This is a genomic window from Vibrio sp. 661 (assembly GCF_033339315.1).
Classification (GTDB): Bacteria; Pseudomonadota; Gammaproteobacteria; order Enterobacterales; family Vibrionaceae; genus Vibrio; species Vibrio alginolyticus.
In genome coordinates, this window is sequence record NZ_JAWOUJ010000025.1 from 1 (window position 1) to 48,895 (window position 48,895).

The following is a 48,895-nucleotide window of genomic DNA, read 5'->3' on the forward strand; positions in this document are numbered from 1 at the left end:
GCGGGGTGGAGCAGCTTGGTAGCTCGTCGGGCTCATAACCCGAAGGTCGTCGGTTCAAATCCGGCCCCCGCAACCAAATACAAGACGATAGATTGAGTACTTATTTAGTATACAATTGTTAAGTCGTCTACGGATGCGCCGCTTGATTCAACTCCTGCTTCTCGCAACCAATCACATCGCTCTTTTCATAATGCTGCGAAGCATGAATCCCCAAAAGCTAAACTTTTATCCGCATCATATGATGTCGGACGATTTCGTTTGTGTTTAAAACACGATATGAATCGGCTGACGTACAAGTATGATGAGGCTTCGCGTGTTTTATCTACTTTAATTAACAGAGTTATCCACATACGTCGTTCTGTGGATAAGTTGGTTGATAAAGTGTTTTTAGCTTGACTTTTTATGATGGGGAAGAAAGATCTTTTCTCTAAAGTGAAGTGGAAACAACAAAGAAATATCAACTAAATACTTGTTATATAAAGAAAAAATAAGTTTTTTGTCGGATCGAGTACGTTAAAATACGATCATTAACTGGTATTTTTTTGATCCTAGTCATTTCTCCGAGCTGTGTTTAACTTTTTTCTGCTAGCTTGTTTTTCTTGAATCTCAAATTTTTTTCCACATTACAAAATTGAGAACAAGGTCATGAATTGAACATGCAAAAGTAATTTCAATCTCTTGCATATAGACTACGCTCTATGCGTCTCTCGGCAGTCCCTTCTCGACTATCCTTATTAAGCGTTGCTTTTTCGTCTCTATAGATGAATTACTCTCAGTGGGGAGTTGATTCAGTTGCTCTGTCAAAGCCCATTTAATGTGCTCATCAAGTAATTTATTTTCACCTTGCCGACTTTCCAGCGCATCTATGATTCGCTGACTATATTCTGCATTACCAAGTGCGACAGCGATGTTACGTAGCCACTGTATATGACCAATACGACGGATAGCGGAGCCTTCCATATTTTTTAGAAAAGTCGCTTCATCCCAGTTAAACATGTCGACGAGGTCAGGGTTTTTGAAACTGTCACGACGGTGGAAATCATCTTGCTCCGTTATGTCGGCGTAGCGGTTCCATGGGCAAACCAATTGACAGTCGTCACAACCATAAATGCGGTTACCCATTGGCTTTCGAAACTCTTCAGGAATCACGCCATCGAACTCGATGGTGAGATAAGAGATACAACGCCTGGCATCGACAACTTTGTCTTCAACGATGGCTTGTGTTGGGCATGATGTAATGCATGCTTTGCATTTACCGCACTGATCAACGCTTGGCTCATCTACGGGTAGTGGTAAGTCGATAAGTAGTTCACCTAAAAAGAACCACGATCCACAGTCTTGATCTAAAATCAGGGAATGTTTCCCGGTCCAACCTAAGCCCGCTTTTTGGGCGAGAGGTCGCTCTAATATTGGTGCGGAATCAACGAAAGGTCGGTAACCATATTGACCAACCTCTTGTTCAATAAGTTTGCCGAGCTTATTTAGCTGCTTTCTGACGAGCTTGTGATAATCGCGCCCTAGTGCGTAGCGGCTAATATAGGCATGACTTTTATTCGCGAGGTTCGAAGCGAATTGAGCCTCTGGTGGCAGATAGTCCATCCGGACGCTGATAACACGAACGGTTCCCGGGAGTAGCTCATGGGGTCTAGCACGCATCATACCGTGACGAGCCATCCAATCCATTGAGCCGTGATAGCCTGCATCAAGCCATTTTTGTAGTGCTGCTTCATGTTCACTCAGATCAACGTCGCAGATCCCAACTTTTTGGAAGCCGAGTTCTTTTCCCCAAACTTTGATTTGTTGTGCGAGTTGTTCGTAGTTCATGTTAACCACCGGAATAAAGGGGGGCGGATCTTAACGGATCTCTGGCTTTGGTGCTACCCAGTTAGGTACGTTTTTGATGTTGTGAATACTGCTTATTGAAGTCATTTGCATATATTCTAAATCTAGGTCGATACTAAGATGATTAAGATACCGTTTATTGGATACTTTTTTCGCACATATGACATTTGAAAGCTTGTCTCTCAAAACCAACACGGTTTACTATTCCTGTTCTTTTGATTTTTATATAGTCAACGATCATTAGTTAGAGAAGCATCAATGAGCACGAAACAATTCAATTTAAAAGATGAGCATGAAACGGTTGCACTAGGCACCGCTTTGGCTCAGCTTTGTTCCCAGCAAACCACAATTTATCTGCATGGTGATTTGGGTGCAGGTAAAACAACCTTTAGTCGTGGTTTTGTCCGTGCTCTTGGTCATCAAGGTAACGTGAAAAGTCCAACTTATACTCTAGTCGAACCGTACCAGTTGGATCAGTGGCAAGTATATCACTTCGACCTTTATCGTCTTGCGGATCCTGAAGAGCTTGAGTTTATGGGGATTCGAGACTATTTCACAGACGATGCGATTTGCTTGGTTGAATGGCCTGAAAAAGGGCATGGCTTACTGCCACAACCGGATCTTGATGTAAACATTCGCTACCAAGGTGAGCAACGTGTAGCCGAACTAACAGCTAATAATGATTATGGTGTGCAGTTACTCAGTCGATTGGAGCTATGTTGAGTTTTTCAAATTTTAGAGTGGTGGCGACGTTTGTCGCCACTTTTCTCCTTCTCATCCCCAATTTAGCATTTGCTAACGTCGTTAAGAGTTTTCGAGTTTGGCCTTCACCTGATGAAACGCGTGTTGTCATCGATTTAGGCTCGGAAGCTGACTATTCCTATTTCTCTTTATCAGGGCCGGATCGCCTTGTCGTGGATTTAAAAAGCACGACGATGCAGGCCAAACTACCTGTTACTGTTACGGATAGCCCTGTTTTAAAACTGGTACGAAAAAGCTCGCCTCCAGAGAAGGGCACTTATCGTTTGGTGTTTGAACTAAAAAAGAGCGTTCAAGCGGAGTTATTTAAATTAAACCCAACACCAGGTGGGCAGTATGGTCACCGCTTGGTGATTGATTTACCGCACGGTAAGAAGGCATCGACCTCAAAACCGAGTAAGCCAGCGGCGGCCAGCAAAGACATGAGTTCAGTTCAACGAGCTCAAGAAGTGTTAATTGTTATCGACCCTGGTCACGGTGGGGAAGACCCTGGCTCTATTGGCCCTTCACGTCGTAAGTACGAGAAAGATGCGGTATTGAGTATCTCAAGAAAAATTGCTGCTCAGCTCGATGCGACTCCTGGTATTAAAACGCGCATGACTCGTACGGGAGATTACTTTGTAAACTTAAACCGTCGTGTCGCGATTGCTCGTGAAAATGATGCGCACTTGCTGATTTCCATTCACGCAGATGCGTTTACTTCACCGAAGCCTCGCGGTGGATCGGTCTTCGTACTAAATACTCGTCGTGCAAATACCGAAATTGCTCGTTGGGTCGAGAACCATGAGAAACAGTCTGAGTTATTGGGCGGCTCGGGTAATGCGTTCTTCACGAAGACAAAAGATCGTAACGTGAACCAAACTTTGTTGGACTTGCAGTTTAGTCATTCACAAAAAGAAGGCTATAAGCTGGCAACAGAAATCCTAGGTGAGATGGGACGTGTTGCGCACCTGCATAACACCAAACCGATCAACACCAGCCTTGCGGTTTTGCGCTCTCCACAGATTCCGTCTGTGCTAGTGGAAACGGGCTTTATTTCTAACCCAACAGAAGAGCGTTTACTGTTTCAACGAGCGCACCAAGATAAGTTAGCTCAGGCTATCACTAAGGCGGTCGTCAAGTACTTAAAAGATAACCCACCAGAGGGTACGGTGTTCTCGCCTTCAGCGAAGCCAATGGTACATATTGTAAAGCGTGGCGAGTCATTATCGGTGATCGCGAACAAATATGGGCTTAGCTCTAAAGCGCTGATGTCGGCAAACAACTTGAAGTCGACAGGCTTGGCAATTGGTCAGAAGCTCAACATTCCTTCTGCTGGTACGATTAAAGTGCCAAGTAAACCGATTACTGTTGAGACAGAAACCATTACGCACAAGGTTAAGTCTGGTGAGTTCTTAGGTAAGATTGCGAATCACTATAAAGTGAAGGTTTCAGATATCCGCCGAGAGAATAACTTGAAGTCAGATACCTTGTGGGTAGGGCAAAAGTTGAAGATAACGGTCGCGGTAAAAGATAAACCGATTCGTAAGCACAAGGTTTCTCGGGGTGAGTTCCTTGGCAAAATAGCGTCCAAATACGGCGTTAGCGTATCGAGCATTCGTAAAGCGAATAACTTACGCTCTGATCAGCTAGCGGTTGGGCAAGTCCTGATCATTCCAAACAAGTAGGTGAGCTTCTAACTCATTATGACGATTAAAATTTTGCCAGCCAGACTTGCAAACCAAATCGCCGCAGGGGAAGTGGTCGAAAGACCTGCTTCTGTGATTAAAGAGCTGGTTGAAAATAGTCTTGATTCTGGCGCAACTCGAATCGATATCGATATCGAGAAAGGAGGCGCAAAGCTGATTCGTGTTCGTGATAACGGAAAAGGTATCGCGAAAGATGAACTTGGCTTAGCGCTCAGTCGTCATGCGACATCTAAGATACATACCTTAGATGATCTCGAAGCTATTATGAGTCTAGGTTTTCGCGGTGAAGCGTTAGCCAGTATTAGCTCAGTCTCGCGTTTGACGCTCACGTCGCGTCCTGCGGCACAAGAAGAAGCCTGGAGTGCCTACTCCGAAGGGCGTGATATGCAGGTGAAGCTTAAGCCAGCAGCGCACCCGATTGGCACTACCGTTGAGGTGTTGGACTTATTTTTTAATACTCCAGCGCGTCGCAAGTTTCTTCGTACGGAGAAAACCGAATTTGCTCATATTGATGAGTTATTGAAACGCATTGCGTTAAGCCGCTTTGATGTCACCATCAATGTGCGTCATAACGGCAAGATCATCCGTCAATATCGCGCGGCGAAAAATCAGCTTCAAACCGAAAAGCGTATTGCTGCTGTCTGCGGTAATGCGTTTGTGCGGCATATGCTCAGAATCGAGCTTGAGCATCAAGGGTTAAAGTTACATGGGTGGATTACCACACCAGAGGGAGCAAGGCAGCAAAGCGATTTACAATATTGCTATGTGAATGGCCGAATGATGCGTGACAAATTAATCAATCACGCGATTCGTCAAAGTTATGAAATGAGCTTAAAGCCAGATCAGTTTGCTGCGTATGTGCTCTTTATTGAGCTAGATCCGCACCAAGTAGATGTGAATGTTCACCCTGCTAAGCATGAAGTGCGTTTCCACCAAGCTCGTTTGGTGCATGATTTCATCTATCAAGCTTTGACGGATGCACTTTCACAAAGCGCCGTGATTGATAAACCACAGGTGAATGAATCGGCATTTCATCGCGTGGAACCGACTGAGTCCGAAGAGATTGAGCATTCGCCAGAGCCTGAAAAAGTACAAGAGCCAGCATCTTCACCAGTACCAGAGCGGGTTTATCAAGCGATAGATAGTACACCGGCTTATCCTGGACGCAGTGATTATGAAGTGAAGCCTCGTAATAGCTGTCCTAGTGAGACCTCCGTGCGAGAGGCGCGCGTAGTGGAGTCATTCAAACGTAATGATTGGGTGGAATCCAAACCCGCACCAAAGCCAAGTCACAGTAAAGAGCGCCACGTAGAACCAGCGCCAACTAAACAAGAAGTACGCGCTTATCACGAGCTGTTGAAAACGCCAGAGTTTGAGGCTCAGGCAGTCACTCCAATAGCGCCCCAAACGATAACTTCGCACACATCAATGCCATCGATTACTGCATTAGGCAAAGCGCTGATGGTGGTCGATGAACAATTTGTTTTGATGGGCAGTGACAGTGGGGCGGCGTTAGTCTCGTTACCTAGAGCAGAATTTTATCGTGTCAAAGGCCAGCTCACTCCAAGCGATGGTGCACTCAAGGCACAACCTCTGCTTGTTCCTCTATCTATTAAGTTAGAGGCCGAATTAGTGAGACTGGCCCAAGATTATCAACAAGATTTGGCATTGCTTGGTATTCAATTGAAAGCGAGAAACGAGCACGCCTTAATGGTGATGGGCGTCCCAGCTCCGCTGCGTCAACAAAACTTACAAAATTTAGTACCAGATCTGTTATCTTACGCGCAATCTTGTGTGAACGAAGGTATAGCAGCGGCTCAGATGCTGTCTGAGTTGATAGATTGGCTCGCATTACAGGTCACGACAGTGAAGAGTCACTATACTTTTTCTGAAGCCATTCAAATTATTGCGGAACTTGAACAGCTAAGACATGGTCAATTGCCATTAGAAGATACAAAATTCGTATCCGCTGTTGATTTCTCTGCCACGATAGCCAAATTAAAACCATGACAGATAAACTACCTTTGGCGCTATTTTTAATGGGGCCAACTGCATCAGGCAAAACTGAGCTGGCGATTCGTCTTCGTCAAAAATTTCCGATTGAGATCATCAGTGTTGATTCTGCTTTGATCTACAAAGGGATGGATATCGGTACGGCGAAACCGGATGAAAAAGAGTTAAGTTTGGCGCCTCATCGCTTGATAGATATTTTGGATCCAAGTGAATCTTACTCTGTCGCCGACTTTCGTCGAGATGCATTGAAAGCGATGGATGATATTGTTGCAGAAGGAAAAATTCCACTTCTTGTGGGTGGAACAATGCTGTATTACAAGGCGTTACTTGAAGGTTTATCACCACTTCCTGCTGCAAATCCTGAAATTCGTCAGCAAATTGAACAAGAGGCATTGACTAAAGGTTGGTCAGTGTTGCACGATGAACTCAAAGAGGTTGATCCTGTGTCAGCTGCGAGAATCCATCCCAATGATCCCCAACGTTTATCTCGGGCATTGGAAGTTTTTCGCATTTCAGGTAAAACTTTAACTGAATTGACTCAAACGAAAGGTGAAAGCCTACCATACCGAGTCAAGCAGTTTGCAATAGCTCCCAAGGATAGGGCAGAACTTCACCGTCGGATTGAACTCCGTTTCGAGAAGATGATGGAAGCGGGCTTTGAAGAAGAAATGAAAGCGTTACATTCGCGAAAAGATCTTCACCCCGATCTTCCTTCCATACGATGCGTCGGTTACCGACAGATGTGGGAGTATTTAGATGGGGAGTGTACACGTGACGAAGCGGTATTTCGTGGCGTATGCGCGACTCGTCAATTGGCCAAGCGTCAAATCACCTGGTTACGCAGCTGGGATGATTTAACTTGGTTGGATAGCGAGAACATTGAACAGGCATTAGAAACGATGTCGGAAGCAATAGCATCTGATTGACATAGCTGTGTATAATGTGATCGTTTTTGCGTGAACGCACTCTCAAAGGATCTGTTGTTGGCGGTTTTTATACTATGCTGCTAATTACTTAGAGTGCATTTTTGATTCGTTTAGCTCAGATGCAAAAGCCGTATCTTTTGCATTGCACCACTAGCTAAATAATTACAACTACAAATTAAATAAGGAAAATAAAAATGGCTAAGGGGCAATCTCTACAAGACCCATTTCTAAACGCGCTACGTCGTGAGCGTATCCCGGTATCTATCTACCTTGTGAATGGTATTAAACTACAAGGTCAGATCGAATCATTCGATCAATTTGTGATCCTGCTGAAGAATACTGTTAACCAAATGGTGTACAAGCACGCGATCTCAACAGTTGTGCCGGCTCGTCCAGTGAGCCATCACAGCGGTGAACGTCCACAAGGTGAGCGTCCACAAGAGAAATCAGAAGATTAATTCTTCATCGAGTATTTTTAAAATAAGGAGTTGATTGCTTGTTTGACCGTTATGAATCCGGTGAGCGAGCCGTACTTGTTCATATCAACTTCACGCAAGAAGGTGAATGGGAAGATCTGGCTGAGTTCGAAATGCTGGTTTCTTCTGCTGGGGTAGAGGCGCTACAAGTAGTAACTGGTAGTCGTCAATCCCCACACCCGAAATACTATGTCGGAGAGGGTAAGGCCCAAGAGATTGCTACAGCGGTACAATCAACGGGTGCCGAAATTGTGATTTTTAATCACGCCCTCTCTCCTGCCCAAGAACGTAACCTCGAAGCACTGTGCCAATGTCGAGTTCTCGACCGCACTGGTCTTATTCTCGATATCTTTGCTCAACGAGCTCGAACACACGAAGGTAAGCTACAGGTAGAGCTGGCTCAACTTCGTCATATCTCTACTCGTTTGATTCGTGGTTGGACGCACCTTGAAAGGCAGAAAGGTGGTATCGGTTTACGTGGCCCGGGTGAAACCCAGCTGGAAACCGACCGTCGCTTATTGCGTGACAGAATCAAAGCCATCCTGCGACGCTTAGACAAAGTAGCGAAGCAGCGTGAACAAGGGCGCCGCGCCCGAAATCGAGCTGAAATCCCAACGGTTTCACTTGTGGGTTACACCAACGCGGGTAAGTCGACACTCTTCAACCGTATTACAGAAGCTGGCGTGTACGCGGCTGATCAATTATTTGCTACTTTGGACCCGACTTTACGTAAGATAGAGTTAGCAGATGTTGGTCCTGCCATCTTGGCAGACACGGTTGGTTTTATTCGACATTTGCCACACGACTTGGTTGCGGCCTTCAAGGCAACCTTGCAGGAAACGCAAGAAGCTGACATTTTGTTACATGTTGTTGATGCCAGTGATGAGCGTTTTCGTGAGAATATTCAAGCTGTTCATGAAGTACTAGAAGAGATCGACGCGCATGAAGTGCCGACTCTGGTTGTCATGAACAAAATCGACAATCTAGATTCGCAGAAACCACGTATAGAACGAGACGAGGAAGGCGTACCTCGCGCAGTTTGGGTTTCAGCAATGGATGGGTTGGGCATTGATGTCCTGTTTGAGGCGCTGACGGAACGTCTGGCGTCACAAATGGTCGAGCATCAGTTGCGAATTCCTCCACAGTATCAAGGACGATTCCGTAGTACCTTCTTCCAAATGAAGTGTATTCAACGTGAGGAATATGACCAGGATGGTAACTTGTTGATCGATATTCGAATGCAGCAAGTAGATTGGTCTAGACTTGAAAAAAGAGAAGGGGCAGTTTTGACTGGCTTTATAGTCACTTAAAGGACTGCTACAGTATAACGTCATATCAAATGATGGAGCTTTCTAATGGCGTGGAATGAGCCTGGAAATAACAACGGCAACAATGGCCGCGATAATGACCCTTGGGGTAATAATAATCGTGGTGGCCAGCGTCCTGGTGGCCGAGATCAAGGTCCGCCAGATTTAGATGAAGTGTTCAACAAACTGAGTCAAAAGCTGGGCGGCAAGTTTGGTAAAAAAGGCGGCGGTGGTTCTCCAATCGGCGGCGGTGGTGGTAGTGCAATTGGCTTTGGCGTGATTGCTCTGATTGCTGTTGCAGTTTGGTTCTTCGCTGGTTTTTACACCATCGGTGAAGCAGAGCGTGGTGTTGTACTGCGTTTAGGTAAATACGATCGTATCGTAGACCCAGGTCTTAACTGGCGTCCTCGCTTTATTGATGAGTACGAAGCGGTAAACGTACAAGCGATTCGTTCACTACGTGCATCTGGTCTAATGCTGACCAAAGATGAAAACGTTGTAACAGTTGCGATGGATGTTCAGTACCGAGTGACTGACCCATACAAATACTTGTACCGTGTAACCAATGCAGACGACAGCTTGCGTCAAGCAACGGATTCTGCACTACGTGCAGTAATTGGTGACTCATTGATGGATAGCATTCTAACCAGTGGTCGTCAGCAAATTCGTCAAACTACGCAAGAAACACTGAACCAAATCATTGATAGCTATGATATGGGTCTGGTACTTGTTGATGTGAACTTCCAGTCTGCTCGTCCACCAGAGCAAGTGAAAGATGCGTTTGATGATGCAATCGCAGCACGTGAGGATGAAGAGCGTTTCATTCGTGAAGCTGAAGCATACAAGAACGAAATCTTGCCTAAGGCAACGGGTCGTGCAGAGCGTTTGAAGAAAGAAGCACAAGGTTACAATGAGCGTGTCACTAACGAGGCTCTTGGTCAGGTAGCACAGTTCGAAAAACTACTACCAGAATACCAAGCAGCGCCTGGTGTAACGCGTGATCGTCTGTACATCGACGCAATGGAAGAGGTGTACTCAAGCACTTCGAAAGTGTTGATTGACTCGGAATCAAGCGGCAATCTTCTTTACCTTCCAATCGATAAGTTGGCGGGACAAGAGGGCAAAGCAGATACCAAACGTAAATCGAAGTCATCTTCAACCTATGATCAAATTCAACTTGAGTCTGATCGTACACAAGAAGACACTTCGAACACGCAGTCTCGTTCAACAGGTTCACGTCAAGGGAGATACTAAGAATGCGTAAGTTAATGATCCCTGTACTGGTAATCGCACTGGCATTAATGTTGATGTCTTTGTTTGTGATTCCTGAAGGTGAGCGCGGTATCGTGGTTCGATTTGGTCGTGTCTTGAAAGACAACAACGACATCACTCGAATTTACGAGCCTGGTCTGCATTTCAAGATGCCTTTGTTTGACCGTGTGAAACAACTTGATGCACGTATCCAAACAATGGATGGCCGTGCAGACCGTTTCGTAACGTCTGAGAAAAAAGACGTTATCATTGATACCTACGTGAAGTGGCGTATTGAAGATTTTGGTCGCTACTACCTCGCGACTGGCGGTGGTAACTCGCTAACGGCAGAGGCACTACTTGAGCGTAAAGTGACGGACGTGCTTCGTTCTGAAATCGGTGCTCGTGAAATCAAACAGATCGTATCTGGTCCACGTAACGATGATGTGCTACCAGAAGACGCAAGTGCCGATGTTGTCGCAACTGAAGCGGCTCGTGAGGCGCTTGAGATTGATGGTGAACGCGACCTAATCATGTCTGAAGTATTGAAAGACACGCGTGAAAGCGCAATGAAAGACTTGGGTGTTCGTGTCGTTGATTTCCGAATGAAGAAAATCAACCTGCCTGATGAAATCAGTGAGTCTATCTACCGTCGTATGCGTGCGGAGCGTGAGTCCGTTGCTCGTAAGCACCGTTCTCAAGGTCGTGAAAAAGCGGAAGTTATCCGTGCTCAAGCAGAACTAGAAGTAGCAACTATTCTAGCTGAAGCTGATAAAACTGCGCGTGTGACACGAGGTGAGGCGGATGCTGAAGCTGCGAAGATTTATGCCGAAGCGTACAACAAAGACCCTGAGTTCTTTAGCTTCCTACGCTCGCTACGTGCGTATGAGAAGTCCTTCAGCTCTAAGAGCGATATTCTGGTGCTTGATCCGAAGAGTGAGTTCTTCCAATACATGAACCAGTCGAAGGGCAGCATGGAGAAATAATCTCCGCGTCTCATTGAAATAAAAGGCTCCTTAGGGAGCCTTTTTTGTATCTGATGCTAAGTGCTAGCTCATCATGATGGCGATTACGGCTCCAGCAACTACTAGGCAGCCACCGATGCGTCGTAGCTGATTGTTGGGTTGTTCACTTAATTGAGCCACCATATTCCGCCAACCGTTAGGAGCAATCAGTGGCCCAATGCCTTCCACGATCAAGACGAGCCCAATCGCCAACCATATGGATTCAGACATAGCGCTTTCCAGTCGAATAGAGAAAGCTAAATACTATCAGTGATATGCTGATTTCAAAATGAACAAAGCGGCAAGATGACATTCTGGTAGCAACTCTGTGAACAAAAAATGACTGCAAGAAGCGTGATTCGGTGCTAGAATCCATTTTTAACTAGCAATCAGACTTGGAAAGATGGGAAATAACGTAGTCGTTCTAGGCACCCAATGGGGTGACGAAGGTAAAGGTAAAATCGTAGACCTTTTAACTGAAGATGCAAAATACGTGGTACGCTACCAAGGCGGTCACAACGCAGGTCACACTCTCGTAATTGACGGTGAAAAAACCGTTCTTCACTTAATTCCATCAGGTATCCTTCGCGATAACGTAAAATGTGTTATCGGTAACGGTGTTGTACTATCACCTGAAGCTCTACTTAAAGAAATGAAGCCTCTTGAAGAGCGCGGTATTCCAGTACGCGAGCGTCTTTTCATTTCTGAAGCATGTCCGCTAATTCTTCCTTACCACGTTGCAATGGACCAAGCTCGCGAAATCGCTCGCGGTAAAAAAGCTATCGGTACTACTGGTCGTGGTATCGGTCCAGCATACGAAGATAAAGTTGCTCGTCGCGGTCTACGCGTTGGCGACCTATTCGATATGGCGACTTTCGCAGAGAAGCTAAAAGAAGTCATGGAGTTCCATAACTTCCAACTAGTTAACTTCTACAAAGCGGAGCCAGTAAGCTACGAAGAAGTACTTGAGCAAGCTAAAGGCTACGCTGAACTACTAACGTCAATGGTTATCGACGTAACTGACGAACTAGACGCAGCACGTAAGCGCGGCGACAAGATCATGTTCGAAGGTGCACAAGGTACACTACTTGATATCGACCACGGTACTTACCCGTACGTAACGTCTTCTAACACGACTGCTGGTGGTGTTGCTGCAGGTTCTGGTTTTGGTCCTCGTCACATCGGTTACATCTTGGGTATCGCAAAAGCGTACTGTACTCGCGTTGGTGCTGGTCCATTCCCGACTGAACTATACGACGGTTTAGATAAGCAAGATCCAATTGGTAAGCACTTAGGTGAAGTTGGCCACGAGTTCGGTGCGACAACTGGTCGTCTACGTCGTACAGGTTGGTTCGATGCTGTTGCTATGCGTCGTGCAATCCAAATCAACTCTGTATCTGGTTTCTGTCTAACTAAACTAGACGTACTAGATGGTCTAGAAGAGCTAAAAATCTGTACTGGTTACAAGATGGAAGATGGCTCTGTGCTAGAAGTTTCTCCGATGGCTGCTGAAGCATTCGAAAAAGCAACGCCAATCTACGAAACAATGCCTGGTTGGTCTGAGAACACATTTGGTGCTAAGTCACTAGATGCTCTACCACAAGCCGCTCTTGACTACATCAAGCGTATTGAAGAGCTAACTGGCGTTCCAGTAGACATCATCTCTACAGGTCCTGACCGTAACGAAACTATCATCAAAGTTCACCCATTCGAAGCTTAATTGATAGCCGTTAAAGATTGCAAAAGCCGACCTTCTGGTCGGCTTTTTTGTATCTGAACAAAAACAGCGTGACTCTCATATGGCAAGCTTTTGCCGCTGAGCCTAAATCAGAGGCAAAAATTGTCTAAAGCTTAGCTGTTTTTTGCCGATAAGGTTATCAAGCAGAGGAGATCCTTCACCGATCTTTGGTTTCTTAGATACCTTAAGGGTACGTTTATGAAGTTACGAACAGTGGCTGCTTCACTGTTGTTGACCTTGGTTGCTACCACAGTGAAAGCTAATGTTGCTGATGTGGGGGCACCAGTTCCGATCTATACCGAAGCAGAGCTGATAAAGCTTATTGAGCAAAATAAGCACTTACAACGTGTGCGCGCTGATAACTGCCAGCTGGTGGAGGATATCGTAGCTCGTGCGACTCGAATTAACTTACCCGCTTATGAGTTTCTATACGGAGATATGTTGGCTTGGGGGGTGTGTGTCGAGCAAGATGTCGAACTGGGTCTTTACTACATCGAAAATGCAGCGCATCAGGGGTTACCAGCTGCACTAGAGCAGATTGGCCGATACTATTCGCGTGGCACTTTAGTACAGCAAGATAAAGAACGTGCAATTCCATATTTGCGAGAAGCTGCGTCAATGGGAAACCTAAACGCGCGTATTCATCTGGCCGAGTTGCTTTTACGTGATTATGGCAGTCCACTCGATTACGAAGATGCGTATCGTTGGTTATATAACTCTGTCACAGCAGATAAGCGGCAGCATAAGCGCATAACTGTATTGAGAAACGGCCTTGAACAGCGCATGCCACAAAACGTTATTGCTCGAGCTAAACGGCGAGACACCTTTTGGTAACGCTTCAATATTGCAAACAACTTCATACAACAAAGCCCACGTCACGTGGGCTTTGTTGTTTTCCCGATAGTTGGTAGCGCTTAAACCACTTTGTGTGGACCGAAGCATTCGTAATGGAATTGCTTTTCTGGTACGCCAAGTTCTAATAGCTGTTTCGCTACGTGCTGCATAAATCCTACAGGACCACAGAAGTATACCTGCACGTTATCTTGCTTTAATGCAGCTTCAATTTCATACAGATTGACAAAGCCCGTGAAGTGGAAGTCTTCACCTAGCTTGTCTTCTGCCGTTGGTTGGTTATACCAAACGAGCGCGTTCATATTTTCTTTTTCTGCAACGAGTTGGTTTACGTGTTGCTTGAAAGCATGCTGTTGGCCATTTTCGGTTGCATGAACCCAAGTTACAGGTGCTTGATGTGCTGAGAGACTTTCTAGCATTGACAGCGTTGGAGTAAGTCCCACACCAGCAGAAATTAGAACAACGGGTGTTTGTGGTTCGGCATCCATAAAGAAATCACCGGCAGGGGCTGCAAGCTGCACTTTTTCGCCAATGTTCAGGCTATCGTGCAGGTAGTTCGACACTTTTCCGCCTTCTTCACGTTTTACTGAGATACGGTAGGTGTTCTCTTGGACCGCAGAAGACAGGCTATATTGGCGAATTTCTTGGTTTTCTAACTGGTCACTGTTGATGTAGATGCCAAGGTATTGTCCCGGTTTATACGGCGCCACTTTTTGGCCATCGGTTGGCTTGAACACAAAGCTGCAAATGTGTTTGCTCTCAATCTTTTTATCGACTAATTCAAATTCGCGTAGACCGCGCCAGCCGCCTTCCAAAGCTTCATTTTGTTGGTAAATTTGTTCTTCGCGCTGAATAAATACATTCGCAAGTACGCCGTAAGCCTCAGCCCAAGCATCCAACACCTCTTGACCTGGATTAAAAAGCTCATCGATTGTTGCAAGTAAATGCTTACCAACGATTTGGTACTGATCTTCTGTGATCAAAAAGCTCGTGTGCTTATGCGCAATTTTCTCTACTGCGCCAAGCAGAGCTGGCAAATTTTCAATATTGGCAGCATAGGCACAGATAGCGTTGAATAATGCTTCACGCTGATCGCCGTTACGCTGGTTACTCATGTTAAAAATATCTTTCAACTCAGGGTTATGAGTAAACATACGCTCGTAAAAGTGCGCGGTCAGTTTTGGTCCTGTTTCGGCGATGAGTGGTGCGGTCGCTTTGACGATCTCGATAGTTTGATTGCTGAGCATAAGGGCTTCCTACTTTAAGTTGTATTTATAATGCATGTTTAAAGTTGTATCTCAAATGTATCTTTCGATCAAGAAAAGATTTACACTTTTATCGATAGCTCAAGTTTGGGGTTTTAGTATCACCAGCGGGTTATTGAGTCGCACTTTGGGAGAGAATATGCAGTTAACTAGTTTCACTGATTATGCGTTGAGAACCTTAATTTTCTTGGCTTCGTTGCCGGAAGATGAGTTAACCAGAATTACCGAAGTGACGGATTTATTTGGTGTGTCGCGCAACCATATGGTTAAAGTTATCAATCGGTTAGGACAGTTGGGTTATGTCCATACCGTGCGCGGAAAAAACGGTGGTATCCGGCTGATGAAGCCAGCATCTGAAATCACAGTCGGTGGTGTTGTGCGCGATTTAGAGCCGTTAGATTTAGTCAACTGTGGTGTGGATTTTTGCCATATTACCCCTGCTTGCCGCCTCAAAGATAAATTGGCGAAAGCAAAAAGTGCCTTTCTGGCGGAGTTGGATGATTGCACGATTGAATCCTTGCTCAGTGACAATTCTGAACTTTTGATCTTGCTGGCTCGTCCTTAACTCATTTGCATGCCTAGAGTCGATCTCGATCATTCTTTTTTCAAAGCAATTCTGTAGCTTATCGAGAGACTCAGATATACTAGCCATATACCTTCCTTGCTAGATAGGCGTGCCTATGTCAGACAATATTCCAAACGATCCTTTTGCAGATCGTGAATCCAAAAATTACGAAAATCCAATTCCAAGCCGAGAGTTTATCATCGAGTTTCTAGAGCAAGCGGGCGTTCCAATGAATCGTAACGACTTGTTTGAGGCACTAAAGCTTGAGGGCGAAGAGCAATACGAAGGGTTGCGTCGTCGGCTACGTGCGATGGAGCGAGATGGCCAACTGGTGTTTACCCGCCGTCAGTGCTATGCATTGCCTGAAAAACTTGAAATGGTGAAAGGTTACGTGATTGGTCATCGTGATGGCCATGGTTGGGTACGTCCAGAAGGCAGCGTCGGCAAGGATGATGATATTCTGTTACCGCACCATCAGATGAAGAACATCATCCACGGTGATTTTGTCTTAGTGCAACCGACAGACAACAGCAAGCGCGGCCGCCGTGAAGGACGTTTGGTGCGTGTGCTAGAGGAGCGCAATGATCAAATCGTTGGTCGTTTCTTCCTTGAATATGGATACTCCTATGTTGTCCCAGATGACTCGCGTATCAGCCAAGATATCCTGATCCCAAATGAGCACAAAGCGGGTGCACGCATGGGTAACGTAGTCGTAATTGAAATTACTGATCGTGGCTCACGCTCACGCGGCATGATGGGTAAAGTGGTTGAAGTCCTTGGTGAAAATATGGCACCAGGTATGGAAACACAAATTGCGATTCGTACACACCAAATCCCTCACGAATGGCCAGAAGCCGTCGATAAACAAATCGAAAACTTAGGCGAAGAAGTACCAGAAGAAGCGAAAGTTGGTCGTGTGGATCTACGTGATTTGCCACTAGTGACCATTGACGGCGAAGACGCACGAGACTTTGATGATGCCGTTTACTGTGAAAAGAACAAAGAAGGTGGTTGGCGTTTATGGGTAGCGATTGCTGACGTCAGTTACTACGTTCGTCCTGACTCTGCGTTGGACAAAGAAGCGATCAATCGTGGTAACTCAGTATATTTCCCGTCGCAAGTTGTGCCGATGTTGCCAGAAGTACTGTCGAACGGTCTATGTTCGCTTAACCCGCAAGTAGATCGCTTGTGTATGGTGTGCGAAATGACCATTTCCGATACAGGTAAGCTGTCTGGTTACAAGCATTACGAGGCGGTGATGAACTCGCACGCTCGTCTCACATATAGCAAAGTGAGCGCGATTCTAGAAGGGGATGAAGAACTACGTGAGCGCTACCAGCCGCTTGTTTCTCATCTAGAAGAGTTGCACAAGATGTACAAAGTGCTGAAAGAAGCACGAGATCAACGCGGTGCAATCGAATTTGAAACCGTTGAAACCAAATTTATTTTCAATGCGGAACGCAAAATCGAAAGTATTGAGCCAGTAATTCGTAATGACGCGCATAAGATCATCGAAGAATGTATGATTTTAGCCAACATTGCTTCGGCATCGCTGGTAGAAAAAGCGAAAGAGCCCGCGCTTTATCGTATCCACGAATCTCCAGGTGAATTACGCCTGCAAGGTTTCCGTGACTTCTTAAGTGAACTTGGTCTTGAGCTAAAAGGTGGTTTAGAGCCTTCACCAACGGACTATGCTGATCTCGCACGTCAAATCTCCGGGCGTCAAGATCAAGAGTTGATTCAGACCATGCTGCTACGCTCAATGAAGCAAGCGGTATACAACGCAGATAACGCGGGGCACTTTGGGTTGGCATTGAAACGCTATGCGCACTTTACGTCGCCAATTCGTCGTTACCCTGACTTGTTACTTCACCGTGCAATCAAGTATCTGATTGCTAAAGAAGAAGGTCGTAATCAAGATCGCTGGACACCAACAGGTGGCTATCATTACTCGTTTGACGACATGGATTTTTACGGCGAACAATGTTCGATGACAGAGCGCCGTGCTGATGATGCAACACGTGATGTTGCGGATTGGCTGAAGTGTGAATATATGCAAGACCACGTCGGTGACGAACTAGACGGTGTTATTGCTAATGTCACTAGCTTTGGCTTCTTTGTACGTTTAACGGATTTGCACATCGATGGTTTGGTGCATATTTCTACCCTTGCGAACGACTACTATCAATTTGACCCGATTGGTCAACGACTTATTGGTGAAAGTTTCGGTAACATCTACCGCTTAGGTGATGCAGTAAAAGTAAAAGTACTGGCTGTTAACCTCGATGATAAGCAAATTGACTTTGAATTGGTCGAAACAAGTCGTAAGCTACGCGGCGAAGGTAAGACTGCGAAGAAACGCGCAGCGGAAGCAAAACGCAAAGCGAAAGATAAAAAACGTGCTGCGACTCGCTCTTCATCGAAAGAAGGTGGCGCGGCTCGTGCAGTTCCTGCGATAGAGCCAACTAAACGCCCAGAAGAAACGGGCGCAACGAGTAAGCGTAATGGCCCAAAACGTGGTGACGCCGAAGGCAACGAGAAGCCTAAAGTGAAAAAAGCACGTAAAAAGAAGCCGCACAGTAAGCCGAAGAAAACCAAGCGCACTAAAAAAGAAGCGCAGTAGGTTGAAGCGCCAACTTAGTTCAAACTCGGTTGGCGCAGGCAATACGACCAGAACAACAGGTTAAACAATGAGTAACGAATTTATCTACGGCATTCACGCAGTGAAGGCGGTATTGGAGCGCGAACCAGAGCGTTTTATCGAGGCGTACGTTTTAAAAGGTCGTCAAGATGATCGCCTAATGCCAATCCTAAATGATCTTCAGGTTTGTGGTGTTTCTATTCAGCAGATGACACGTAAAACTTTGGATGACAAAGCGCGCGGTGCAAATCACCAAGGCATCATCGCTCGTGTGAAACCAGCGAAGCAGCTGAATGAGAACGATATAGATGACATCCTGGCGCAGCACGAATCACCACTGCTATTAGTGTTAGACGGAGTGACCGATCCACACAATCTTGGTGCGTGTTTACGTAACGCAGATGCGGCAGGTGCTGCGGCGATCATCGTACCGAAAGATCGTTCTGCGCCAATGAATGCGACGGTAAGTAAAGTCGCTTGTGGTGCAGCTGAAGTCGTACCATTGATCCGAGTAACGAACTTGGCTCGTACTATGCGTACATTGCAAGAGAAAGGCATCTGGTTTGTTGGTACTGCGGGTGAAGCAACGCACGACATCTACCAAGCCAAACTGACTGGACCCCTTGCTATCGTAATGGGGGCAGAAGGTGACGGTATGCGTCGTCTGACTCGTGAAACCTGCGACGATTTGATTAAGATCCCAATGGCTGGTAGCGTTTCAAGCTTGAACGTATCTGTGGCATCCGGCATCTGTTTGTTTGAGGCAGTTCGTCAGCGTATTGCTGCAAAGTAACGACGAAACAAACAGTTACTGTCGAATCAGACATAATGATAAAAACAAAGGATGGGGTGCCATCCTTTGTCGTTTTCACCGATTTATAAATAAAAATCCTCAAGGAAGTTATGACTCAACAAGACATTAAATTCATCGCCTTCGATCTAGATGGCACTTTGCTTGATAGCGTGCCAGATCTAGCTGTCGCGGCAGACCAAGCAGTACAGGCGCTTGGCTTTCCATCGGTTTCAGAAGAACAAGTTCGTGATTACGTGGGTAACGGCGCAGACGTGCTTATTGGTCGCTCATTAAGCCAAAGCCTGACCATCAACCCAGAGCTGAGTGAAGAGCTTCGTGCTAAAGCGCGTGTATTGTTTGATGATTACTACGAGCAAAGCGGTCACAAGCTAAGTCATCTTTACCCAACGGTAAAAGAGACACTAGCAGAGCTGCACAAAGCGGGCTTTGTTATGGCGTTGGTGACTAACAAACCTTCAAAGTTTGTGCCTGACGTTTTGGAAAAGCACGACATCGCAAAATACTTCGTTGATGTCCTTGGCGGTGATGCATTCCCAGAGAAAAAACCAAACCCAGTAGCATTGAACTGGCTAATGGAAAAGCACCAAATCCAACCAAGTGAAATGCTGATGGTTGGCGACTCGAAAAACGACATTCTCGCAGCAAAGAATGCAGGCTGTGCCTCATTTGGTCTGACATATGGTTACAACCACGGTGAACCTATTTCAGCATCAAATCCAGATTTCGTCGCTGACAGTTTGGCAGAATTATTGGACGTTGTAGCGGTTTCTGCATAACGGCTACAAAAGAGCTTCCAAAATACTCGTTAATGAGTACACTGAGTAAACCGTGCACCTATTACTGCACGGTTTTTTTCATTTAATTAGATTAAGAAGTCAAAGGAATCATTCTAATGAGCAAACCCATTGTATTGAGTGGTGTTCAACCTTCAGGTGAACTAAGTATCGGTAACTACTTGGGTGCTCTACGTCAATGGCAGCAGATGCAAGACGATTATGATTGCCAATATTGTGTGGTAGACCTTCACGCGATTACGGTTCGTCAGGACCCTAAAGCGCTGCATGAAGCAACTCTAGACGCACTGGCAATTTGTCTGGCAGTTGGTGTTGACCCGAAGAAGAGCACGCTATTTGTTCAGTCACATGTACCAGAGCATGCTCAATTAGGTTGGCTTCTTAACTGCTACACTCAAATGGGTGAGCTGAGCCGTATGACTCAGTTTAAAGACAAATCGGCACGTTACGCGAATGACGTAAACGTCGGTCTATTTGACTACCCGGTGTTGATGGCTGCTGACATTTTGCTTTACGGTGCGCACCAAGTACCTGTAGGCAGTGACCAGAAGCAACATCTAGAATTAGCGCGCGATATCGCAACGCGTTTCAACAATATTTACTCGCCAGAGCAGCCAATCTTCCAAGTTCCAGAGCCTTACATTCCGACAGTAAATGCGCGTGTAATGAGCCTTCAAGACGCAACGAAGAAGATGTCTAAATCTGATGACAACCGTAAGAACGTTATCACGCTGCTGGAAGAGCCTAAGTCGATCCTTAAGAAGATCAACAAAGCGCAAACCGATACCGAAACGCCACCAAGTATCCGTCATGATATCGAGAACAAGGCGGGCATTGCTAACCTAATGGGTCTGTACTCTGCGGCAACAGGTATGAGCTTTGAAGAGATTGAAGCGAAATACCAAGGCGTTGAAATGTACGGTCCATTCAAGAAAGACGTTGGTGAAGCTCTAGTTACTATGCTTGAGCCTATTCAAGCAGAATATCACCGTATTCGCGCTGATCGTGCTTACATGGACGAGGTAATGCAGCAAGGCGCGGAGAAAGCCTCGGCACGAGCGGCTGAAACGCTTAAGAAAGCATACGAAGCAGTAGGTTTTGTAGCTCGCCCATAGTTGCTAAGAACGAATACGAAAAAGCTCCACTTTGGTGGAGCTTTTTTTATGCCTGTATTACTGAAATGGTGTGTCTTTCATACAGCGTTCCATGTCGTAATATTCAACACGTCCTCGAGCCCCTAGAAAGGCAGACTTCACAACCATGCCTCTATCAATGAAGTAACTAAGCTGTACGCATGATATATCGTAGCTGAGTTCTTTAATTCTCGCTGGAATCCAGTAGGTTCCTGGCGTTCTTAGACGCTGAGTAAAGGTAATAACACCCTCGTCACTGACTTCTAGCTCTTCAATACCATCCAGTTCATTTTTGGCTGATTCGATGATGTCTTGATTCGCCGTAGGTTGAAGTGGCTCACTGGCGGTCAACTGACACCCCGCTATCAAGCCAAGTAGGGAGAGAGCTAGCACACTGCGTTGAATTTTTTTCATTTGTCGTTCCTGGGTTTACAGCTAATGAGATCTTATTGTCTCGCGCAGGTGTTATATCTTTTGTGTATGTTTTTGGCTAGTGAGTAATGAAAAGTTATTGAATAAATCATGAAAACTTTGAAGTATGAGGGGCCTGTATAAGAGAGAACGAAGCGAGTAATAGATTCTTGGGCTTGAACAGTGATACAAGTGAAAATTAAAGCATTCTAAATTAGTGACTAATTATATTTTTTATTTGTAACGGAACGGTTGGGTTAATAAGCAACTCAACAAGTGATGTATTTTCTACTCCTTAACATGAAGTGAAAAAGTAAACTGAGTAATCAATCTAAATTCTGACTTGTTTATCAATAGCGCTCTGTATTTATTACAAAAAATGTTTGAATGGGATGCTTTGGCATATTTTCTTATATTCACATGTGATTCATTTCACGGCTTTAATTACTCATTCTTATTTATTTCATAAATAAACCTGATAGTAGACGCAAATGGCAGGCTCTAACCAGAGCTAAGTTTGCATTTACATAAATATCAGGTATGACAATGGACACGTTAATCAAACCCTCAATACTCGCATTAACCATCGCCAGTGCACTTAGTGCAAATGCGAACGCAGAGATTATTATTTCCCAATACGTAGAAGGCGGCGCTTATAATAAAGCGGTAGAGATCGCTAATACGGGTGATACTGCGGTGACACTCACTGGCTACGAGTTGGCGAAATCATCAAACGGTGGTGGTACTTGGGGCAGCACATTCGACCTTAGCCAAGTGACGATACAAGCTAACCAAGTGTATGTACTGGCGCATGGTGACGCGAGCGATGCCATCAAAGCTGTCGCGGATATCACAGATAAAAGCGTTGCGAACTTTAACGGTGACGACCCGATCGCACTGCTTAAAGATGGTGAAGTGCACGACATCATCGGTGTGATGGGTGACGTAGATTTTGGTAAAGACACCACATTAGTTCGTAACAGTGATGCACTAACCCCTTCTGCTACTTATGATGCATCTCAGTGGACGGCATTTGAGAAAGACAACATTGACGGCCTTGGTGAGCTAAATGCGACTGAGCCACCAGCACCATTCGCTTGTGAAGTAGACGGTCAGCAACCTAACTTCACTACCATCCAAGATATTCAAGGTGAAGGCGATACGTCTCCATTCATTGATGGTTACCCATACATTACTGACGAAGATCATTTCGTAACTGGTGTCGTGACTGCTGTTACCACTGGCCTAACCAAAGGTTTCTACCTACAAGCACTAGAAAGTGATAACAACGACAAGACCTCAGAAGGTTTGTTCATTCATACCGATGCGGCAGACACGGAGCTAAAAGCTGGTGACGTTGTTTGTGTGAAAGGTAAAGTTCAAGAGTACTACAGCAATACTCAGCTAGCTTCTGATGCTAACAGCTATGTGAAAACAGGCACCTCTGAAACCCCTCGAGTTACCGATCTTGTTATCAAAGAAGGTGAGACACTACGTGATGCGCTAGAGCGTCATGAAGGCATGCAAGTTGAGTTGACCTCGGCAAGTGACTTGTTTGTAACTCGAAACTTCTCTTACGACTACGATTCACGTCGTAACAATATGATGCTCTCTCATGAAGCGCCATTGTTAAAGCCGACTCAATTACACGCGGCAGAGAGCGATGCAGCCGTTGAGCTAGCAAAAGACAACGCAGCGAACCGCGTATACCTAGAATCAGATGGCAAAGCACCAAACGGCCAAATCCCATACTACCCAGATTTTGCTAAAGATGCAGATCAAGATGGCTCTTCAGAGCAGCACATTCGCCTTGGTTCTCGAGTAGAAGGTCTACAGGGTGTCGTGGCTTACAGCTACAACGAATACCGCCTGATTGCGACAAATGAAGTCAATAACACCAACTTCGTGACTTCAGGTGAAGGCTTCGACGTGGCTCGTAAAGATGCCCCAGCGATTGCGGACTCAGATTTGCGTATTGCAAGCTTCAACGTACTGAACTACTTCAACTCCGTGGCTGACAGTGGTCATGAAAACCCAACCGGACAAAACCGTGGTGCGACTAATCTAGACGAATTCCTGATCCAGCAAGCGAAAATCGTTGCGGCGATGAACAAGATGGACGCAGACGTTATTGGTTTGATGGAAGTGGAAAACAACGGCTTTGGTGATGGCAGTGCTATCCAAAACTTAGTTGATGCCCTAAATGCTGAGATTGATGACGCTGAAGATTATTACACGTATGTCGAAATCGAAGAGCAAGACAAATACCAAGAAGAATACTTTGGCAGTGATGCGATCATGGTGGCGATTTTATATCGTGCTAACGCAGTAACGCCAAAAGACGCTGCAAAAGTGATCATCACGCCAGAGCAGCACATTGCAGAAAACACAATTACTCGTAAAGAGGGCACAGAAAGTAACCCTGCTTACGATAAGTACCAACGCCACAGTCTACTTCAGACCTTTACGGTGAAAGAGACGGGTGAAGATTTGTCTATTGTCGTAAACCACTTTAAGTCGAAAGGCTCTGAGTGTATTGAAGAGTGGATTGCTGGTGTAGAAGATTCTGAGCCAGCGGATCTGCAAGGCAACTGTAACAACTTCCGCGTTTCTGCTGCGCACGCAGTGGGTGAAGCGTTGAAAGAGGTGAAAGGCGATGTATTGCTCATGGGCGACCTCAATGCTTATGGCATGGAAGACCCACTTCTGACACTGACTGATTACTCGAAAGAGAAATACGGCCGTGACATTTATACTGCTGCTTACACAACCATTGGTGATGGTGAACTTCAAGTAGAGAAGACCAAAATTGAAAAAGGTTACGGTCTGCACAACTTAAACACGTTGCTGCACGGCACTGATACGTTTTCTTACACCTATTCGGGCGAGCTGGGTAATTTGGACCACGCATTGGCAAGCAGCAGCCTAGCGCAAAAAGTGGTAGCAATTGAAGATTGGCACATCAACTCACTAGAGAGTAACTTGTTCGAATACAGCAGCAAGTACACAGGTGATATGCCGAAGTACAAAGATGCGTTCTCTGCCTCTGACCACGATCCAGTGATCATCGCGATTGATTTACCAGATACAGATATCGATCTACCAAGCTCAGGTGAAAACCTAGCAGTGGAAGTTCGTCTACCACCAAACGCAGTTGTCGGTGATATCGTGACGGTAAGCCTAACGGAAGCAACTCAAGCGGCGTCGTCAACGTCTGATACTGATGGTTACGAAGCGAGTGCAACTCTGACACAAACAGACATTGATGCTCGTAGCGTGAGTGTGGAATTCGACAAAGCACCAACGGAAGGTCAGTACGTTCTAGAAGAGAAAGTGACAGATTCTACCGGTAACACGGTTAAGTTCAGTGATTCTCGCGATGTTACGCTAGAGCCGTCGAGTACTAACCCATCAGACGATGATGATGATGGTGGTTCATTTGGCTTTGGCGCGCTATTTGCGCTGCTAGGTCTCGGCTTATTCCGTCGTCGCCGCTAAGCGAATTTACTTCCTGACAAACAGTTCCTAAATAGCTGTAAAGACCAAAGGCCAGCCTATGCTGGCCTTTTTATTCAGCAAAAACTTGCCTTTCTTGCTTGGTATAGCAAAATACCGCCCTTGATTGTCACGAACGTGGCGATTCACTACGTAAGCATTGCCAAAACGGATTGGAGCAACCGACCCTTTATGTTGTTGATCATCGATAACTACGACTCTTTTACCTACAACCTTTACCAATACTTCTGCGAGCTTGGTGCAGACGTAAAGGTGGTGCGTAACGATGAAATCGATATCCAAGGCATTGAGGCGCTCAACCCAACTCATTTGGTGATCTCGCCAGGGCCATGTACGCCGAACGAAGCAGGTATTTCACTGAAAGCGATAGAACACTTCGCTGGTAAGTTGCCGATCCTAGGAGTTTGTCTTGGTCATCAGGCGATTGCACAAGTGTTTGGAGGGGAAGTGGTACGTGCTCGACAAGTGATGCACGGCAAGACCTCACCAATTCGTCACAACGGTCGCAGTGTGTTTAAAAATCTGAATAACCCACTCACGGTAACCCGTTATCACTCTCTTGTGGTGAAAAACGGTACTTTACCCGACGTGTTTGAACTGACTGCATGGACAGAACTGCCTGACGGAAGCATGGATGAAATAATGGGTTACCAACATAAAACCTTGCCAATTGATGCGGTGCAATTCCACCCAGAATCAATCAAAACTGAGCAAGGTCACGAGTTGCTTGCGAACTTTTTAGCACGCAAAACGATCTGATCGCGATCACTTTTCTTAACAAATCATTCATCTTTTTGCTGAGGTGAGCGGATTGCAAAACTATGCGATTCTCTCGAGTCTCTTTGTCTATTCATGTCTTTTAAAACCTTCTATCCCCTGTATTACATAACATTTATAAAAAATCACTTCTCTATTTTACTTTCTTGATGCATAAATAGTCATAAGCAGTGATTAATGGAAGTTACTTTCGAGAACGAAAAGAATAAATCACTATTGAAATGGTTAATTAAATGTAAATACAATGCCGCAATAGCTTAAATGCAAAACATTATTTGCTGGCAAAGAGAGCTGGTTAAATTCGCTTATCTGCTACGCATGCGGTATCAAGAAGGAATGTGCAATGACAACGGAAATTAAAGTAGAGCGCGGTTTATTCGATGAGGTAATGGTACCTTGCTATAACCCGATGGAAATGATCCCTGTTAAAGGTGAAGGTTCACGTGTTTGGGATCAGGAAGGTAATGAATACATCGACTTTGCTGGTGGTATTGCAGTGAGCTGTCTTGGCCATTGTCATCCAGTAATGGTAAACGCACTAACAGAGCAAGCTAACAAGCTTTGGCACTTAAGTAACGTTATGACGAACGAACCAGCCCTTCGTCTGGCGAAAAAGCTAACAGAAGTGAGTTTTGCTGAGCGTGTGTTCTTTGCTAACTCTGGCGCAGAAGCAAACGAAGCCGCTTTGAAGCTGGCACGTCGTTATGCAGCAGACGTTCATGGCACTGAGAAGTCTGAAATCATTGCATTCAAACAAGGTTTCCACGGTCGTACATTCTTTACCGTAACGGTTGGTGGCCAAGCTGCATACTCTGACGGCTTCGGTCCTAAGCCAGGCGACGTGACACACCTTCCTTACAACGATATCGAAGCTTTACAAGCACACATGTCTGATCGTACTTGTGCGGTCATGATGGAGCCACTACAAGGTGAAGGCGGCATCGTGCCACCAACGCCTGAGTTCGCTCAAGCGGTTCGCGAGCTGTGTGACAAACACAACGCCTTACTGATCTTCGATGAAGTGCAAACTGGTAATGGCCGAACAGGTAACTTCTACGCTTACCAAGGTTTAGGTATCACGCCAGATATTCTAAGTACTGCGAAATCACTTGGTGGCGGTTTCCCGATCGGTGCAATGCTAACGACAGCAAAATTGGCAGAGCACATGAAAGTGGGCACTCACGGTTCTACATATGGCGGTAACCCACTAGCGTGTGCGGTTGCAGAAGCGGTTGTAAATGAAGTTACTAAGCCAGAGGTGTTGGCTGGCGTGCTAGAACGCGAAGCAATGTTCCGTGAAGGTCTAGAGAAGATCAATGCGAAGTACAACATCTTCTCAGAAGTGCGCGGTCAAGGCCTATTACTTGGTGCTGCACTAAATGAAGAATGGCAAGGCCGTGCGCGTGACGTGCTAGTTGCTGCAGGTAAACAAGGTCTCATGGTATTGGTTGCGGGTGCCAATGTCGTACGTTTCACACCATCACTCGTTATCACACAACAAGAAATTGAAGAAGGCTTGGCGAAACTGGATAAAGCGATTGCGACTTTAGTTTAAGCGCGATATCAGTTTAAACGTCAACGCAGACACCCCCGTCAAGGATCTCTGATGGGGGAATTGTTCCTACAATATAGTTAGGATCTTCTTGCATCTGGAGGGAGTATTGATGCTAGTAGTTCGCCCTATCGCGATGTCGGATTACGACGCACTGCACACTTGTGCGGTGGAGTCTGGTCACGGATTTACATCTCTACCGGTTAACGAAGAACTGTTAACCAATCGAATCAAACATTCAGAGTACAGCTTTGGTAAGCCAGATGTGGCAGAACCAGGCGATGAAGGCTACCTGATGGTTGGCTTTGACTCTGAAACGGGTGAGGTTGCGGGTACCACCGGAATCGAAGCATCTATCGGCTGGGATGTCCCATTTTACTCATATCACATTAGTAAAGTTGTGCACTCGTCGCCAAAGCTTGGCGTTAACAACGTCGTTAAACTGCTTACTTTTGGTAATAACTACACGGGTAACAGCGAAATTTGTACTTTGTTTTTGCGTGAGAAATTCCGCCAAGGTCTGAATGGTCGTCTAATGTCGAAGTGTCGTTTCCTAATGATGGCAGAGCACCCAGAGCGTTTCTCTGAAACGATCTTTGCGGAGATGCGTGGCGTTTCAGACGACGAGGGTAATTCACCATTCTGGCAATGGCTCCAAGAGCATTTCTTCTCTATCGATTTCACGCTTGCAGATTACCTAACAGGTATCGGCAAGAAAGGCTTTATCGCCGACTTGATGCCGAAACTGCCTATTTACATCAATCTGCTCAGCCCAGAAGCGCAAGCCGTGATTGGTCAAGTACATGACAACACGCGTCCAGCGCTGAAGCTGCTTGAGCGTGAAGGTTTTACCAACCGAGGCTACGTCGACATCTTCGACGGTGGTCCAACGGTTGAGTGTGATCTGCGTAATATTGAGTCGGTACGTCATTCATTCCGTGCGCAAGTCAAAATCTCTGAACATTCCAGCACACAAGACTTCTTGATGTGTAATTCATCTTTCGAGAACTTCCGTGCGACAGTCACTAAAGCGGCGTATGACGCAGAAACACAAAGCGTGATGATTGCACCAGACGTTGCGGATGCACTTTCGGTTGAAGAAGGGGATTTCGTTCGCCTTCTTCCGCAGTAACAGACGACAGAATTTAAGGATAGAAACAATGACACATTGGATTGCAGGTGAATGGGTACAAGGTCAGGGTGAAGCATTTACGTCTCTGTCGCCGTACAACCAAGAAGTGATCTGGCAAGGCAAAGGTGCAACGGCAGAGCAGGTGAACCAGGCGGTATCTGCAGCGCGTGAAGCGTTTATTGACTGGAAAAAGCGCCCATTTTCAGAGCGTGAGGCAATCGTGTTGGCTTTTGCGGAGAAAGTAAAAGAGAACAGCGAAAGAATCGCCGAAGTCATTGCCAAAGAAACTGGTAAGCCAATTTGGGAAACGCGCACTGAAGCTGCAGCCATGGCAGGTAAAATTGCCATTTCGATTCGCGCTTATCATGACCGCACTGGTGAGGCGAGCCGTGAAGCAGCAGGCAACCAAATCGTATTGCGCCACCGCCCATTGGGCGTGATGGCGGTGTTTGGTCCTTACAACTTCCCAGGCCACCTACCAAATGGTCACATTGTGCCTGCGCTACTGGCTGGTAACACGGTAGTCTTCAAACCGTCTGAGCAAACGCCATGGACGGGTGAATTGGCAATGAAGCTATGGGAAGAAGCCGGTCTACCGAAAGGCGTGATTAACCTTGTTCAAGGCGCGAAAGAAACTGGTATCGCGCTCGCTGACGCAAAAGGCATCGATGGCGTACTGTTTACGGGTAGCGCAAATACGGGACATGTATTACACCGTCAATTTGCGGGTCAACCGGGCAAGATGCTCGCACTAGAAATGGGTGGTAATAACCCGATGGTGATCTCTGATAAATATGGTGATTTGGATGCCACGGTTTATACCATCATCCAGTCAGCGTTTATCAGTGCTGGGCAGCGTTGTACGTGTGCTCGTCGTTTGTATGTGCCATTGGGTGAAAAAGGCGATGCGCTTATCACCAAGCTCGTTGAAGCGACACGCAATATTCGCGTAGACCAACCATTTGCAGAACCTGCGCCATTTATGGGACCGCAAATTTCGGTCGCGGCAGCCAAGTTTATTCTTGATGCACAAGCTAATCTACAGTCTCTTGGCGGTGAAAGCTTGATTGAAGCGAAAGCAGGAGAGGCGGCGTTTGTTTCTCCTGGCATCATTGATGTAACGAACATTGCTGAGTTACCAGATGAAGAATACTTCGGCCCACTTCTGCAAGTGGTGCGTTACGAAGGGTTAGACAAAGCCGTGGCGCTAGCAAACGATACGCGCTTTGGCTTATCTGCTGGTTTGGTCTCAACCGACGACCAAGAATGGGAATACTTCGTTGACCACATTCGTGCAGGTATCGTGAACCGTAACCGCCAGCTCACTGGTGCAAGCGGTGATGCGCCATTTGGTGGTCCGGGGGCGTCGGGTAACTTGCGCCCAAGCGCTTACTACGCAGCAGATTACTGTGCGTACCCAATGGCATCAATGGAAGGTCAAGAGACTGTCTTGCCTGCAACATTGAGTCCAGGTGTAGCGCTATAAGTTTTAATAATAGAGTCGCAACTATGCATTGCGGCTCACCTTGCCGGCGCATCATTTAGGTATGGGTTGTAGTGATCGTTGGCAGAACACGAAAAGTGAGCAAAGACTCGGAAAAGCGTGTTGACTGACTGGCATTTACCGTCACAGGTTGATGGTTGCTCGTTCATTATTCTGGACAACTTTTGTTGTGAACGAGCAGCCAACTTCCGCTTACCTTTAAACTCTACATCTCGTAACAAGGAGTCGTTATGACGCCCGATGTGTTATTTGAATCGCTATGGCAAGATTACATTCAACGTCTTTGCCCTTCGGCTGCTAAAGTGCATCAGCTGCTTCAAGAAGATGAGCCTCTGATTAATGATCATATAGCTTTACGTACCTTCAATATCGCGCCTCTTGGTATTGAAACTCTAGCTAAGCCATTTGTAGCTATTGGTTACAAGGCGTGTGGTGATTACGTTTTCGAAAGCAAAAAGCTGGTTGCTAAGCACTATGAGCACCCAGATCCGAAGCAACCTAAAGTATTTATTAGTGAGCTAAAAGTTGAAGAGTGCTCGTCTGAGCTACAAGAGATTGTGAAAAATTTGGTGGCACAAGTCGATGCTGACAAGCTGAACGATAGCGCATTCTTACATGGTGGACGCTTGTGGGATTTAAGCTTTGCTGATTACCAAACGTTGGCTAAAGAAAGTGAGTACGCATCTTGGCTTGCGGCGCATGGTTACGGAGCAAACCACTTCACGGTGAGCGTTAACCAGCTCAATGAATATGAAGAAGTGAAGCAGGTAAACGATCATCTGCGTACCGCTGGGTTTACCATTAATGAAAATGGTGGTGAAGTGAAGGGCACTCCTGAGGTGTTGCTAGAGCAGTCATCGACCATGGCAGATAAAGTAGCGGTTCGTTTTAGCGAAGGCACTGAAATTATCCCTGGCGGGTTTTATGAATTTGCTAAGCGCTATCCGATGGAAAATGGTGATTTGTACCCAGGTTTCGTGGCCGCTTCAGCTGACAAAATCTTTGAAAGTACGAATGGCTAAGTTTTAGGGTTAACCTGTTAAGCTTACTCATTAGTGTTCGCTGCACCCTATCTCATTTGGTCATGAGTAAATAAAAAGCCACCAATGTTGCCATTGGTGGCTTTTATAATTTTGTTCGTGTCACTCTAGTTCGAGATTAACGAGTACCGTAAACCACGATGGTTTTACCGTGAGCAGAGATTAGGTTCTGCTCTTCTAGCATCTTCAAGATACGACCTACTGTCTCACGAGAACAGCCAACAATTTGACCGATTTCTTGACGAGTGATCTTGATTTGCATGCCGTCTGGGTGAGTCATTGCGTCTGGTTGTTTTGCAAGGTTCAGAAGCGTCTGAGCGATACGACCAGTTACGTCTAGGAACGCCAGGTCACCCACTTTTTGGCTAGTTACTTGAAGACGACGAGCCATCTGCGCAGAAAGACGCATTAGGATGTCTGGGTTTACTTGGATAAGCTGACGGAACTTCTTGAAAGAAATTTCAGCAACTTCACAAGGAGATTTAGCACGAACCCAAGCTGTGCGCTCTTGGTCTTCCTCGAATAGACCAAGTTCACCAATAAAGTCTCCTTGGTTTAGGTAAGAAAGGATCATCTCCTTACCTTCTTCGTCTTTGATAAGAACCGCAACAGAACCTTTAACGATGTAGTACAAAGTTTCTGCCTTTTCGCCCGCGTGAATTAGCGTGCTCTTTGAAGGGTACTTATGAATATGACAGTGTGAAAGAAACCACTCTAATGTTGGGTCGGTTTGAGGTTTACCTAGAACCATAATATCTCACTTCCTCTGCAGGGTACGCTTGCGCTATCCATATTTTAGCTAAGCCTGAATTAGGCCTACTAGAATAAGAGCACTTTTTATATGCTGCAAGCTCTCTTGTGTTTCGGTAAGAAATAGTATCCTTTTTCGAAAACGATTTCTTGATTTTAATCGTGCCATGATTGAGATTTTGTAAGCAAAACTGTGCACATGATCACGGTATGAAAAGTAAACATCTTCGCAGGCAGGTTTTTAGCCAATTTTCCCTGTTTCGATGAGCTGTTGTAGGATAGGCCGAACTATGAGCTCCATTGCAAAGCTCATCTTACCGCCGGGTACGACAATCGTGTTGTGGCGTGACATGAATGAGCCATCAATCATGGCCAGCAGATATGGGAAGTCGACATTCTTGATACCGCGTAGGCGAATCACCACAAAACTCTCATCCAAACTAGGGATGCCTTTTGCATTAAGTGGGTTGGAAGTATCAACGGTCGGTACGCGCTGGAAGTTGATGTGAGTACGAGAAAACTGCGGAGTGATATAGTTGAGGTAATCGTCCATGGATCGCACGATTGAGTCCATTACCGCTTCACGCGAATGGCCGCGATCGCGAGTGTCACGTACGAATTTTTGGATCCACTCTAAGTTCACAATCGGCACCATGCCAATTAAGAAATCCACATGTTGAGCAACATTAACATCGCCATCGACCACGCCACCATGTAACCCTTCATAAAACAGCACGTCGCTGTTTTCGGGTAAGTCTTGCCACGGTGTAAACGTGCCTGGCATTTGATTGTAGGGAACCGCTTCGTCAAACGTGTGCAGATAACGGCGCACGCTGCCAGTGCCGTCATGCCCGAACTTACGGAAAAACTCTTCTAATCCCGGGAAGTCATTAGCTTGTGGGCCAAAGTAGCTAATGTGTCGACCTTGCTCGCGGGCTTTGCGAATTTCGATGTCCATTTCTGGGCGAGTAAAGCGATGGAAGCTATCGCCTTCAACCCATGCGGGTTTAACGTTCATCATATTGAACATTTTACGGAAGGCTTCAGATGTAGTGGTCGTGCCGGCACCGGACGAACCAGTAACCGCAATAATTGGGTGTTTAGCTGACATGACAAACCTTGTCGAAAATTACTTACCTGTAATGTGCAGTAGAGTTACTACTGCACGGTCGATATCCCACTATAGCACGTAACAATACCTTGTCATCGAGTGGGATACGGTAAAATGTGAAGGGTCTAAAATTTTGTTTTATGCTGAATATCGACGGTTTCGTGTAGCTCAGAGAACACGATAACCGCTTCACCTTTTTCCAATTGAGCTTTAACTTGATCAATTTTGTCTTGCAAAGAAACCTCGACGGTTCCGTAATCCGTTCCTTCGCGTAAGACGAATTCACGAATTAAGTTTTCCAATGTTTCCGGCGCAATGTCTTGCCATGGAATGATCATAAATACCTCTAACTTTTATGATGAGCGGCTAGTTTACTGCGTTCGTTGCTTGGATACAGCAGAAAGGTAATCTGCGGCGATACTTTCGTAATACGCAGGCAGCGCTTCCTCCAACCAAAACTTAGGTTTTAACGCCGTTCCTGTCAGGAAGCCAACATGGCCACCGTGTTCAAAGAGACGGTAATCAATGTTATCTGGCAGAACAAACTTCGGGATCACATCGTCGGTCATGAACGGATCGTCTTTGGCGTGAATGATCAGTGTCGGTAGCGTGATCTGTTGTAATTTACTTAAGCCAGAACATTGATCGTAATAATCTTGTGCGTCTTTAAAACCGTGCAGTGGTGCCGTGATCAAATCATCGAATTCATACAGCCGTGTGACACGTTTTATTGAGTTGTAGGACAGCGCAAGCTCACCATGCAGTAGATGATGCTTTTGTAACGCGTTACGTTTCAGTGAAGAAAGCAGGTAACGGCGATACACTTTTGAAAAGCCTTGTTCTATACGGTTCGCACACGCCGCTAGGTCTAAAGGCGCTGAGATAATAGTCGCTGCATTCAAAATAGGGTGGTCTTTATATTGGGCTAAATAATTCGCCAACATGTTACCGCCAAGAGAAATACCAACTGCAACTTTGGGATTATCAGGAAAACGTTGTTCAAGGTGCTCTAGGAAGTAACGAGCATCCGTCACTTCTCCCGAGTGATAAGCTCGTGCTTTTTTGTTTGGTTTACCGCTGCAGCCACGAAAATGCATCATCACCGACAGCCATCCAGATTGAGCAAATGCATTCATTAGCCCATTGGCATAAGGGCTATAGAAGCACCCCTCTAACCCATGAAATAAAACAAAAATCGGCTTTTTTTGTGCAGGCTCTTGGGTTGGGTCCTCGCTCCACGCGAGATCGAGAAAGTCGCCATCGGATGTATCGAGGGTTTGCCAAATCGGCGTAAATAACGCTTTTTTGCGAATAAAACGCGGCAAAAGCGTTTGGAGATGCGGGTTTTTGATCCCGGCGGCTGCGAAAAATTGTGTCATACCTAACTGCTCTTATGCGGTCCTTCGGTGTCCGTTGAAGAACTTATTAATATAATCCTTTATAAAGATTATAGGTATTCTACAGATTTATGGGCGTTTTGGTGGTTGAATGTTTGGCACCGGAATAGCAAAGGCTTGCTGCAAATGCTCCCCACCGAGTTGACGACAGTATCTCAACGTCAGTGGGTCACCATCATTTTTGAGTAGTGCAAGTGAGTTAATGCAGTCCACCAAATCCGCTTGTTGCTGCTTTTCTAGTTGCAGCTCAAACTGCAAGGTCTCACGATACAAAGCGTCATTGACTTGAGACTTAAGGTGGCGACGAAGGTCGCGAAAGGAGTGAAGTAAAGTTTCGCTCCTACCTAGACAGTCTTGCACCAAGGGCCAGTCTTTTTCTTGGAAAATGAGTTGCTGCTCATCGAGCCATCTGAGCAGCAGGAGTAGGTTCACGTTACCGTGGTAGTTGTTCTGTAATGATAAACACGCCTCTTTCACTTCTCGCACACCATAAAATTGCAGACTAAACTGCCAAAGGTGTTCTAGGGTGAGTGTGTATTCAGCGTGTTGATTACTCATTGATTAAACTCTAGCTCCATCTGCTCCAACGTTTCTTGAGCAGACATCCATTCCATTTCAATTTCTTCGAGCTCAGCTTTACTGGAAGCTTGAAGTGCCAGCACTTGGTTAAGTTTAGCTTTATTTTCGGCCGCATACAGTGAGTTGTCCGCCAATTGTTCTTCAGCTTCGGCCAGTGCAGCACCTAACTTATCCATTTTATTTTCTAGTTGTGTCAGCGTTTTGCGAATTGGCGCTGTCTGTTTTCGAAACTCTGCATCGCGACGTTTTTGCTCTTTCTTCGCAGCTGCGCTGTTGGCCGTATCTTTGCTTGGCTGCGCAGCCTGCGCTTCTTTGCGTTCCGCTCTTTGTTGTTCGGTTAACCATTTATAATAGTCATTTAAATCACCGTCGAACGGAGCAACTTGTCGATCATGCACTAAATACAAGTCATCGGTCGTAGCGCGCAGTAAATAGCGGTCGTGCGAAACAATCACCATCGCACCTTCGAATGTTTGCAGTGCCATCGTAAGTGCTTGGCGCATGTCCAAGTCTAAGTGGTTGGTCGGTTCATCAAGTAGCAACAGGTTTGGCTTTTGCCACACAATTAAAGCCAATACCAAACGGGCTTTTTCGCCACCAGAAAACGGCGCAACTTTTTCTAGTGCTTTGTCACCTTGGAAGCCAAAGCTACCTAGGTAATCACGTAGCTGCTGTTCGGTTTGATCGGGTGCGATTTGCATCATGTGTTGCAGCGGCGTTTCTTCAGGATGAAGTGTTTCTAACTGGTGCTGAGCGAAGTAACCAATTTTCACGCCTTGTGAGTAAGTTAGGTCACCACCTTGCGCGTTAAGTTCACCAGAGAGCAGCTTGATTAAGGTCGATTTACCCGCACCATTACGGCCGAGTAGACCAATACGACTGCCAGGAACCAAGTTCAAGCGGATCTTCTCTAAGATCAGGTTGTCACCGTAACCTGCAGATACTTCATCCATCATCATGATTGGGTTTGGCAGCGCAGCTGGCTCACGGAATTGGAAGCTAAATGGGTTATCGAATTGAGCTGGCAGTACTTTTTCCATGCGCTCCAAAGCTTTGATACGGCTTTGGGCTTGGCGTGCTTTTGATGCTTTGTAACGGAAGCGGTCGATGTAGCTTTGCATGTGCGACATCTGCTTCTGTTGCTTTTCAAACATCGCTTGTTGCAACACCATCTTTTGTGCGCGTTGGTTTTCGAATGACGAGTAGTTACCCGTGTATTCGTTCAGCTGCTGATTCTCGATGTGAATGATGCGACCAACGATCGGATCCAAGAAGTCACGGTCGTGCGAGATCAGAATCAGCGTGCCAGGGTAGTTTTGTAGCCAGCGTTCAAGCCACATCACTGCATCTAAGTCCAAGTGGTTGGTTGGCTCATCGAGCAGTAATAAGTCAGAACGACACAACAGTGCCTGAGCTAAGTTTAAGCGCATACGCCAGCCACCAGAGAACTGGGTCAAACTCCAACTCATTTGCTCTTGGCTGAAACCTAAACCATCGAGCAGTTCTGCCGCGCGAGCGCGAATGCTGTAACCACCAATGGTTTCAATTTTACCGTGTATCTCGGCAACTAGGGTTCCGTTGTCTTGTGTTTCTGCTTCAGCTAACTGCTTTTCGAGAGCGCGGTACTCGCGATCACCATCAATGACGTATTCCAGTGCAGTGCGCTCTAGCGCAGGCGTTTCCTGTGCGACCCAGGCCAACTCCCAGTGTTGAGGTTGGCTAAATGAGCCAGCATCAATTGACAGTTCATCTTTCAGTAGGGCAAACAGCGTTGATTTACCGCAGCCGTTTTTGCCCACAAGACCGACTTTATCGCCAGGGTGAATAGTCGCAGAAGCTTGGTCTAAAAGAGGTTTACCGCCACGCAGTAACTGAATATCAGAGAAGGTAATCATAAAGTTTTCATTCACTTTGCGCAGTGCGCGTTGCTTGGTTACATAGCGAAGTGGTTTCAATCGTTTTTAAAGCCACTTGGGTATATATCTAGCGGTGAATAGTAGGGGTATTGGCCGGAAAAGTCGATTGATTCGCTTTAATTGCATTATGCTGTACAAAAAAGTATAACAATTTGATAACGGATAAAAATAACCACAAGGACGACCATTTGGCTGTTGCACCGTCTATTCTCCCAAAAGTTCTGGTCATTTATGCTCATCCAGAGCCACATAACTCGATTGCCAATCAAGTGATGATAAAAAAAGCTCAGTCGCTTGATCACGTCACTGTGCACGATCTTTACGGTGTTTACCCCGATTTCTTTATTGATGTGAATTACGAACATGAGTTGTTGCTCGCTCACGATGTGATTGTATTTCACCACCCACTTTATATGTATTCATGTCCAGCCCTATTAAAAGAGTGGCTAGACCGAGTGTTAGGTAAAGGTTTTGCGTTTGGCGGAGGTGCGGCGCTAGAAGGAAAATACTGGCGCAGTGTCATTACAACAGGTGGTAAAGAAGAAGCCTTCAGCGCGAAGGGGTACAACAAATACCCACTTGAGCAAATCTTGCAACCGTTTGAACTGACGGCAGCCCTATGCCAAATGCACTGGATTGAACCTCTGGTGTTGTATTGGTCAAGAAATGTTTCGGATATTGAACGCTACGAACATGCCGAGTTATACCGTGGATGGCTGAGTAACCCACTTGAAAACTGGCAAGCGGCAGAGCGAGGAGGTCTGTATGGCGATCACCAGTGAGTTTCTTCAAAGCAGTGTGGTCTTTCTTTCGGCTGCGGTTATTGCGGTGCCGATTGCTCAGCGCCTTGGGCTTGGCTCGGTTTTAGGTTATTTACTCGCTGGTGTGTTGATTGGCCCATGGGGGCTTGGCTTAATTAGCGACGTTGATGCCATTTTGCATTTTGCCGAGCTTGGGGTTGTGTTGTTACTGTTTTTGATAGGGCTGGAATTAAACCCTAAAAAATTGTGGCAGATGCGAGGGCCGATTTTAGGTTTAGGCGGTGCGCAGGTTGTGGTCACGACCGCCGTGATTGGTAGTGTCGTCAGTATGTTTGGCGTAAGCATGCAAGTGAGTTTGGTGATCGGGATGGGGTTGGCGCTGTCCTCGACGGCGATTGCGCTTAAAGTCATTGAAGAGCAAGGGCTTAATGGTACCGAAACGGGGCAATCTGGTTTTGCGGTGCTGCTCTTTCAAGATATTGCAGTGATCCCGATGCTGGCGATGTTGCCCTTGCTAGCAGGCGGGCATAGTGGTGGAAGTTGGTTGGATGTCTTCACTATTTTAGGCAGTGTGGTAGCACTGTTGATTGGAGGTCACTTTTTACTACGTCCGCTATTTCGTTTTGTCGTGATGAGCGGCGTTCGTGAGCTCTTTACCGTAGCTGCACTTTTAGTCGTGCTTGGCATTTCGGTCGTGATGCAAAAGCTCGGCCTTTCGATGGCATTGGGGACTTTTTTAGCAGGCGTTTTGCTGGCAGAGAGTGAGTATCGCCATGAGCTGGAAATCGCGATCGAGCCATTTAAAGGTCTGTTGTTGGGGTTATTCTTTATTGCGGTGGGCATGGCGGTAAACTTGGGGTTATTGGCATTACACCCTTTAGAGATTCTCGGTGCGGTGGTGGCTTTGGTCGTGGTTAAGGGTTTGGTTTTGTATGCATTGGCGAGAGCTGCTCGTGTCGGAGCCAAAGCGAGAAGCCGTATGGCTGCAATTTTGAGCCAAGGCGGTGAGTTTGCCTTTGTCATATTTACCGCGGCGAGCCAAGAGGGCATTTTGTCCAAAGAGCAAGTGGCGTTTCTGTTGGTGGTGGTCAGTCTATCCATGGTGACGACTCCTCTTTTGCTGATGGGACAAAAGAAGTGGTTTGCTCATACCCTGAATCAAGAAGAAGAGGGCATGACCACGAAAGTCGTGGATCGCCGACCACGCGTTATCATTGCAGGCTTTGGACGTTTCGGTCAGATCGTCGGACGTTTAATGTATGCCAATAAAATCAAAGTGACAGTATTAGAAAGTGATGCCAGCCAAATCCACCTATTACGTAAGTATGGTTACAAAGTGTTTTATGGCGATGCTACACAAATTGACCTATTGAGGGCTGCTGGCGCTGATAAAGCGGAAGCATTGGTTATTTGTACTGATTCACCTGATGAGGTGATGGCCATCGTGGACATTTGTCGCGTGCACTTCCCGAAACTTAAGTTGTTAGCCCGAGCAAGAAGCCGTGTCGAGGCTTACCAGTTAATGAGTCATGGTGTAGAGAATTACTCTCGTGAAACATTTCTAGGGGCACTAGATCTCGGTCGCCAAGCGCTCGTAGAACTGGGTATGCATCCTTATCAAGCAAAGCGGGCAGAAGCACATTTTCGCAAGTTGGATAATGCTATGCTTAAGGACTTATTGCCTCAACACAATGAAGATAAGAAATTAGCTCAAAGGGCGAAAGAGGCACGCAAAGAGCTAGAAGAAATATTTGGTCGTGAGATGGAGAGCGACCATCAGTCACCTAATCATTGGAAGTAGTACTTGAGCCAAGACTCAAGCTAAGGAAATAGCGTGAAAATCAAGAAACGTTTTATTGCCGGCGCTAGCTGCCCAAATTGCAGCCAGCAAGATACCCTGCGCTGGTGGATTGAAAATAACATCGAATTAGTTGAGTGTGTCGAGTGTGAGTTTACAGAGCAGCGTAAACCACAATCTGTAGAGAAAAATAAACACTCAGATCAGGAAATGATCGGAATTTTTAAGCCGGAGTAATTGAACTTCGATAATTGATCCCCATAATACACCCAGATATCTCAGTACTTAACCCCATTCAGGTTAAGTCAATTAATCTCCCTGGAGTTAGTATGAAAATTGAAAAGAACGTTGTTGCAAGCCTTGCATACAAAGTAATGATGGAAGACGGTGTCGTTGTTGATCAATCAACAGCAGAAGCACCTCTAGATTACCTTCACGGTCACAACAACCTAATCACAGGTCTTGAAAAAGAACTTGAAGGTAAAGTGGCTGGCGACAAGTTCTCAGTAACGGTAGCTCCTGAAGAAGCTTACGGTGAGCACAACGATGCGCTAGTACAGCGCGTTCCTGCGGACGTGTTCCAAGGCGTTGAGCAAATCGAAGTGGGCATGCGCTTCCTAGCTGACACTGACCAAGGTCCAATCCCTGTTGAAGTAACAGAAGTTGACGGCAACGAAGTGGTTGTTGACGGTAACCATATGTTAGCTGGTCAAACACTAACTTTCGAAGTAGAAGTTATGTCTACACGTGAAGCAACAGCAGAAGAGATCGAACACGGTCACATCCACCAAGGTGGTGGCTGTTGTGGTGGTCACGATCATGACCACGATCACGAAGAAGAAGGCGGCTGCTGTGGCGGCGGTAGCTGTGGTTCTCACTAATCATAAGCTCCTTCACTAGATAATCTTATCTAGCAAAGCTTTGAAAAGCGCAAGTTGAGTTTTCAACTTGCGCTTTTTGTTTATCTAAGGTGTAGTGCCAACCATACAAGGAATAACAGTTGGACAAAGTGATGACGAAACCTTTCTCGATTGCCATTCATGGTGGTGCGGGCACCATCTTGCGTGAACAGATGAGCGATGAGCTGCAACAATCCATCTTGGCGGATTTAGAAGCTGCGGTAAAAGCGGGACATCAAATTCTAGACACGGGCGGTGAAGCCTTAGATGCCGTCGTAGCGGCAGTGAAAGTATTGGAAGACTCTCCTAACTTTAATGCGGGTAAAGGCTCAGTGCTGACCAACAACGAAATGGTTGAAATGGACGCTTCTGTGATGGATGGGCGAAACCTTGCAGCAGGCGCGGTCGCTGGGGTTCGTCATATCAGAAACCCAATTGAGCTCGCTCGTGACGTGATGCGAAACAGCAATCATGTGCTGTTGGTGGGTGAGGGCGCAGAGAAGTTTGCTTTTGAGCAAGGCCATGAGTATACCGAGCAAGATTACTTCTTTACTGATCGCCGTTATGAGCAGTTGCTGTCTATGCGTGAGAAAGGACTGTTTGCTTTGTCGGAATCTCGTTACCCAGATGACCGTAAGCACGGTACGGTTGGTGCGGTAGCGTTAGATCAACAAGGCAACTTAGCCGCTGCCACCAGTACGGGTGGCGTGACGAATAAGAAATACAACCGAGTCGGAGATTCGGCTCTTATTGGTTGTGGTACGGTGGCCGAAAATGGCGTCGTGGCAGTTTCCACTACGGGTGTCGGCGAGTTCTTTATTCGTAAACGTGTTGCGGAAGACGTTGCAGCACGTATGCGTTACTTACAAGAAGATATTCATACGGCTTGTGAACACATTATCCAAGGTGATCTCAAACAGATGGGCGGAGAGGGCGGTTTGATTGCCATTGATGCTAAAGGTGAGATGCACTTTGCGATGAACAGTTCTGGCATGTACCGAGCAGGCATTAATACGCAAGGCGAGCTGAGCGTTAAAATCTACGCCGACGAATAGCTTCCTCTTGAGTACCTTCTTAAGTAATTAATACAACAAAGCCCAGAACATGTTCTGGGCTTTATGCTATTTGAGCCTGCATTTTAATAATGCGGTGGTGGGGTTTCTTCTGACGGATCGGCTAAATTCGACGAGTCCATATTTTTTACTTTACCTACCACATATTTCATCTGATCGAGCATCTTGGTAATTTGCAGTTGTTGCTGCGATAAAGCTCCGTTCAGATCTTCAATAGTCTGTTCTTGGAACGCAAGCTGACATTCTAAGTCATTAATGCGTGCTTCCAATTGCTGAATGATTTTTTCTGTCATGATCCGTTCTCTAACTGCCAAGCTTGGGCAATACCTGCTGAAGTAGCAGTAATTACGCGTTGTTTTGAATCAAAGGCTGCATCATACACGACCGCACGGGGAGGGCGAGTGTCTTTTTTGGGCTCCACTTCAAATCCACTCATTCGTTTTCCGGTTTGAGTATCCCATATCGACACACGGCCAGAAGGGCTTCCTGTGACTAGTTGAGTCCCGTCGTCAGAAAATCGTGCGGTAGAGAAAATTAATTGGCGTGACCAACTGCTCAACTGTGTGACTTCTTGTCCAGTTTTTAAATTCCAAACAATCGCTTGGTTTCCGCCATCAGATGTCATTGCTAATTTTCCATCTCTTTGCAGGGCCACGCGAACAATTCGTTGTTCATGTTCGAAGGTTCGTAGTACTTGTCCGGTTTCGGTATCCCACAGATACGCTTTATAGTCATTACCTCCGGTTAGGGCGAAGCGCCCATTAGGAGAAATGGCCACGGAATTGACTTTTTCACGATGCGCAAGGAACTCCATGCGACGCCCGGTGACTAAGTTGACATAAATTGCTTTACCGTTGGATAACCCAAGCAGAACTTGTTCACCATTACTGGTGATATCAACGTCGCGAATGAGCGCATCAGAAATAGACCAAAGGCCTTCGGATTGCGTCCAGCCTAGGTCCCAAACTGCGAAGTTCATTTGGCTTGCTGTAATTGCGTAGCGACCATTGTCAGATATGCGGATATGGGAAACCACATTGGCATCGGCATCGAGTTCACCCAGGTTGGCTAGTTGTTCATTTTGCTCTAGGTCCCACAACATCAAATGACGTTGTTGAGAATAGAGCAGAGCAAACCGTCCATCTCTGCTAAGTGCGAAGCTCGTCGCACCTTGAGGTTCTATCGGCCAACGCTGCACTTCACGCTCGGCGAAAAAGCAACCATTTAACGTGGTGATGACAATTAAATATAGGAATAAATGAAAAATTCTTTGCATCACATCTAATAATCCGGTTTGTGTCTTAAGACATATAGCTAGTATATTGGTATAACGATTGTCTTCACTAGTCTCATAGAAGATTTGTGCACAACAACCAATGGCAGAGCCATTATTGGGAGAATTTAATGAAATCAGTTTTAAAAGTGTCGCTACTTGCTGCAACAGTTATGCTAGCGGTAGGTTGTCAGAAAGAAGAAACTAAAACAGAAACCGCACCTCAAGCAGAACAAGTTCAAGCAGAAACCGGTAAAGCGGTTCACTTTAAAACCGACGACGACAAAGCGGCATACGCAATCGGTGTTTCATTTGCTAACTACCTAAGCACAAGCATCGACAAGCCAAGCGAAATCGGCATTAATCTTAACAAAGATTTGGTACTAAAAGGTATCGAAGACGTCTTCAAAGGCAATGCTGAATTGAATGAAGAAGAAACACGTGCAGCACTAGAATCTCTAGACAAGCGTGTTGCAGAAAAGATGCAAGCACAAGCGGCTGAGAAAGCAGCTGAAGCGAAAAAAGCTGGCGATGATTTCCGTGCTGAGTTTGAGAAGCAAGAAGGCGTAGTGAAGACAGATACAGGTCTTCTATACCAAGTAATGACACCAGCTGAAGGTGAGAAGCCAAAAGACACTGATACGGTTCAAGTACACTACAAAGGTACTCTGATCGACGGTACTCAGTTCGACAGCTCATACGATCGTGGTGAACCTGCAACGTTCCCACTTAACCGTGTAATCCCAGGTTGGACAGAGGGTGTTCAGCTAATGCCTGTGGGTTCTAAATTCAAATTCGTTATCCCGCCAGAGCTAGCATACGGTGACCAAGACACACCAAGCATTCCTGCTAACTCAACGCTAGTATTTGAAGTTGAGCTGCTAAAAGTTGAGAACGACAACGCAGAGCAATAACAATAAGCTGCGATAAGTTATTGAAAAAGGTCCGTTTAACGGGCCTTTTTTGTTCTAGGTCACTAGTTGGTGAGTTTGCTAGGTTGCTTTTCAAATTTTCTGATAAACTTACACCAATTTGTTGATTTTTCGCTCGAAGGCTTATGACAACTACAGAAACAATAAACGCGGAGATGTTGCTCGAAATGGAATCCGTTAACGTGATGCCGTTTACCGAGCACGACAAAATCATTTTAAGATCTTATGAGGCGGTCGTGGATGGTATCGCCAGCCTGATAGGTCCATTTTGTGAAATCGTTCTTCACTCTCTAGAAGACTTAAATACCTCTGCAATTAAAATCGCTAACGGTGAAAATACGGGGCGCCAAGTCGGCTCACCAATCACTGATTTAGCGCTTAAGATGCTAAAAGACATCGAAGGCTCGGAGCGCAACTTCTCACGTTCGTACTTTACCCGTGCAAAAGGTGGCGTGTTGATGAAGTCGATTACTGTCGCCATTCGTAATGGCGAAAATCGCGTGATTGGTTTGTTGTGTATCAACGTCAACTTGGATGCGCCTTTCTCGCAAGTTCTTCAGTCTTTCATGCCGACGCAAGAAGCGAAAGAAGCGGCTTCCTCGGTCAACTTTGCTAGTGACGTAGAAGAGCTGGTGGACCAAACTGTTGAACGCACCATCGAAGAGATCAATGCGGATAAATCCGTGTCTAACAACACCAAAAATCGCCAGATCGTGATGGAGTTGTACGACAAAGGTATCTTCGATATTAAAGATGCCATCAACCGTGTTGCGGATCGCCTTAATATTTCAAAACACACCGTTTACTTGTACATTCGTCAACGTAAAACCGAGGATGATGAAAGGTGAGTAAACTGACTTACACGTTAGTGGTGAATGGTCCCGTTTATGGCAGCCAGTCAGCGCGCAGTGCTTATCAGTTCGCCAAAGCGGTGATAGAGCAAGGCCATCAGCTAGTGAGCGTCTTCTTTTATCAAGATGGTGTGACTAATGGTACTGCTTTGAGTGTGCCAGCCAACGATGAGTTTGATCTCAATAAGGCGTGGCAGTTTTTGGCTAAAGAGCATGGTGTTCGCCTAGAAACTTGTGTCGCGGCCGCTTTGCGTCGCGGGATTGTAAGTGAAGAAGAAGCAAATCAACATGGTTTGGTACAGAACAATCTAGCCGATGGTTTTGAACAAGCAGGCTTAGGTAGCCTAGCTGAAGCGATGTTAACCCAAGACAGAGTGGTACAGTTTTGAGTCAGTTAACTTATCTATTTCGTAGTGCGCCACATGGCAGTGCAGCTGGTCGTGAAGGTGTGGATGCACTGTTAGCCGCGTCGGCTTACTGTGAAGATATCAGCGTCATTTTCATGGGTGACGGGGTATACCAGCTTCTACTCGGGCAAGACCCCAACAATATTTTGAGTAAAGATTACGCGCCGATGTTAAAGCTTTTCGATTTATACGACATCGAACAAGTCTTTGTGTGTTCAGAGTCGTTAACCCAGCGAGGTTTGGCGCAAGCGGATTTAGTCATTGAAGCCCAAGCGTTAAGCTCAGAACAGCTCAAAGATAAGTTACAACACGCTGGCAAGCTACTGTCTTTTTGAGGAAGTTATGTTACACATCATAAAAACAGTCTCTGCTCTAGAAGACGCTATGCCTTTATGCAGTGAACAGGATGACATCTTACTTATAGAAGATGCAGTGTACGCTGCTAACTCGCAACATAAAGCACTTTCCCATCTAAAAAACCGCAGCGTATTTGTGTTAGAGAGCGATGCACAAGCTCGCGGTATTGCAAATCGTATTAGTCCATCGCTGACGATTGTGAATTATTCAGGCTTCGTTGAACTAACAGCAAAACAGGATAAATCCCTAACTTGGGATTGAACAAGATTTGCTGTCGACAAAGCTTTACGGATGAATTGTTCTAATTGAACAAAAAAGATCCGTATATTTCTTGACACACCTCTCACTGCTGCATAGAATTTTGCGTCCCTAACTGCATTGGCAGTTGGGGATAGATTTTTCACAAAGCTTACTTTCAAGTAAATCAGGAGCTAGTTAATGGCAACTATTAACCAGTTGGTACGTAAGCCACGTGCAAAGCAAGTTGTTAAAAGCAACGTGCCTGCACTAGAAGCGTGCCCACAAAAACGTGGTGTATGTACTCGTGTTTACACTACTACACCTAAAAAACCTAACTCAGCACTTCGTAAAGTTTGTCGTGTACGTCTGACAAACGGCTTCGAAGTTACATCGTACATCGGCGGTGAAGGTCACAACCTTCAAGAGCACTCAGTTGTTCTAATCCGTGGTGGTCGTGTTAAAGACCTTCCAGGTGTGCGTTACCACACTGTTCGCGGCGCACTAGACTGTGCTGGCGTAAATGACCGTAAACAAGGTCGTTCTAAGTACGGTGTGAAGCGTCCTAAGTCTTAATGGATTCCGTTAAGTAAGGCCAAACACTAAATTATTTTTAATTTTTTGAAAAAACTGAAAAGTTTTGGATAAAACCTGAAGAAGACAACGGAGATAAATCCATGCCACGTCGTCGCGTCATTGGTCAGCGTAAGATCCTTCCAGATCCAAAATTCAAATCTGAATTGCTGGCAAAATTCGTTAACATCCTAATGGTTGACGGTAAAAAATCTACTGCAGAGAAAATCGTTTACACTGCACTAGATGCTATGGCTGAAAAGTCTGGTAAAGACCACTTAGCTATTTTTGAAGAAGCTCTTGAAAACGTTCGCCCAGCGGTAGAGGTTAAATCTCGCCGTGTTGGTGGTTCAACTTACCAAGTACCTGTAGAAGTACGTCCGGTTCGCCGTAACGCACTTGCTATGCGTTGGTTGGTTGAAGCTGCGCGCAAGCGTGGTGAAAAATCTATGGCTCAACGCCTAGCTGCTGAAATGCTAGACGCGTCTGAGAACAAAGGTACTGCGGTTAAGAAACGTGAAGACGTTCACCGCATGGCTGACGCAAACAAAGCGTTCGCTCATTACCGTTGGTAATACCTTCTGTGCTGCGAGGTTCTCTCGCAGCACTTTTCTATACTCTAAGGTACACCTTAGTAAGAGGATACAATCGTGGCTCGTAAAACTCCTATTGAGCTATACCGTAATATCGGTATCTGTGCTCACGTAGATGCAGGAAAAACAACCACAACTGAGCGTATTCTGTTCTACACTGGCCTTTCTCACAAAATCGGCGAAGTTCACGATGGTGCAGCAACCATGGACTGGATGGAGCAGGAGCAGGAGCGTGGTATCACTATCACATCCGCTGCGACTACTACATTCTGGCGTGGTATGGAAGCACAGTTCCCTGAGCATCGCGTAAACATCATTGATACCCCTGGACACGTTGACTTTACTATCGAAGTAGAGCGTTCTCTTCGTGTACTTGATGGTGCTGTGGTTGTGTTCTGTGGCTCATCTGGTGTTGAACCTCAGTCTGAAACTGTATGGCGTCAAGCAGACAAATACCACGTTCCACGTTTGGTATTTGTAAACAAGATGGACCGTGCGGGCGCAGACTTCCTACGCGTTGTGAACCAAATTAAGAATCGTCTTGGTGCGACTCCTGTTCCAATCCAGCTGAACGTTGGTGCGGAAGATGAGTTCAGAGGTGTCATCGACCTTATCAAGATGAAAATGATCAACTGGAATGATGCCGATCAAGGCACTTCGTTTACTTACGAAGACATCCCAGCTGACATGATTGAACTTGCTGAAGAGTGGCGCAACCACATGGTTGAATCCGCTGCTGAAGCTAGCGAAGAGCTGATGGACAAGTACCTTGAAGAAGGTGAATTGACTGAAGCTGAGCTCAAACAAGCTCTACGTACTCGCACACTAAATAACGAAATCGTACTGGCTACTTGTGGTAGTGCGTTCAAGAACAAAGGTGTTCAAGCGGTACTGGATGCAGTAGTTGAGTTCTTGCCATCGCCTGTTGACGTACCTGCAATTAAAGGTGTCGACGAAAGAGAAAATGAAGTTGAGCGTCATGCTGACGACAACGAACCTTTCTCAGCGCTAGCGTTTAAGATTGCGACTGACCCATTCGTGGGCACGCTAACTTTCATGCGTGTTTACTCCGGTGTTGTAAACTCGGGTGACGCTGTTTACAACTCAGTAAAAGAGAAGAAAGAGCGTTTCGGTCGTATCGTTCAGATGCATGCGAATAAGCGTGAAGAAGTGAAAGAAGTTCGCGCTGGTGATATTGCAGCTGCTATCGGTCTGAAAGACGTAACAACAGGTGACACACTGTGTGATCAGAACCACAAAGTGATTCTAGAGCGCATGGAGTTCCCTGAACCAGTTATTCAGATTGCTGTAGAGCCTCGTTCTAAGGCAGACCAAGAGAAAATGGCTATCGCGCTAGGTAAACTAGCAGCGGAAGATCCATCATTCCGCGTGGAAACGGACGACGAATCAGGTCAGACTCTGATCTCAGGTATGGGTGAACTTCACCTAGACATTATCGTTGATCGTATGAAGCGTGAATTCAGCGTTGATTGTAACGTTGGTAAACCTCAGGTTGCTTACCGTGAAACCATTCGTGGTAAAGCGGAAGTTGAAGGTAAGTTTGTTCGTCAATCAGGTGGTCGTGGTCAATACGGTCATGTTTGGGTCAAACTTGAGCCTTCTGAGCCTGGTGAAGGTTTCGTATTCGTAGACGAAATCGTGGGCGGTGTGATTCCTAAGGAATACATCAGTTCGGTATCGAAAGGTATCGAAGAGCAAATGAATAGTGGTGTTCTAGCGGGTTACCCTGTACTAGATATTAAAGCTACACTATTTGATGGTTCTTACCACGATGTAGACTCAAGCGAGATGGCGTTTAAGATCGCTGGCTCGATGGCATTCAAGAAAGGTGCACTAGAAGCACAACCTGTGATTCTAGAACCTATGATGAATGTCGAAGTAACCACTCCGGAAGACTGGATGGGTGACGTTGTTGGTGACCTAAACCGTCGTCGCGGTATCATTGAAGGCATGGACGAAGGTGTGGCTGGTCTTAAGATCATCCGTGCTCAAGTACCACTATCCGAAATGTTCGGTTACGCAACTGATCTACGTTCTGCAACTCAAGGCCGTGCGTCTTACTCTATGGAGTTTCACGAGTACGCTGAAGTGCCGAAAAACTTCGCAGATAAAATTATTGCAGAGCGTGGTTACTAATTGACGATTGAACTGCAAAAAGTTTACGACTTTTTGCGAGATCAGGGCGTCCAAATATTGCGCTAACGGGCGTTGGCGCATAAAATAACAATTTCTGGCGCGTCGTCGATCAATAATGATCACGACGAATCATAACTAGGAAGGAACACGATCGTGTCTAAAGAAAAATTTGAACGTACGAAACCGCACGTTAACGTTGGTACTATCGGCCACGTTGACCACGGTAAAACA

General features: G+C 45.9%; 46 protein-coding genes. 34 read left to right on the top strand and 12 right to left on the bottom strand.

What is annotated here, in order from left to right; genetic code table 11:
- Window positions 1-696: 696 nt before the first annotated feature.
- Window positions 697-1,824: a tRNA epoxyqueuosine(34) reductase QueG gene (queG, locus tag R7P69_RS22945; protein WP_005381370.1), complete on the bottom strand. Its 1,128-nt coding sequence runs from the start codon at window positions 1,822-1,824 to the stop codon at window positions 697-699.
- Window positions 1,825-2,100: 276 nt separating this feature from the next.
- Here queG and tsaE point away from each other — a divergent pair, with 276 nt between their 5' ends.
- The 8 genes from tsaE (at window position 2,101) to hflC (ending at window position 11,248) form a co-directional block, all read left to right on the top strand.
- A complete protein-coding gene (gene tsaE / locus R7P69_RS22950) occupies window positions 2,101-2,565 on the top strand; it encodes a tRNA (adenosine(37)-N6)-threonylcarbamoyltransferase complex ATPase subunit type 1 TsaE (RefSeq protein WP_005381372.1) in 465 nt (154 codons plus the stop codon).
- Window positions 2,559-4,268, top strand: a complete 1,710-nt coding sequence (locus tag R7P69_RS22955) for an N-acetylmuramoyl-L-alanine amidase (RefSeq protein ID WP_238952136.1) — start codon at window positions 2,559-2,561, stop codon at window positions 4,266-4,268. Before tsaE ends, R7P69_RS22955 begins: the two co-directional genes overlap by 7 nt.
- A gap of 18 nt (window positions 4,269-4,286) precedes the next feature.
- Window positions 4,287-6,299, top strand: coding sequence for a DNA mismatch repair endonuclease MutL (gene mutL, locus R7P69_RS22960; protein ID WP_238952135.1), 2,013 nt, complete (start codon window positions 4,287-4,289; stop codon window positions 6,297-6,299).
- Entirely contained in the window at window positions 6,296-7,228 is a 933-nt protein-coding gene (gene miaA / locus R7P69_RS22965) for a tRNA (adenosine(37)-N6)-dimethylallyltransferase MiaA (RefSeq protein ID WP_005381378.1), read from the top strand. The genes mutL and miaA overlap by 4 nt, the downstream gene beginning before the upstream one ends.
- A 194-nt stretch (window positions 7,229-7,422) precedes the next feature.
- The gene (gene hfq, locus R7P69_RS22970; protein WP_005381379.1) at window positions 7,423-7,686 is read left to right on the top strand and encodes an RNA chaperone Hfq; all 264 of its coding nucleotides are present in this window, start codon (window positions 7,423-7,425) and stop codon (window positions 7,684-7,686) included.
- A gap of 38 nt (window positions 7,687-7,724) precedes the next feature.
- Window positions 7,725-9,014 carry a ribosome rescue GTPase HflX gene (gene hflX, locus R7P69_RS22975; RefSeq protein ID WP_005381380.1) on the top strand — a complete coding sequence of 430 codons (1,290 nt, stop codon included), beginning with the start codon at window positions 7,725-7,727 and terminating at the stop codon, window positions 9,012-9,014.
- A gap of 45 nt (window positions 9,015-9,059) precedes the next feature.
- Window positions 9,060-10,265, top strand: coding sequence for an FtsH protease activity modulator HflK (hflK, locus tag R7P69_RS22980; RefSeq protein ID WP_017633728.1), 1,206 nt, complete (start codon window positions 9,060-9,062; stop codon window positions 10,263-10,265).
- Between the two features lie 2 nt (window positions 10,266-10,267).
- The gene (hflC, locus tag R7P69_RS22985) at window positions 10,268-11,248 is read left to right on the top strand and encodes a protease modulator HflC (protein WP_005381382.1); all 981 of its coding nucleotides are present in this window, start codon (window positions 10,268-10,270) and stop codon (window positions 11,246-11,248) included.
- Window positions 11,249-11,311: 63 nt separating this feature from the next.
- Here hflC and R7P69_RS22990 read toward each other — a convergent pair whose 3' ends face one another.
- Window positions 11,312-11,497 (bottom strand): DUF2065 domain-containing protein, encoded by a 186-nt coding sequence (locus tag R7P69_RS22990; protein ID WP_005381383.1) that lies wholly within the window; start codon window positions 11,495-11,497, stop codon window positions 11,312-11,314.
- Between the two features lie 172 nt (window positions 11,498-11,669).
- On the opposite strand from R7P69_RS22990, the gene R7P69_RS22995 reads away from it, so the two are divergent.
- Window positions 11,670-12,986: an adenylosuccinate synthase gene (locus tag R7P69_RS22995; protein ID WP_005381385.1), complete on the top strand. Its 1,317-nt coding sequence runs from the start codon at window positions 11,670-11,672 to the stop codon at window positions 12,984-12,986.
- A 216-nt stretch (window positions 12,987-13,202) separates the two neighbouring features.
- Entirely contained in the window at window positions 13,203-13,838 is a 636-nt protein-coding gene (gene motX, locus R7P69_RS23000) for a flagellar protein MotX (RefSeq protein WP_005381388.1), read from the top strand.
- Between the two features lie 80 nt (window positions 13,839-13,918).
- Here motX and hmpA read toward each other — a convergent pair whose 3' ends face one another.
- The gene (gene hmpA / locus R7P69_RS23005; RefSeq protein WP_238952134.1) at window positions 13,919-15,103 is read right to left on the bottom strand and encodes an NO-inducible flavohemoprotein; all 1,185 of its coding nucleotides are present in this window, start codon (window positions 15,101-15,103) and stop codon (window positions 13,919-13,921) included.
- A 157-nt stretch (window positions 15,104-15,260) separates the two neighbouring features.
- Here hmpA and nsrR point away from each other — a divergent pair, with 157 nt between their 5' ends.
- The 5 genes from nsrR (at window position 15,261) to trpS (ending at window position 21,050) form a co-directional block, all read left to right on the top strand.
- On the top strand, window positions 15,261-15,686 hold the full coding sequence (nsrR, locus tag R7P69_RS23010; protein WP_238952133.1) for a nitric oxide-sensing transcriptional repressor NsrR: 426 nt from the start codon (window positions 15,261-15,263) through the stop codon (window positions 15,684-15,686).
- 115 nt (window positions 15,687-15,801) lie between these two features.
- The gene (gene rnr / locus R7P69_RS23015) at window positions 15,802-18,309 is read left to right on the top strand and encodes a ribonuclease R (protein WP_017821742.1); all 2,508 of its coding nucleotides are present in this window, start codon (window positions 15,802-15,804) and stop codon (window positions 18,307-18,309) included.
- 67 nt (window positions 18,310-18,376) lie between these two features.
- Complete coding sequence (rlmB, locus tag R7P69_RS23020; RefSeq protein ID WP_005381395.1) at window positions 18,377-19,120, top strand: 23S rRNA (guanosine(2251)-2'-O)-methyltransferase RlmB; 744 nt, start codon at window positions 18,377-18,379, stop codon at window positions 19,118-19,120.
- Between the two features lie 110 nt (window positions 19,121-19,230).
- Entirely contained in the window at window positions 19,231-19,917 is a 687-nt protein-coding gene (locus R7P69_RS23025) for a phosphoglycolate phosphatase (RefSeq protein WP_005382834.1), read from the top strand.
- Between the two features lie 116 nt (window positions 19,918-20,033).
- On the top strand, window positions 20,034-21,050 hold the full coding sequence (gene trpS / locus R7P69_RS23030; protein ID WP_054575291.1) for a tryptophan--tRNA ligase: 1,017 nt from the start codon (window positions 20,034-20,036) through the stop codon (window positions 21,048-21,050).
- Between the two features lie 57 nt (window positions 21,051-21,107).
- Here trpS and R7P69_RS23035 read toward each other — a convergent pair whose 3' ends face one another.
- Window positions 21,108-21,482, bottom strand: a complete 375-nt coding sequence (locus R7P69_RS23035) for a hypothetical protein (RefSeq protein ID WP_005381401.1) — start codon at window positions 21,480-21,482, stop codon at window positions 21,108-21,110.
- Between the two features lie 543 nt (window positions 21,483-22,025).
- Between R7P69_RS23035 and R7P69_RS23040 the strand changes: the two genes are divergently transcribed.
- From R7P69_RS23040 to R7P69_RS23065, 6 genes are all read left to right on the top strand, one after another.
- The gene (locus R7P69_RS23040) at window positions 22,026-24,977 is read left to right on the top strand and encodes an ExeM/NucH family extracellular endonuclease (RefSeq protein ID WP_238952132.1); all 2,952 of its coding nucleotides are present in this window, start codon (window positions 22,026-22,028) and stop codon (window positions 24,975-24,977) included.
- Between the two features lie 189 nt (window positions 24,978-25,166).
- Window positions 25,167-25,754 carry an aminodeoxychorismate/anthranilate synthase component II gene (locus R7P69_RS23045; RefSeq protein ID WP_065274924.1) on the top strand — a complete coding sequence of 196 codons (588 nt, stop codon included), beginning with the start codon at window positions 25,167-25,169 and terminating at the stop codon, window positions 25,752-25,754.
- Window positions 25,755-26,115: 361 nt separating this feature from the next.
- On the top strand, window positions 26,116-27,327 hold the full coding sequence (locus tag R7P69_RS23050) for an aspartate aminotransferase family protein (protein WP_005381420.1): 1,212 nt from the start codon (window positions 26,116-26,118) through the stop codon (window positions 27,325-27,327).
- Between the two features lie 109 nt (window positions 27,328-27,436).
- On the top strand, window positions 27,437-28,456 hold the full coding sequence (gene astA / locus R7P69_RS23055; RefSeq protein ID WP_005381422.1) for an arginine N-succinyltransferase: 1,020 nt from the start codon (window positions 27,437-27,439) through the stop codon (window positions 28,454-28,456).
- 28 nt (window positions 28,457-28,484) lie between these two features.
- Window positions 28,485-29,942, top strand: coding sequence for a succinylglutamate-semialdehyde dehydrogenase (gene astD, locus R7P69_RS23060; protein WP_238952131.1), 1,458 nt, complete (start codon window positions 28,485-28,487; stop codon window positions 29,940-29,942).
- 248 nt (window positions 29,943-30,190) lie between these two features.
- Window positions 30,191-30,982 carry a DUF1338 domain-containing protein gene (locus R7P69_RS23065; protein ID WP_005381426.1) on the top strand — a complete coding sequence of 264 codons (792 nt, stop codon included), beginning with the start codon at window positions 30,191-30,193 and terminating at the stop codon, window positions 30,980-30,982.
- Between the two features lie 136 nt (window positions 30,983-31,118).
- Here the strand turns inward: R7P69_RS23065 and crp are convergent, their stop codons facing one another.
- The 6 genes from crp to R7P69_RS23095 all read right to left on the bottom strand — a co-directional run bounded on the left by crp (window position 31,119) and on the right by R7P69_RS23095 (window position 36,732).
- Window positions 31,119-31,751 carry a cAMP-activated global transcriptional regulator CRP gene (crp, locus tag R7P69_RS23070; protein ID WP_005381432.1) on the bottom strand — a complete coding sequence of 211 codons (633 nt, stop codon included), beginning with the start codon at window positions 31,749-31,751 and terminating at the stop codon, window positions 31,119-31,121.
- Between the two features lie 240 nt (window positions 31,752-31,991).
- Entirely contained in the window at window positions 31,992-32,861 is an 870-nt protein-coding gene (locus R7P69_RS23075) for a phosphoribulokinase (protein WP_005381434.1), read from the bottom strand.
- A 125-nt stretch (window positions 32,862-32,986) separates the two neighbouring features.
- Window positions 32,987-33,199 carry a YheU family protein gene (locus R7P69_RS23080; RefSeq protein ID WP_005382815.1) on the bottom strand — a complete coding sequence of 71 codons (213 nt, stop codon included), beginning with the start codon at window positions 33,197-33,199 and terminating at the stop codon, window positions 32,987-32,989.
- A gap of 33 nt (window positions 33,200-33,232) precedes the next feature.
- Entirely contained in the window at window positions 33,233-34,240 is a 1,008-nt protein-coding gene (locus tag R7P69_RS23085) for a hydrolase (protein ID WP_033907159.1), read from the bottom strand.
- 87 nt (window positions 34,241-34,327) lie between these two features.
- Window positions 34,328-34,816: a TIGR02444 family protein gene (locus tag R7P69_RS23090; RefSeq protein WP_033907158.1), complete on the bottom strand. Its 489-nt coding sequence runs from the start codon at window positions 34,814-34,816 to the stop codon at window positions 34,328-34,330.
- The gene (locus R7P69_RS23095) at window positions 34,813-36,732 is read right to left on the bottom strand and encodes an ABC transporter ATP-binding protein (RefSeq protein WP_042523641.1); all 1,920 of its coding nucleotides are present in this window, start codon (window positions 36,730-36,732) and stop codon (window positions 34,813-34,815) included. The genes R7P69_RS23090 and R7P69_RS23095 overlap by 4 nt, the downstream gene beginning before the upstream one ends.
- Before the next feature lie 209 nt (window positions 36,733-36,941).
- Between R7P69_RS23095 and kefG the strand changes: the two genes are divergently transcribed.
- The 5 genes from kefG (at window position 36,942) to R7P69_RS23120 (ending at window position 41,266) form a co-directional block, all read left to right on the top strand.
- Window positions 36,942-37,535, top strand: coding sequence for a glutathione-regulated potassium-efflux system ancillary protein KefG (gene kefG / locus R7P69_RS23100; protein WP_054575288.1), 594 nt, complete (start codon window positions 36,942-36,944; stop codon window positions 37,533-37,535).
- Window positions 37,519-39,315: a glutathione-regulated potassium-efflux system protein KefB gene (gene kefB, locus R7P69_RS23105; RefSeq protein WP_005382809.1), complete on the top strand. Its 1,797-nt coding sequence runs from the start codon at window positions 37,519-37,521 to the stop codon at window positions 39,313-39,315. Before kefG ends, kefB begins: the two co-directional genes overlap by 17 nt.
- Before the next feature lie 33 nt (window positions 39,316-39,348).
- On the top strand, window positions 39,349-39,549 hold the full coding sequence (locus R7P69_RS23110; protein ID WP_005381449.1) for a YheV family putative zinc ribbon protein: 201 nt from the start codon (window positions 39,349-39,351) through the stop codon (window positions 39,547-39,549).
- A gap of 92 nt (window positions 39,550-39,641) precedes the next feature.
- Window positions 39,642-40,193: a peptidylprolyl isomerase gene (slyD, locus tag R7P69_RS23115; protein ID WP_005381451.1), complete on the top strand. Its 552-nt coding sequence runs from the start codon at window positions 39,642-39,644 to the stop codon at window positions 40,191-40,193.
- Between the two features lie 131 nt (window positions 40,194-40,324).
- Window positions 40,325-41,266 (top strand): isoaspartyl peptidase/L-asparaginase family protein, encoded by a 942-nt coding sequence (locus R7P69_RS23120; protein WP_031812779.1) that lies wholly within the window; start codon window positions 40,325-40,327, stop codon window positions 41,264-41,266.
- An 83-nt stretch (window positions 41,267-41,349) separates the two neighbouring features.
- Here the strand turns inward: R7P69_RS23120 and R7P69_RS23125 are convergent, their stop codons facing one another.
- Together R7P69_RS23125 and R7P69_RS23130 are read right to left on the bottom strand one after the other, a co-directional pair.
- Window positions 41,350-41,577, bottom strand: a complete 228-nt coding sequence (locus tag R7P69_RS23125; protein WP_005381455.1) for a SlyX family protein — start codon at window positions 41,575-41,577, stop codon at window positions 41,350-41,352.
- Window positions 41,574-42,560 carry a WD40 repeat domain-containing protein gene (locus tag R7P69_RS23130; RefSeq protein WP_017633742.1) on the bottom strand — a complete coding sequence of 329 codons (987 nt, stop codon included), beginning with the start codon at window positions 42,558-42,560 and terminating at the stop codon, window positions 41,574-41,576. The genes R7P69_RS23125 and R7P69_RS23130 overlap by 4 nt, the downstream gene beginning before the upstream one ends.
- 128 nt (window positions 42,561-42,688) lie before the next feature.
- Between R7P69_RS23130 and fkpA the strand changes: the two genes are divergently transcribed.
- The 8 genes from fkpA (at window position 42,689) to fusA (ending at window position 48,664) form a co-directional block, all read left to right on the top strand.
- A complete protein-coding gene (gene fkpA / locus R7P69_RS23135) occupies window positions 42,689-43,471 on the top strand; it encodes an FKBP-type peptidyl-prolyl cis-trans isomerase (RefSeq protein WP_017821751.1) in 783 nt (260 codons plus the stop codon).
- Window positions 43,472-43,614: 143 nt separating this feature from the next.
- Window positions 43,615-44,337: a transcriptional regulator gene (locus R7P69_RS23140; protein ID WP_005382804.1), complete on the top strand. Its 723-nt coding sequence runs from the start codon at window positions 43,615-43,617 to the stop codon at window positions 44,335-44,337.
- Window positions 44,334-44,729 carry a sulfurtransferase complex subunit TusD gene (tusD, locus tag R7P69_RS23145; protein ID WP_005382803.1) on the top strand — a complete coding sequence of 132 codons (396 nt, stop codon included), beginning with the start codon at window positions 44,334-44,336 and terminating at the stop codon, window positions 44,727-44,729. Before R7P69_RS23140 ends, tusD begins: the two co-directional genes overlap by 4 nt.
- The gene (gene tusC, locus R7P69_RS23150) at window positions 44,726-45,082 is read left to right on the top strand and encodes a sulfurtransferase complex subunit TusC (RefSeq protein ID WP_005382801.1); all 357 of its coding nucleotides are present in this window, start codon (window positions 44,726-44,728) and stop codon (window positions 45,080-45,082) included. Before tusD ends, tusC begins: the two co-directional genes overlap by 4 nt.
- 7 nt (window positions 45,083-45,089) lie before the next feature.
- Window positions 45,090-45,365, top strand: a complete 276-nt coding sequence (gene tusB, locus R7P69_RS23155; protein WP_054575286.1) for a sulfurtransferase complex subunit TusB — start codon at window positions 45,090-45,092, stop codon at window positions 45,363-45,365.
- Between the two features lie 177 nt (window positions 45,366-45,542).
- A complete protein-coding gene (gene rpsL / locus R7P69_RS23160; RefSeq protein ID WP_004399892.1) occupies window positions 45,543-45,917 on the top strand; it encodes a 30S ribosomal protein S12 in 375 nt (124 codons plus the stop codon).
- Window positions 45,918-46,018: 101 nt separating this feature from the next.
- A complete protein-coding gene (gene rpsG / locus R7P69_RS23165) occupies window positions 46,019-46,489 on the top strand; it encodes a 30S ribosomal protein S7 (protein ID WP_005382796.1) in 471 nt (156 codons plus the stop codon).
- Between the two features lie 75 nt (window positions 46,490-46,564).
- Entirely contained in the window at window positions 46,565-48,664 is a 2,100-nt protein-coding gene (gene fusA, locus R7P69_RS23170) for an elongation factor G (protein WP_005382794.1), read from the top strand.
- Window positions 48,665-48,895 lie beyond the last annotated feature (231 nt).

Coding starts and splice junctions, on each gene's coding strand:
- queG (WP_005381370.1), bottom strand. CDS start 1,824: ATGAACTACGAACAACTCGCACAACAAATCAAAGTTTGGGGAAAAGAA.
- tsaE (WP_005381372.1), top strand. CDS start 2,101: ATGAGCACGAAACAATTCAATTTAAAAGATGAGCATGAAACGGTTGCA.
- R7P69_RS22955 (WP_238952136.1), top strand. CDS start 2,559: ATGTTGAGTTTTTCAAATTTTAGAGTGGTGGCGACGTTTGTCGCCACT.
- mutL (WP_238952135.1), top strand. CDS start 4,287: ATGACGATTAAAATTTTGCCAGCCAGACTTGCAAACCAAATCGCCGCA.
- miaA (WP_005381378.1), top strand. CDS start 6,296: ATGACAGATAAACTACCTTTGGCGCTATTTTTAATGGGGCCAACTGCA.
- hfq (WP_005381379.1), top strand. CDS start 7,423: ATGGCTAAGGGGCAATCTCTACAAGACCCATTTCTAAACGCGCTACGT.
- hflK (WP_017633728.1), top strand. CDS start 9,060: ATGGCGTGGAATGAGCCTGGAAATAACAACGGCAACAATGGCCGCGAT.
- hflC (WP_005381382.1), top strand. CDS start 10,268: ATGCGTAAGTTAATGATCCCTGTACTGGTAATCGCACTGGCATTAATG.
- R7P69_RS22990 (WP_005381383.1), bottom strand. CDS start 11,497: ATGTCTGAATCCATATGGTTGGCGATTGGGCTCGTCTTGATCGTGGAA.
- R7P69_RS22995 (WP_005381385.1), top strand. CDS start 11,670: ATGGGAAATAACGTAGTCGTTCTAGGCACCCAATGGGGTGACGAAGGT.
- motX (WP_005381388.1), top strand. CDS start 13,203: ATGAAGTTACGAACAGTGGCTGCTTCACTGTTGTTGACCTTGGTTGCT.
- hmpA (WP_238952134.1), bottom strand. CDS start 15,103: ATGCTCAGCAATCAAACTATCGAGATCGTCAAAGCGACCGCACCACTC.
- nsrR (WP_238952133.1), top strand. CDS start 15,261: ATGCAGTTAACTAGTTTCACTGATTATGCGTTGAGAACCTTAATTTTC.
- rnr (WP_017821742.1), top strand. CDS start 15,802: ATGTCAGACAATATTCCAAACGATCCTTTTGCAGATCGTGAATCCAAA.
- rlmB (WP_005381395.1), top strand. CDS start 18,377: ATGAGTAACGAATTTATCTACGGCATTCACGCAGTGAAGGCGGTATTG.
- R7P69_RS23025 (WP_005382834.1), top strand. CDS start 19,231: ATGACTCAACAAGACATTAAATTCATCGCCTTCGATCTAGATGGCACT.
- trpS (WP_054575291.1), top strand. CDS start 20,034: ATGAGCAAACCCATTGTATTGAGTGGTGTTCAACCTTCAGGTGAACTA.
- R7P69_RS23035 (WP_005381401.1), bottom strand. CDS start 21,482: ATGAAAAAAATTCAACGCAGTGTGCTAGCTCTCTCCCTACTTGGCTTG.
- R7P69_RS23040 (WP_238952132.1), top strand. CDS start 22,026: ATGGACACGTTAATCAAACCCTCAATACTCGCATTAACCATCGCCAGT.
- R7P69_RS23045 (WP_065274924.1), top strand. CDS start 25,167: ATGTTGTTGATCATCGATAACTACGACTCTTTTACCTACAACCTTTAC.
- R7P69_RS23050 (WP_005381420.1), top strand. CDS start 26,116: ATGACAACGGAAATTAAAGTAGAGCGCGGTTTATTCGATGAGGTAATG.
- astA (WP_005381422.1), top strand. CDS start 27,437: ATGCTAGTAGTTCGCCCTATCGCGATGTCGGATTACGACGCACTGCAC.
- astD (WP_238952131.1), top strand. CDS start 28,485: ATGACACATTGGATTGCAGGTGAATGGGTACAAGGTCAGGGTGAAGCA.
- R7P69_RS23065 (WP_005381426.1), top strand. CDS start 30,191: ATGACGCCCGATGTGTTATTTGAATCGCTATGGCAAGATTACATTCAA.
- crp (WP_005381432.1), bottom strand. CDS start 31,751: ATGGTTCTAGGTAAACCTCAAACCGACCCAACATTAGAGTGGTTTCTT.
- R7P69_RS23075 (WP_005381434.1), bottom strand. CDS start 32,861: ATGTCAGCTAAACACCCAATTATTGCGGTTACTGGTTCGTCCGGTGCC.
- R7P69_RS23080 (WP_005382815.1), bottom strand. CDS start 33,199: ATGATCATTCCATGGCAAGACATTGCGCCGGAAACATTGGAAAACTTA.
- R7P69_RS23085 (WP_033907159.1), bottom strand. CDS start 34,240: ATGACACAATTTTTCGCAGCCGCCGGGATCAAAAACCCGCATCTCCAA.
- R7P69_RS23090 (WP_033907158.1), bottom strand. CDS start 34,816: ATGAGTAATCAACACGCTGAATACACACTCACCCTAGAACACCTTTGG.
- R7P69_RS23095 (WP_042523641.1), bottom strand. CDS start 36,732: ATGATTACCTTCTCTGATATTCAGTTACTGCGTGGCGGTAAACCTCTT.
- kefB (WP_005382809.1), top strand. CDS start 37,519: ATGGCGATCACCAGTGAGTTTCTTCAAAGCAGTGTGGTCTTTCTTTCG.
- slyD (WP_005381451.1), top strand. CDS start 39,642: ATGAAAATTGAAAAGAACGTTGTTGCAAGCCTTGCATACAAAGTAATG.
- R7P69_RS23120 (WP_031812779.1), top strand. CDS start 40,325: ATGACGAAACCTTTCTCGATTGCCATTCATGGTGGTGCGGGCACCATC.
- R7P69_RS23125 (WP_005381455.1), bottom strand. CDS start 41,577: ATGACAGAAAAAATCATTCAGCAATTGGAAGCACGCATTAATGACTTA.
- R7P69_RS23130 (WP_017633742.1), bottom strand. CDS start 42,560: ATGCAAAGAATTTTTCATTTATTCCTATATTTAATTGTCATCACCACG.
- fkpA (WP_017821751.1), top strand. CDS start 42,689: ATGAAATCAGTTTTAAAAGTGTCGCTACTTGCTGCAACAGTTATGCTA.
- R7P69_RS23140 (WP_005382804.1), top strand. CDS start 43,615: ATGACAACTACAGAAACAATAAACGCGGAGATGTTGCTCGAAATGGAA.
- tusB (WP_054575286.1), top strand. CDS start 45,090: ATGTTACACATCATAAAAACAGTCTCTGCTCTAGAAGACGCTATGCCT.
- rpsL (WP_004399892.1), top strand. CDS start 45,543: ATGGCAACTATTAACCAGTTGGTACGTAAGCCACGTGCAAAGCAAGTT.
- rpsG (WP_005382796.1), top strand. CDS start 46,019: ATGCCACGTCGTCGCGTCATTGGTCAGCGTAAGATCCTTCCAGATCCA.